Origin of the sequence: Azospirillum brasilense (assembly GCF_003349955.1) — a bacterium.
GTDB lineage: Bacteria > Pseudomonadota > Alphaproteobacteria > Azospirillales > Azospirillaceae > Azospirillum > Azospirillum brasilense_B.
Map to the genome: position 1 here is coordinate 1 of NZ_QLKQ01000004.1, position 56792 is coordinate 56792.

A 56792-nucleotide genomic window follows, 5' to 3' on the forward strand; every position below is an offset into this window, starting at 1 on the left:
CGCTCGTCCTCGCCCCCGGCACGCATTCCGGCCCCGTCGTGGTCCGCAAGCCGGTGACGCTGCTCGGCGAGCCGGGGGCCGTCATCGACGGGGGAGGGGAGGGGAACGCCGTGACGGTCTTCGCCCCCGACGTGACCGTACGCAACGTCGAGGTCCGCAATTCCGGCATCAGCCTGTCCGAGCAGAACACCGGAATCTTCCTGGGCAAGGAGGCGCACCGCGGCGTGATCGAGGGCAACCGGCTGCGCGACAACCTGATCGGCATCTATGTCTGGGGCGCCCACGACGTGATGGTCCAGCGCAACGACGTCATCGGGCGCACCGACCTGCGCCTGTCCGAACGCGGCAACGGCATCCAGCTGTGGAACGCGCCGGGCACGCAGGTGGTGGACAACCGCGTCCAGGACGGGCGCGACGGCATCTTCACCACGACGTCGAAGAAGAACCTGTTCGCCCGCAACCGGTTCGAGCGGGTGCGCTTCGCCGTCCATTACATGTACACGAACGATTCCGAGGTGTCGGACAACCTGTCGGTCGGCAACCATGTCGGCTACGCGATCATGTATTCCAACAACCTGGTGATCCGGAACAACCGCTCGCAGGGCGACCGGGAGCACGGGCTGCTGCTGAACTACGCCAACAGCGCGCTCATCGAGGGCAACGTGATCGACGGCCATCTGTCGCCCGAACAGGCGGCGCCGGTGGAGGTGGTGGCCGACAAGGACATGCCGGTGGCGACCGACGGCCCGGTGGAGGGCCAGCGCACCGGCACCTGGAAATGCGTCTTCATCTACAACGCCAACAAGAACCGCTTCACCGGAAACCGGTTCGAGGGCTGCGAGATCGGCGTGCACTTCACCGCCGGGTCGGAGCGCAACACGCTGACCGGCAACGCCTTCATCAGCAACCGCACCCAGGTCAAGTATGTCGGGACCCGTCACCTCGACTGGTCGGAGAAGGGGCGCGGCAACTACTGGTCCGACAACGCCGCCTTCGACCTGAACGGCGACGGCGTCGCCGACGAGGCCTACCGCCCCAACGACGTCGTCGATCGCGTGATGTGGGCCTATCCGGCGGCGAAGCTGCTGATGAACAGCCCCGGCGTGCAGGTGATCCGCTGGGCGCAGAAGCAGTTCCCGGCGCTGCACCCCGGCGGCGTGATCGACAGCGCCCCCCTGATGAGCCCGCCGCCGTCTCCGGCGCTGCGCCAAACGGCGGAAAGGAACGACCAATGACCGACACAGCGACCATCCGTGTGGAGGGAGTCTCCAAGCGCTACGGCGACGCCTTCGCCGTGCGCGAGGTGGATCTGGACCTCGCCGCCGGAGAATGCGTGGCCATGGTCGGCCACAACGGCGCCGGCAAGAGCTCGCTGATCAAGCTGATGCTCGGGCTGACCACGCCGACCGCCGGCAGCGTCCGCGTGCTGGGCGGCGACCCGGCGAGTGCCGCCGCCTCGCACATCCGGCGGCAGGTCGGCTTCCTGCCGGAAAGCGTCGCCTTCCACCCCAGCATGACGGGGCGGGAGACGCTGGACTTCTACGCCCGGCTGAAGCGCGTGCCGCGCGACGGCAACGACGCGCTGTTCGAGCGGGTGGGGCTGGAGCCCGCCGCGGTGAAGCGCCGTGTCGGCACCTATTCGAAGGGCATGCGGCAGCGGCTGGCGCTGGCCCAGGCGCTGCTCGGCGGGCCGAAGGTGCTGTTCCTCGACGAGCCGACGACCGGCCTCGACCCGGCGCTCCGCCAGAGCTTCTACGAGATCGTGCGGGACCTGCGCGACGCCGGCACCACCGTCCTGCTGTGCAGCCACGCCCTGACCGAGCTGGAGGGGCAGGCCGACCGCGTCGTGGTGATGAACCGCGGGCGCAAGGTCGCCGACGGCTCGCTCGCCACGCTGCGCGGGCTGGCCCAGCTTCCGGTGCGCATCCGCCTGACCCGGCCGTCCGGAGAGGTCGTGGAGACGGCCTGCGCCAACGACGACAAGGTGGCGACGCTCCGCCGGATCGCCTGCGAAGGCCCTGAGCTTGCCGACATCGAGGTCGTCCAGCCGAGCCTGGACGAGATGTACGCCCACTTCCTGCGCCGGGAGGCTGCGGAATGAACACGCTTCTGACCATCGCCGCCAAGGAGGTGCGCGACGGCCTGCGCAACCGCTGGGTCGTCGCCACCACGCTGCTGATGGCGGCGCTGGCGCTGACGCTGAGCTTCCTCGGGGCCGCCCCGACCGGCACGGTCGGCGTCGGCCGGGTGGAGGTGACCATCGTCAGCCTGTCCAGCCTGACCATCTTCCTGCTGCCGCTGATCGCGCTGCTGCTGTCCTTCGACGCGGTGGTGGGCGAGATCGACCGCGGCACCATGACTCTGCTGCTGTCCTATCCGGTGGCACGCTGGCAGGTGCTGATCGGCAAGTTCCTCGGCCACGCCGCGATCATCGCCTTCGCCACCGTGCTCGGCTACGGCGCCGCCGGGGTGGCGCTGGCGATGAGCGGCAGCGAGATCGGGCCGGAGAGCTGGCGCGCCTTCGCCGCCATGATCGGGTCGAGCGTTCTGCTGGGTGCCGCCTTCACGGCCATGGGCTACCTTGCCTCCACGCTGGTCCGCGACCGTGGCACGGCGGCCGGCATCGCCGTGGCGATCTGGCTGGTTCTGGTCCTGCTCTACGACATGGCGCTGCTGGGGCTGCTGGTGGCCGACGGCGGCAAGACGGTGAACGCCGGCCTGCTGAACGGGCTGCTGCTCGCCAACCCGGCGGACGCCTTCCGCCTCTTCAACCTGACCGGCTTCAAGAGCGTCAGCCAGTTCGCCGGCACCGCCGGGCTGGCCGCGCAGGTGCAGGTGTCGGCCTCCGTCCTGCTGGCCGTGCTGGCCGGCTGGGTCGCCGCACCGCTGGCGCTGGCCGCCGTCCTCTTTTCCAGAAGGCAGATCTGATGAACATCGCCCTGAGAGCCACGCTGCTGGCCGCCTGCCTGCTGCTGCCGCTGTCCGCCTGCCAGCAGCAGACGGCGGAGACCGCCCCGCCGCCGCCCGTCGCCATCACCGCCGACGCGATCGGCCATTACTGCGGCATGAACCTCGCCGACCATCCCGGCCCGAAGGGGCAGATCCTGGTCGGCGGGCGCGACCGCCCGGTCTGGCTGTCCTCCGTCCGCGACACCTTCGCCTTCACAATGCTGCCGGAGGAGGAGAAGGACGTCCGCGCCATCTACGTGACCGACGTCGGCCAGGCCCCTGACCCGCGCAAGCCCGACCTGACCGTCTGGATCGAGGCGCGCAAGGCCTGGTACGTGGTGGGCAGCCGCCAGCGCGGCGGCATGGGCGAGGCCGAGCCCTTCCCCTTCGGCGACGAGGCCGCCGCCCGCCGCTTCGCCGCCGACAACGGCGGCGCGATCAAGCGCTTCGCCGAGGTGACCGAGGACGAGATCCTGCATCCCACGCTTCCCTCCGAGCAGACCGCGGCCGACGACGGCATGGAGCATGGCGGCGGCCACGGCGCCGGACACGGAGGCACGCCATGACCACCCGCCGCCGCTTTCTCGGCATCGCCGCGGTGGCCGCCGGGCTGGCGCTTCTGCCGGGCGGCCTCCGCGCGGCGGGCGTGCCGGTGCGGACGTGGCGCGGCGTCGCGCTGGGCGCGGATTCGATGATCCAGCTGGCGCACCCGGACCCCGCCGAGGCCGACCGGCTGATCGCCCTGTGCCTGGAGGAGGTCGCGCGGCTGGAGCGGGTCTTCAGCCTCTACCGGACGGATTCGGCGCTCGCCCGCCTGAACCGCGACGGCGTTCTCGACGCGCCGCCCGCCGATCTGGTCCGGCTGCTGTCCGAGGCCGCGGCCGTCAGCCGCCGCACCAACGGCGCCTTCGACCCGACGGTGCAGCCGCTGTGGCAGCTCTACGCCGGCCATTTCGCCCGCCCCGGCGCCGACCCCGCCGGCCCGCCGGAGGCCGTCCTCCGCGCCGCCCGGGAATTGGTGGATCATCGCAAGCTCCGCATCGAACCGGGCCGCGTCGCCTTCGCCGGGCGCGGCATGGCGGTGACGCTGAACGGCATCGCCCAGGGCTACGTCACCGACCGCGTGTCCGAACGGCTGCGGGCGGAGGGCATGACCGACGTGCTGGTCGATCTGGGCGAAATCCGCGCGCTCGGGCATCACCCTTCGGGCCGCCCCTGGTCGGTCGGCCTCGCCGATCCGCTGGTGGAGGGCCGCAACGCCGGCACGCTGGAGATCGCGGAGCGGGCGGTGGCGACGTCGGGCGGCTACGGCACGCCCTTCGATCCCGCCGGGCGCTTCACCCACCTGTTCGACCCGGCGACGGGCGGCTGCGCGCGGGAGTGGCTGGCGGTCACCGTGCTCGCCCCCGACGCCACCACCGCCGACGCCCTGTCCACCGCCCTGTCGGTTGCGCCGGAAGCGCGGGCCGCCGTCCTGCTCGACCGTTTTCCGGGCACCGCCGCCCGCCTCACCCGCCGCGACGGCAGCGTCCTCGCGCTGCGCGCCTGACCGTCCTTCACCCGGGAGACCATCGTCATGGGAAGTTTCAGCCTGATGCATTGGGCCATCGTCCTGCTGCTCGTCCTGTTGCTGTTCGGGGCGGGCAAGCTGCCCAAGGTCATGGGCGACCTCGCCAAGGGCGTGAAGTCCTTCAAGGCCGGCCTGAAGGACGATGACGCACCGGTTCTCGTCGAGGCGACGCGCAAGCCCGCCTCCGACGCCTGACCGCGACAGCAGAGCCGGGACGATGAGACAGGGCGCCCTGACGCTGATGCGCGGCTTCCCGCTGTTCGAGGGAGTCGGCGACGAGACCTTGGAAGCGCTGACCTACGGGGCGCTTCTCCAATGGTTCCCGCGCGAGACGCGGCTGTTCGCGGAGGGCGAGATCCCCGATTTCCTGCACATCCTCGTCGAAGGCACGGCGATGCTGGCCGGCTGCGACGAGGCGGGGCAGGAGACGGTGATCGACATCGTGCGCCCCGGCGATTGCTTCGTGCCGGCGGCGGTGCTGGCCGACGCGCCTTACCTGATGTCGGCGCGGACGCTGGAACCGTCGCGGATTCTGATGCTGGCCGCTCCCGTCCTGCGCGCGCAGGTGGCCCGCGACCACGCGCTGGCGCTGCGGCTGATGAGCACGCTGGTCGGGCAATGCCGCGGTCTGGTGCGCGAGGTCAAGAATCTGAAGCTGCGCACGACGACCCAGCGGCTTGCCGCCTTCATCCTGTCGCAGGTCGATCCGTCGCCTGAGGACGAGGCGGAGGACGGCGCAACGGTCGAATTGCCGGTCAGCAAGCGTGTGCTGGCCAGCCGCCTCGGCATGACGCCGGAACAGTTGTCGCGCACCTTCACCAAACTGACCCCGCACCAGTTGCACGTCACCGGCAACACCGTCCGGGTGCGGTCGGTCGAGCAACTTCGGCGGCACTGCAACGTCGGTCCGCTGAACGGTCATCACCCGTGATCGGAAGCGGACGGGGCGGGGCCTGACGGTGCCGTTCCGTCCCTTCTTCCTGCTGACGGCGTTGGACGCGCTGCTGGCGGTGGGGCTGTGGCTGCCGGTCCTGCTGGGGTGGGATGTGTCCGGCGTGATCGCCGACCCGGCGGGGTGGCACGGGCGGGCGCTGCTGTTCGGCACGCTGCCGGCGATGATGGCGGGATTCCTGCGCACCGCCCTGCCGCGCTGGACCGGGCAACCGCTGGTCGGCGCGCGCCTCTGGCCGCTCCTCGTGCCGCCCTGGCTGGCGGGACGGGCGCTGTCGCCCTGGGTGGCCACCGCGCACGCGCCGTTCCTCGCTGCGCTGGCCCTGCTCGTGACCGCACAGGTCGTCGCCGCGCGGGACCGGCGCAACGCCATCGTCGCGGCCCTGGTCGGTGCGCTGGCCGGGGCGGCGCTGTGCGACGCCGTCCCGGCCGCCTTGGCGCTGTCGCTCGGGCTGGTCATGCTGCTGGGCGGGCGCATCGCGCCGAGCCTGACCGCCACCCATCTGGGCCTCTCCAGCAAGGCGGCGCTGTTCACCGGGCGTCCCTGGTTCGAGCACGCCGCCGCCCTGGCCGCGGCCTGCGCATTGGCCGGTTGGCTGGCCGCGCCAAATTCGGGAACGACGGCCGCCGCAAGCCTTCTCGCCGCGCTGATGCAGACGGCCCGGCTGCTGCAATGGCGGGGCTGGCGGACGCTCGACCGGTCCTCGGTCCTCGCCGTGCACGCCGCCTACGCCTGCGTCCCGCTGGGTTTCGCCGCCGTGGCGGCGTCGCCCGGCATGGCGGTGCATTTCTGGACGGTCGGGGCGCTCGGGCTGATGGGCTTCGCGGTGATGGCGAGCATGATCCGCAAGCACGCCGGCAACGCCTTCGGACGGTCGGCGGTGGTGACGGGCTGCTACGCGCTGACCGCGCTCGCCGTCGTCCTGCGGGCGGTGGCCGCGGCGGCGGGAGAGGATGGCCCGCTGTGGCTGCTGGCCGCAGCCGGCGCCTGGAGCGCGGCGGTGGTCCTGTTCCTGGTCGCCTTCGGCCGTCTTCTCGTCCGCGGCCGCCCAAACTGCTCCACCGTCAACCAGAACTGACCGTCGCTCATCACAAAGTCCCTTTCCAGGGCTTTGAATCGCAACGATTCCCTTCGGGGAAGGCTCCTTATGGGGTCGGACCCTGGCTGTCTTGTCGGACCCGCTGCGAGGCGACAAGCGACGCTGAACTGATGTGGTGGGCGGTCCTTCCACCACATCAGCTGACACCATTGTCCTGTGGAGTGCTTCACACGGCGATGATCGCGTCGATTTCGACCTGGGCGCCTTTCGGAAGGGCCGAAACCTCGTAGCAGGCACGGGCCGGCTTATGCGTTGAAAATACTTTCGCATACTCATCGTTCAGGGCGGCGAAGGTGGACAGGTCGGTGACCAGAATGGTGAGTTTCAGGGATTTGGCGATGTCCGTGCCGGCGGCCTCGGCAATCGCGGCGATGTTGGCAAGGCATTGGGCCATCTGTTCGACGGGGTCTTCCGACACAAAAGCCCCGGTCGCCGGAACGATGGGAAGCTGGCCCGAAACAAACAGCAGATCGCCGTGGCGCATGGCTTGACAATAGGGGCCGATGGCGGCCGGGGCGTCGTCGGTATGAATGGGGGTCACGGTCTGTCTCCTTATGGCTCGTTATGGCTCGTTATGGCTCGGGGGCGGGGACGTAGGATCAGCCATCGCCGCGGCGAATCAGGGATTCGGCGAAGGCGACGAGCTGGTCGACGTCCGCCTCGGTGTTGAAGTAGTGCGGGGCCGCGCGAACCAGCGTGGGCAGATGGCGGCGTTCGGCGTCCAGGCGGGTGCTTTCCGGCGACGAGGTGCTGATGGCGATGCCACGGGCTGCAGCCCTGGAGACGATGTTCTGCGGGTCCACGGCATCGGAACTGAAGCTGACGATGGCGCTGGGGCACGCGCCCAGGTCGTGAGTCCGGAAGCTGGGCACGCTTGCCAAGCCATCTCGAAGCCGCTGTGCAAGCCGGCGGCAGCGGCGCCAGATGCGGTCGATGCCGATTCCCATCGCATAATCGGCGGCCTCGCCCATGCCGAGCCGCGCCATGTGGTTGCTTTCCCAGCTTTCGTAGCGCCGGGCGTCGTCGCGCAGTTCATAGCGGTTGCGCTCCACCCACCGGGCGCCGATGTGATCGATGAAGGGGGGCTCGCACCGATCCAGCATCGCGCGGCGGACATACAGGAAGCCCGCGCCGCGCGGTCCCCGCAGGAACTTGCGCGACGTCGCGGCCAGAAAGTCACAGCCGAGCGTCTGGACGTCGATCGGCATCTGACCGACCGCCTGGCAGGCATCCAGAAGATAGGGAATGCCGTGCGCGCGGGCGATCCGGCCGACGGCGGCCGCCGGATTGTTCAATCCGCCATTGGTTGGCACCCACGTCAGCGAAATCAGGCGAACCTTCGGATCGATCATCCGCTCAAGCGCCGTCAGATCGACGACGCCCTGCTCGTCCGACGGACACACGCGGATATCGACTCCCCGGCGCCGCTGCATCTGGAGCAGGGTCACATAATTGGCGCCGTACTCCGCCTCGGCGGTGATGATCACATCGCCGGGGGCGAAGTCGAGGGAATGGAAAGCCAGCTGCCACGCGACCGTGGCGTTCTCGACGAGAGCGATCTCGGAGGGTGCTGCGTTGATCAACAGGGCAATCGCCCCATAAACACGTTCCAGTCGCTCCTCGGACGCCGCGAAGGCACCGTATCCGCCCAGCCGGGCTTCCAGATCCAGGTAGTCGTGCATCCGCTCGACCACGGGGCGTGGCATCAGCGACGCGCCGCAACTCAAGAGGAAGGTTTGTCCGGCGAGCCCCGGCGTCTCGGCGCGGAGCGCGTCCAGTTCCTCGTCTAGGATGTCGGCAGGCAAAGGGGATGCGCCGGCCGGACGCGGATCGTTTCCGGTCATATTGTTCATTGGATTGCTTTGTAACGGCCGCCGGGGAAAGGCGCCGCCTTCCCCCGGTGGTCTTGAACATGTGCCGCACCCGCCCGTGGGCGGTCTAAAGCGAACGAAAGTTGGCTTTAGTCTCATGGCGCCTCATTCGCCGGCGGGCTCCGGTCGCATGTGCGACCGGGACCGCCGGCGCGGTCCAAAGCGGATCGCAATCCGCTTTAGCGAACCTCGGCCCAGATGTGCTCCCGGACCACGGCGTCCTTCAGGGTGACGCCATAACCCGGTCCGTCCGGAATCTGCAGGGCGCCGTTCTTCAGGCGGGTCTCGAAGGGCTCCGTCGCCACTTCGATCCAGCCGGGAATGCGGGCCCAGTAGGGGAAGTGTTCCTGCACGTAGAAGTTCGGGATCACCGCGCTGAGATGGGTGGCGATGCTGGCCGCAACGGAACTGCCGCAGACATGGGGCTGCACCTTGACGCCGTAGGCATCGGCCATGGCGGCGATCTTATGGGTTTCGGCGAACCCGCCGGTGTTGCCGATGTCCGGCTGCAGGATGCCGACGGCCCGACGCTCCAGCAGATCGCGGAAGCCGTACCGCAGATATTGCCGCTCGCCGGTGGCGATCGGAATGCTCGTCTTGGCGGCCACCTGTTCCAGCGCACCCAGGTCCCCCGGATCGCTGATTTCCTCGATGAAGGCGATATCCAGGTCTTCCAGGCCATGGACGAAGCGGATGGTGTCGCCCACCGAGAAACCACCGGCCAGATCGAGCATGAGCGAGACGTCGGCGCCCACGGCGCGCCGGACCTGCGCGACGATATCCAAAGCGGTGTTCACCGCGTCGCGGTCATCCGCGTAGCGGTTGACGGTGTGCCGAAGGGTCCCGTTGGGCTGGATGCGCGCCAAAGGGTACATTTTCAGGGCCTTGTGCCCGTCCTTCACGGCCGCCTCCGCTTGGCGCAGCAGATCGGCAACGGAGGTCGCGCCGAAGTACCAGCCATTGGCGTAGTAGGCGAGCGTGTCGCGCATCCGTCCGCCGAACAGCTCGTGGACCGGAACGTTCAGCGCCCGTGCCCGAATGTCCCACAGAGCCTGCTCGATGGCACTGAGGCCGGCTCCGGCAATGCCCCCCGGATTCTTCAGCCAGAAGGACTGGTCGTACATCTCGCCGACCAGGCTGTTGATGCGGGTCGGATCGGCGCCGATCACGAACCGCGCGCACAGATCCTGGATCATGCCCGCGGCGCCGGTCCGGCCGCAGCCATAAGCCGTGGCGACCTCGCCGAGGCCGGATATTCCTTCATCGGTATCGAGCTTGACGATGACGGGTTTGAGGCCCTCGCCGTTGATGACGTAGATCGTGGCTTTGGTGATCTTCATGATGACGCTGTCCGGTGAATGGGATGGGATAAAGGCTCAGGCGCCGAGTTCATCGCGCAGGGACCGGTGGAGCGCGGAAGCCTCCTCCAGCCATCCGAGGCGCATGGCGGCGACCGAGGAGCGCAGCAGCCGGGTGTAGGGATGACGGGGAGCCCCGAGGACCTGCGCCGTGGGGCCTTGTTCGACGACTTCGCCGTTGCGCAGGACCATGATCTTGTCCGACATCGCCGCCACGGCGGAAAGGTCATGGCTGATGAACAGGATGCCGATGTTCAGCTCGCGCTTGAGTTCGTTGATCAGGTCGAGCACCGATGCCGCGACGATGTTGTCGAGCGCCGAGGTGATTTCGTCGCAGATCAGCACGTCCGGCCGGGCGGCGAGAGAGCGGGCCAGATTGACCCGCTGCTTTTCACCGCCGGACATCTGGCTCGGCTTGCGGTCGACGTAGTCGGCGGGCAGATGGACCTGTTCCAGAAGTTCGCGGATCCGCTCGGCGCGGCGCTCCTTGGAGCGTTCTCCGAAGAACGTCAGCACCTGTCCGAGGATGCGGCCCACCGTGTGGTGGCGGTTCAGGGACGTGTCGGCCGACTGGAAGGTGATCTGGACGGCCCGGCGCACGGGGAGGGGACGCTTGAGCACGTCCCGTTCAATCAGCCGTCCGTTGACCAGGACGTCGCCGTGGCTGGGTTGGACCAGGCCGGCGATGGCACGGGCCATGGTGCTCTTGCCCGACCCGGACTCGCCGACCACCGCCATCATCTCGCCACCGTTCAGGGTCAGCGACGCACCGCTGAGCGCCTTCACCGCGAAACCGCCGGTGCCGTAGCACACGGCCAGATCGCGAACCTCGAGAAGCGGCGGCCGGTCGGTCCGGTCGGGCGGGGACACCGCTGCCGCGGTGGCGGCGGTGACGGGGGCCGCCGTGGTCCCGGATTCGGCATCGAAACCGCGGTGCATCTCCAGGAGCCGCCGCGTGTACGGGTGTTCGGGACGATGGAGGATTTGCTCGACCGTGCCGCGCTCGACCACCTCGCCGTTGCGCATCACCAGGATGTGGGTAGCGACCTGGACCACCTGGGCGATGTCGTGGCCGACCAGGATGGCGGCGGTCCCGCTGGCGCGGATCCCCGTGTCCAGGGCCTTCAACACCTCCACCTGAGTGGTGGCGTCAAGGGCGCTGGTCGGTTCGTCACAGACCAGGATTTCGGGCATTTCATGCAGGCCCATGGCGATCATGAACCGCTGCAGTTGCCCGCCGGAAACCTCATGGGGGAATCGGTTGTAAAAGGCTTCGCCGGTGGGCAGGTCAAGAGTCCGATAGACCTCCCGCGCGCGGGCGTGGGCCGCGTCGGGGGACATGGTGTGATGGATGCGGCTGCTTTCCGTGACCTGACGGTCCAACCGGATGCGCGGGTTGAAGGAGACCGCGGCGCTCTGGGCGATGTAGGCCAGCTTGCGGCCACGCAGGCGCGCCAGTGCCCGCCGGCTCATCCGCAGCAGATCCTCGCCTCGGAAGAGCACCTGCCCGGAGACGTGGCGGACGCCCGGCCGCATGTGCCCCAGGGCGGTCAGCGCCAGGGTCGTTTTCCCGGACCCGGATGCCCCGATGAGCGCCAGGATCTGGCCTTTTTCCAGCGTCAGCGAGACGTCCCGCAGAATCGGTTTCCCGCTGTCTGCGGAGAGGTTGAGGTTCTGGATATGGAGAAGCGTCATACCCCGCCTCCCTTCTTTTCACGTTCCTGCAGGCCGTCGACGAACAGGTTCAGCAGGACGGAGACGACCGCGATGGAGAGAGCCGGATAGATCGGTGCCCAGGAACCGATTTGCAGGCCGTCCAGATTTTCGCGGACCAGTCCGCCCCAGTCCGCCATCGGCGGCTGCACGCCAAGACCAAGGAAGCTCAGGCCGCTCATGAAGAGGATGGCGAAGCTCAGGCGCAGGGCGAAATCCGCGGTCAAGGGCATGACCACATGCGGCAGCATCTCGCCGAACAGAAGCCACCGATTGCCCTCGCCGCGGGCACGGGCCACGGTGATGAAGTCCTGTGCGATCAGATCCTGCCCAAGCGCACGGGCGATCCGGAACACGCCGGCGGCATAGACCACGGCGGTCAGAACCACGATGGCGACGAGGGACGGGCCGGTCACGGCGAGCACGACGAGACCCGCAATGATCTTGGGAACGGACAGAACCACGTCGACGATCCGGCTGACGACCGCATCGAACCATCCGCCGCGCAACGCCGCCAGCAGACCCAGCGTGTCGCCGATCAGGTGGGCGAGGATGGTGCTGAGCAAGGCCATGCCAAGGGTGACGCGGCCCGAACTGAGCAGCCGCGCCAGCAGATCGCGGCCGAGGAAGTCGGTGCCCAACCAGTACTCGCCGGACGGCGGAACGAAGCCGTCGCTGCTCAGAAAGGCGTCGGGGTCGTGCAGCGGCAGCAACGGCGCCGCCAGAACGACGAAGGCGACCAGCAGCAGGAGGGCGACGACAACCGACAGCAGCGTCGGCCGGAACAGGCTTTTGAACAGGGTGGATGTCTGGTGCGGCATCATGAGGAAGCCCCCGGTTCCTTGCGGCTGTCGAACAGCTTGGCGACGATGTCGGCGACCATGATCAGGCCGATGTAGGAGGCCGAGAAAATCATCGCGCAGGCCTGGACCACCGGCAGGTCGCGCGCCTGAACCGAATCCGCCATGAGCCGGGCGAGGCCGGGGAAGGCGAAGATGGTTTCGACGATCACCACGCCACTGATGAGGTAGGCGACATTCATCGCGATGATGTTGATCAGCGGGCCGACGGCGTTGCGCAAGGCGTGGACCATGATCACGCGGACCGATCCGGCGCCTTTCAGCCGGGCCGTCTCGACATAAGGCTGTGTCAGGATGTTGCCGACCACCGCGCGGGTCATCCGGGCGAGCTGCGCGGTGACGATGATGGTCATGGTGGCCAACGGCAACAGCATGGATTTGAAGAGGGTCAGGACCCCCGAGCCGGGCGTCACGTAGGAAATCGCCGGCAGCCAGCGCAGATGGATCGAGAAGACGAGCACGCCCAGCGTGGCGACCAGGAATTCCGGCGTCGCGCACAGGCCGACGATGACGATGGTTCCGACCCGGTCCAGACGGGTGCCCTTGTGGACAGCCAGGACCATGCCGATCAGCAAGGCCAGGGGAACCGAGACCAACGTGGTCAGTCCGGCCAGCGTCAACGTGTTGGACAGGCGTTCGGACAACATCACGCTGACGGGTTGGCGGGAGGTCATCGAAACGCCCCAGTCGCCATGACATATGCCCCACAACCAAGCCAGATAGCGAACCGGTGCGGGCTGATCCAATCCCAGTTCGGCCCGCAACGCCGCCACGTTCTCGGGGCTGGCCGACTGTCCAAGCATGATTTGCGCGACATCGCCGGGCAACATCTCGCAGCCGACGAAAATGAGCAGGGAGATGACCAGCAGCAGGACGATGCCTGCTGCCAGCCGCTTGACGATGAATCTGATCACGGCGAGACCCAGCGCTTACGAAAGCCAGACCTGATCGGAGAACCGGAAGCCGGAGAAGTTTCCGATCTGGTTGGGCGTAAGCCCCTGGATGCGGCTTGAGACACCGTCGAGATAGCTCAGGAAGACCGGCATCGTCACCGCACCGCAGTTGTGCAGGATCTCCTGGATCTCATGGTACATGGCGATGCGCTTGTCCACATCCAGGGTGGCCCGGACACCGTCGATGAGGGAGTCCAGGCGCGGGTTGCCGTAGTGGGAGAAGTTCCACTGCGAGCCGCTCTTCCAGGTCACGTTGAGCAGCAGATGCGGCGTCGGACGGGGGAAGAAGTTGGTTGCGAAGAAGCGGCGCTTGCCGGCGACGGCGGTCCAGTAGCTCTCCGACGGCTCGCGGCGCAAGGTCAGGTTGAGGCCCGCCTGGGCGGCGGAGCGCTGCAGAAGCTGGGCGATTTCGACGCTGTAGACCACGCCGTCGCTGACCGAGAGTTCGAGCGGGGTCCGCCCGATTCCCGATTTCTTCAGGTAATGCTTGGCTTTGTCGAGGTCCAGTCCGCGCTGTGGCAGGTTGGCGTTGTAATAGGGGCTCATCTTGCCGACCGGATGGTCGTTGGCGACGGAGCCGTGGCCCTTGAGCACGGTTTCGACGATCTTCGGGCGGTCGAACATGTTGGCGATGGCCAACCCGAGGTTCGGGTCGACGTTGGTGGCGGCGTCGAACTGATAGCCGGCGTAGCGGGTGCTCGGCGTCTCGAAGATCTTCGTGGACGGGTTCGCCGCGACCTGATCGATGCCCGCGCCTTTCAGGTCCGCGGCCATGTCGATGTCGCCGGACAGCAAGGCGCTGACCCGCGCGTTGGCGTCGGTGATCGAGATCATCTCGATCTCGTCCAGATAAGGCTGGCCGTCCTTCCAGAAATTGGTGTTGCGAGTCAGCACGGTGCGAATGCCGGGCTGAAACTCCGCCATGACGAAGGGACCCGTGCCGACCGGCTTGGAAAAGTCCTCCGTGCCGTCCTTCACCACGCAGAACTGCAGCAGGCCGAGCAGAACGGGCAACTCGACGTCCGCCTCAGCCAGGCGGACCAGAATGGTGTCGTCACCTTCCGTGGTCACCGCGGCGATGTTGGCCACCAGGGGCTTCGCCGACGAGGCCTTGGCTTCGTTCTTGTGGCGCATGATGGAGAACGCGATGTCCTGAAGCGACAGGGGCTGGCCATCGCTGAATTCCACGCCTTTGCGGATCTTGAAGCGCCATTCGGTGGCCGACGGGTTGGCTTCCCAGGACAGGGCCAGTTCCGGTTGCGCCTGGCCCGAGCCATCGACGCGGGTCAGCGTGTTGAAGACGGCGGACCCGCGGATGTAGTCGTTGGCGTTGGTGAAACGCGCGCTGTCGAAGGTATCGTTGGTGCTCTGCTGGGCAAGGGCCAGCCGGACGCGGCCACCCTTCTTCGGCGCCATCGCGGAGGGGCTGTTCGTTGTCCCGGCCGCCTGGGCGATGACGGGAATCCCCCCGAGCACGGCTGTCCCCATGGCGGTTCCGAACAAGGTGTGGAAATCACGCCGGCTGATTTTTGAAAAATTCATTCTCTGCTCTCCCTGTTACTTCCTCCGTGTATGGAGCACGGCGACAAGCGTGGGAAGCGGGTTCGCAACAGACTGATAATAAATGATTTGTTTGCTTTGGCGGGGTGCTGTATACCGGCGGCATGGGGGTAATCATAACCAAGGCGCATGATATGAAGAGGATTTTGCCGCCGACGAACCTCTTTCTGGCTTTTGAGGCGGCTGCGCGGCACCGGAATTTTTCGCGCGCTGCGGAAGAATTGGGAATTAGCCAGCCTGCTGTCAGCCGGGCTGTGGCGTCCCTGGAAGAGGCCATCGGTGTGAAGCTGTTCTTGCGGTCAGGGCCGCGCGTGCGTCTGACCACGCGCGGCGCCGAGCTGAGCGGGTTGATGTCCAGCAGCTTCGACGCCATCGAAAAACTGATTGCGTCGTGGAAGGACAAGGAGAGCGGGCGGAAGCCGGTGCTCTTGTCCATCTCTTCATCGATGGCCGCGCATTGGCTGATTCCGCGGCTGTTCGACTTCCGGCTGGCGTTCCCCGACGTGGACCTCCGCTTCGAGCTGATCGCCGGAGGTGTCGGGCAGAGTCCGGTTCGGGCCGATCTGGGCTTGCGCCGCTTTCCAGAAACGGCCAAGGCTCCTCCAGAGAGCCACTTCCTGGATGAGATCATCCAGCCGGTGGCCGCGTTGGACTACATAAAGCGCATGGGGACGCTCGACCAGCCGCGGCGCAACCGGACGCACACCTTGATCACCCTCAGCGATCACTGGTGCGACTGGGATACGTTCGCCCGCCTCGCTGGCATGGAATTGCCTCCGAACCACAAGACGATGGTTTTCTCCGATTATTCGGTGGCACTTCAGTCGGCCTTGAACGGGCAAGGGATCGTCCTGGGATGGCTGTCGGTGACGTCCCGATTGCTTCGCTACCGCTCACTTCTGGCGGCGTCGGACAAAGGTCTCAACACGCGCGCGACATTCAACTTCATACTTGGCGATCAAACGCCGGTGGGTGGTGTTGCGGGAGATGTGCGTGAGTGGTTGTGCGCAGAGGTCGGGAAGGACGTGGCGAAGATCGGCAAAGGGGGACGGCTGCACTCCTTCGAGTGCCATGTTCTGGTGCGCTGACGCAGACATAGGCATCCCAGCACCGGCTCATCGGCGTCTCCCTTTGCGCAGGGCGTCGATCTCGGTTCGCGGCGTGGACGGAAATCCGGTCTCTTCCCCGGCCGGCGCGACGGCCCACCGGATCGCCTCCTCCAGACGCTTCACCGCTTCCCGGCTTTCGGGGAGTTCCTGCCCGTAGGCCTGGAACTCGTGCGTCATATGCTCCCAGACGTCCAGCCGCACCGGCGCGTCCTGGGTCCGGGCGGTCCGGGCGAAGTCGCGGATCATGTCGACCAGGATCTCCTTGCCGCCGGCCTGGAGGTAGAGCGGCGCCAGTCCCCGCAGGTCCTGGTCGATGGGGGAGAGTTCCGCGTCGCCGAAGCCGCCCCCGCCCTTGAGCCAGGCCGCGAATTGCAGCGTCATGTAGCCTTGCACGAGGTCGTAGCGGTCGTTGCCGAACTGGCTGGCGCCGCGCTGCCCGACATCGGTCCACGGGCTGAGGCCGATGCCGATCGCCGGCTGCGGCAGTCCCGCCTTCCGCAGTTCGATCAGTGTCATCAGCATGAGATGGCCACCCGCGGAATCCCCGCAGACGACGAGGCGGGACGGGTCGACGCCTTGCGCGAGCAGGAAGCGGTAGGCGGTCAGCGCGTCCTCGATCTGCGCGGGGTGGGGATGCTCGGGCGTCAGGCGGTAGTCCGGGGCGAAGATGGGGAGCCCCAGCGTGTCGGCCAGCATGGCGATGAGCTGCCGCGTCACGGCGGCGTAGAACGTGTACCCGCCGCCATGGAAGTGGAGCAGGGTGGCCTCGCCCTTGCGGGTGCGCGGGATGAACCAGTCGCCGCGCGGTTCGCCGGGGAGGGAGGGCCGGATGTCGACCTCGGGGGAACTGCCCAGGACGGTAACCAGGCTGTCGAAATAGGCGCGGGCTTCGGCGATGTCCCTGAGCGCGAAGGCATGGTCGAACTGAGCGCGCCAGAACAGATTGCCGATCTCGAACAGAGCGCCCCACTGCGGAACCAACGGCCTGCCGACGGCGCGACGGGCCAGCACGCTGGCCGAGATGAGGGAGATGGTGGCGAGGCTGCGGGCTCTGTGACGCAAGCGCCCCTGGAATTTGGTCTTGGCCATGCTCGGCTCCGATGATTAGATGGCCAGATTGTCCCGGAGCCCGCCCGGCCGTATAGAACGGAAGCGACACCCGCGATGCCGTCCGCCGCCTCCGCCCGCCTGCTGCCGCCGCGCCCGGCCCTCGCCGCCTGCGTGTTCGTCGGCGTGGAGCGCGACACGCGCGGGGTGGCGCTGTCGGACGAGCAGCGGTTCAACCATTACCCGGCCACTCCGATGTCGATGATCTCGTGGATCTTCGACGGCGCGCTCCACATGGTGGAGGAGCGCAGGGCCGATGGGCGCCCGATCCTCGGCCCGCCGTTGCCGCGGCTGGTTCTGTCCGGGCCGCAGCGCCATCCCGTGGCGAGCTGGTCGCCGGGACCGGTCCACGCCCTGTCGGTCGCCTTCTATCCCGACGCCTTGGGCCGGCTCAGTGGAATCGACACCGCCTCCCTTGTCGATCGGATCCTGCCGCTGGAGGAGCTGGTCTCCGGCCCGCTGCTGGCCGCCTGCCAAGCCCTCCTCACGTCCGAGGGGGGAACGGCGGCGTTCCATCGCCTGGAGGACCGGCTCGAGCTGCTGTGGTCGGGCCCGCGCCCATGCAAAACCGGACGGACCCCGCTGATGAGGGACTGGCTGCGCTCGCTGGCGCTGAAGGCGACGCTGTCGAGGACGGGCCGGGGGGTGCGGCAAGTCCAGCGCCGCATCAAGGGATGGACCGGCCTGAGCCACCGGGACTTGCAGCTCTTCGCCCGGGTCGAGGAGGTGGCCGTCCGCGCGGCGCAGGATCGGGAGGGTGGCGAGCTCGACCTGGCGGGGCTCGCCGGTGAACTGGGTTTCGCCGACCAGTCGCACATGGGACGGGAGGTCCGCCGCCTCACCGGACTGTCCCCGGGACGGTTGAATGGACTCATGGCCACCCACGAGGCGTTCTGGTTCTATCGATTGCTTGACGAGAGCTTCGGATGACGGCGGGGCCGCCGACCGGTGATGACCAGACCGTTTCGCCGCCACACCACCCTGTTCAGCTGAAAGCAGCATACCGCTCCGCGCCGGCTGGGATGCCTCGGCTGCAAACATGGTCTCAGGCTCGCTCATCCTGGGAGCGTTTTGCAAACCTCGCCGTACAATGCCTTGGGTTCCCCGTCGGATAGCCAGGCCTCCGGCTTCGGCAGCCCATCCTCGCCAAAGGTCGTGTCGGCGGTGACCGGCGCACGGCGACGCTTGGCGCAGTCGACGATGTGCCGGCTCTTGATCGTTTCCGCGTTGGGCTCCACCAACAGGATGGACACCATCGCCAGATCGGGGTGATCGGGACGACGCATGGTTTCCCGCCCATCCAAGACCATCAGACCACCGGTGCGGGGCCGGATGAGCGTCCAGGGCTCCAGCACGCTGCTGTAGGGAACCGCCGCGATGACGCTCAACCCTTCGGGCAGGGACGAGGCGACGCGGTCGGCCCAACTGTGGCGAAGCCATGCGGTGGCGGCCACGATGCCGATGGCCGCCACGATCGGAATCACGGCCTTGGGCAGCCGCACGCGGAGCAGCCGCGACAGGATCAGCACCACGCCGCTCAGGGCGAAGGCCGCGCAGACGACGATGATGATTTCAAAAAGCATGAATCCACCCGAAGCAACCAATGATCTGCAAGGAAAGCCCGCCGCTAGAAGCGTCCCAGTTGATAGGTCGACGCCATCGCGGTCTGCATTGTCTTGACCACGAAGAAAGCGCTTTTCAAATGGCCTTTTTCGAAACCTGACAACTCTGTGGGAGAGAGGAAATTGTCCGTCGCCTTGCCCTCGCGCGCCATCCGCGCTTGATGACGCAGACGCGTGATGCCAATGAACTCCAACGCACCGACCAAGTCCGCGGCGGTCTTCTGGTTGAGCGTCCGTGCCGCTGCCGCCGCCTGCAACCGCTCGGCGGTGTTGACGGCCGGGCTTCCGGCGGCCAGGGCGTAGAGCCGCGCGATGTCGACGATCGGTACCACGCCATTGTGCTTCAGGTCGAGTGTCCGGTCGTGTTCGCCGCCATGGATCAGCACGAGGTTGCGGAAGAATCCGATGGGCGGGTGCCGCGAAACCGCGTTTCCCGCCATGTAAGTCTGGAAGATCCGGTTGGACCTGGTCTTTTCCAGGACAAAATCGTGCAGTTCATTCAACAATCCCGGATCACCGTGAACGTGCCGCAGGTCAAAGAAGACGCAGGACAGCATCAGCGCCTTGGGTTCCGGCTCTTCGATCCAACGGCGGAAGCAGCTCTTCCAGACCGACAGCGGTTTGCGCCACTGCGGGTTCATCGCCATCATCCCGCCCGGGCAATAGACGTAGCCGCAAGCGTTCAACCCATGGCAGACGGCGTCGGCGAGCGCCTTGAAGTAGGAGCCGTGTTCCTGTTCGTCGTAGCTGTCGTGCAGGAGCAGGCAATTGTCCTGGTCGGACAGCGCCGTCTGCTCCCGGCGGGCCTGCGACCCGGCGGCCAGCCAGGCATAGGGGACCGGGGGCGGGCCGAGGCTTTCCTCCACAAGGCCGAGCAGGCGGACTGTGACGGCGTCGGTCAACGCCGACACGATGTGTCCGATGCTGTGCGCCGTGGCGCCGGACTCCGTCAACTGGTGGACCAGATCCGGCAGGCGCTGCATGGCCTCCTGCACCCGCTGGGGCGATTCGGCGTTGTGGATGTTCTGGGCCATGAAGACGGGCGAGGCCGTGTGACTCTCCACCACCGACGTCGCGGTCAGACAGCCCGCCACGGCACCGTCCCGCATCACCGGCACATGGTGGATGTTGTGGCGCGACATCAGCATCAGCGCATCGAGCGCGTAATCCGTCACCGGCATGCGCAGCGGATCACGGGTCATCACCCGGTCCACCGGCGCGTCGATGGACAGCCCTTCGGCGACGACGCGGTTCCGCAGGTCACGATCGGTAAGGATGCCGACCAGCGCGCCACCATTGGTGATCAACACGCAGGACACCCGCTCGGTGCGCATGATCAGCGCCGCATCACGGATCGGGGTGTCCGTCGGAACCGTGACCGGATCGCGGGTCAACAGGGCCCCGACGCGCTTGTTGAAAAGATCGGAGCCCCGCGCGCTCGGGGTCCCATCCACAACGTCTTGAAAACGGCCGCCCGCGAACGCGGCGAAGTGATAGGCGAAGGGAAGGTGGTTGCGGCGCAGCCGGTCGAACATCTCCGACGGCATCAGCAGAAGCCGCGTGTCTTCGATGGTCTCGGTGCGGTTGACGGCGATGCCGCCCCGCAGGATCGCGCGCACGCCGAAGCATTCGCCCTCGCCCAGCCGGGCGAGCAAATCGCCGTCCGGGCTGCGGGTTTCCACGGCGCCGAAACAGACGATGTAAAGGGTGTTCGCCGGCTCACCCGGCGTCATGACGACCGTGCCGCGCGGCACGTCGTGGACGGCCAGGTCGCCGCTGACCTCGGCCAGGGCGTCGGGCGGCAACAGGTCGAACGGATGGTGCCGCCCCAGGAAGTCGTGGAAGTTGCTCGGTTCGGCGTTCACGGCGGGGCTCCGCAGCGCTGGCGGGAGAAAAGGGGAGAGCGGACCCCGCGCGTGCCGCGGGGTCCGCTCTCCTCACTTGGTCATCTGATCCAGCCGTGTCAGTGGCTGTGAGCGCTTCCGGCGCCGGCCGGCAACCGGATGGTCTCGATCAGTTCCTGCACGTCGCGCGGCGGGGCCGCCGTCATCTTGCTGACGGCGAAGGCCACCAGGAAGTTCAGAAGCATGCCCACCGAGCCGATGCCCTCCGGAGAGATGCCGAGCATCCAGTTGGCCGGAACGTCGGCGGCGAGCGGCGCGATGAAGATGCCCTTGAAGTACAGGATGTAGCCCATCGTGAAGATGAGGCCGGTCAGCATGCCGGCGATCGCGCCCTCGCGGGTGACCGTCCGCGAGAAGATGCCCATCAGGATCGCCGGGAACAGCGATGCCGCGGCCAGACCGAAGGCGAACGCCACCACCTGGGCCACGAAGGCCGGTGGATTCCAGCCGAGGTAGCCGGCGATCAGGATGGCGACCGCCGCGGCCAACCGGCCCGCCGTCAATTCCTGTTTCTCCGTGATGTTCGGGGTGAGCGCCCCCTTCATCAGATCGTGCGAGATCGAGGACGAGATGACGAGCAGCAGCCCCGCGGCCGTGGAGAGCGCCGCGGCGATGCCGCCCGCGGCCACGAGCGCGATCACCCAGTTCGGCAGGTTGGCGATCTCCGGGTTGGCGAGCACCATGATGTCGTTGTTGACGGTCAGCTCGTTGCCCTTCCAGCCCCAAGCCGACGCCTTTTCGACGAACTGCGGATTCTTGTCGTTGTAATACTGGATGCGGCCGTCGCCGTTCTTGTCCTGGAACGCCAGCAGGCCGGTCTTCTCCCAGCGCTTGAACCACTCTGGGCGCTGTTCGTACTCGAGGTTCGCGGTGGCGACGCCGACGTCGCCGTTCTGGATCGTGGTGGTCAGGTTGTAGCGGGCCATGGCGCCGACCGCCGGAGCCACGGTGTAGAGGAGCGCGATGAAGACCAGAGCCCAGCCGGTCGACGAGCGGGCGTCGCGCACCTTCGGCACGGTGAAGAAACGCACGATCACGTGCGGCAGGCCGGCGGTGCCCGCCATCAGCACCAACGTGATGCAGAAAATGTCTATGGTCGTCTTGTTGCCGTCGGTATAAGCCGCGAAGCCCAGGTCGGTCACCAGGGTGTTCAGCCGGTCGAGCATGTACCCGCCCGAGGTCAACTCCGAGCCCATCGCGACCTGCGGCACCGGGTTGCCGGTGAGGTTGAAGGCGATGAAGACCGCCGGCACCGTGTAGGCGGAGATCAGAACGACGTACTGGGCCACCTGGGTGTAGGTGATCCCCTTCATGCCGCCCAGCACCGCGTAGACGAACACGATGCCCATGCCGACGATCAGGCCGGTTTCGACGCTCACTTCCATGAAGCGCGAGAACACGATGCCGACGCCGCGCATCTGGCCGGCGACGTAGGTGAAGGAGATGAAGATCAGGCAGACCACCGCCACCAGTCGGGCGGCCTTGGAATAGTAACGGTCGCCGATGAACTCCGGCACGGTGAACTTGCCGTACTTGCGCAGGTACGGAGCCAGCAGCATGGCGAGCAGCACGTAGCCGCCGGTCCAGCCCATCAGGTAGACCGAGCCGCCATAGCCCAGGAAGGCGATCAGGCCGGCCATGGAGATGAAGGAGGCGGCGCTCATCCAGTCGGCGGCCGTGGCCATGCCGTTGACGACCGGATGCACGCCCTTGCCGGCTACATAGAAGTCGCCCGTGCTGCGCGCCGTGGTGTAGAGGGCGATCCCGAAGTACAGCGCGAAGCTGGCACCGACGACGAGGTAGGTGAGTGTCTTGAGGTCCATTCCCGTTGCCCCTTCGCTCAGTCTTCGTGAACGCCGTGTTGACGGTCGATGACGTTCATTCGCATCGCATAGAAGAAAATCAGGGCGACGAAGACATAGATTGAGCCCTGCTGCGCGAACCAGAAGCCAAGCTTGAAGCCGCCGAGATTGATGGCGTTCAGTTGATCGACGAGAAGAATGCCGAATCCATAGGAAACAACAAACCATATCACCAGGCAGAGCATGATGAGGCGCAGCGATGCCTGCCAGTAGCTGTTGCGTTGTGTCGCCCGCGCTGAATCTGCACTGTTCGCTGTCATGAGTACGATTCCCCTATATTTTGATATTTTATGGCGCATGGCCATTCGCGAGGGGGCTGGGAGCGGCATTCCACGGCGGGCACTCGCGTGACCTGCTTCCTTGTCGTCATATCGCCTTTTTGTGAGGCGGTCTAGTAAAACGTAAACAACGTCAAACAAATAAGCGCCATTCAGAAGATTTATGATAACTAATCTGAGGGCAATACAGTCTGCATTGCGGAAGTAAAAAACACTTCCGCACATCTTTCGAAATATAAAACGTCTCTCGCAGGCGTTATTATCCCTCTATATGAATAGGAAAACTTCCATATGTTTCCTTTCATTTTCAGTTTAAGCTTGTCGTAAATGCAAAAACAAATAGCATTATCATTTGTGCTTTCCGATACAGTAAAGGAATTTATTGACTAAACAATTACGTTGACTCACTGCAACGGAAGAAATACAATGATTTTTGTCACGTAGCGTTGTCAAAATATCGTTACGCAAAACGCCAAGCACGCTGAAGAGTCTATTCTCGCCTATAACGAAATTGTACGTGAGAAATAGTCTATGAAGCCTTGTTCGGCTGGATTATGCTTCCCGATATTGCTGACGGGCGCGATGTGGCGTTTTTCTTTCTAGTGCGCCAGACTTGATCGGCACCTTGGCTTCGGCTGAGGTGCCGATTTTTCGTGTGACGATGTTGCGTTGTGCGCCGTATTTCGACGCGACGGGGGTGATGGTTGGTGGTGGCTTGGAGACGAGACAGGGAAAGGCGCGGAATCGTCCGCCAAAGAGGCGCACCTGTTGCTTCAGCCTCGTTGGGCCGAGCCTTCGGCTAGGCCGCGGAAACCGCTGTTACGTGGCGAAAGAGAGATGTGTCGGAGGACGCCAGCAGGGCGTCGTGCCCCCATGGGGACAGTCGCCGTGCTCGAAGAACAGCACGACGGAATCGGCGAAGATCAGTCGTGGCGATGCCACGAGAGGAACGGCCTCGTCGCCGATTTGTTCGGGGTCCCCGTTGCTGATCTCCAGAATGATGCTGCTGCTGTCCTGCAGGGTGTCGTCGACCTTGGCGACCGCCGAATCCTCCGCATGCGCGGATGTGACATCGTACTGCACATTCATTGGGATGGGCAGTATCTCGGCGTGCGCGCCCTGCGCCGGCATCAGCAATGGCACCAACGACAGCAGCAGGGCTATCGCGATGGCCTTGGCTCCGATCAGCAGGTGGGTTGCCACACACATCATGCCTTAATTTGTGCGTTGGACCCGCAAACAAATCAAGTCCTATCTGCAAGCCAAACGGGTGCGCAGAGCAGCGCTCCCGGACATGGATCCCCCGTTGCTGGGGACGGAACATGTCAATTGCATCGGGTCGCCGGACGCAGAAAGTTGCGCACCCCGTCGTGGGTCCGGCAGAAAAGATGGGCGCTGTCTGGGAGTTGGAATTCGGGGACTGTCAGGAATTTTGTGCGCGGGCGGGCACCCACTGCGAGGCATGCTCGCCTTCGTGCTCGAACACCATCCGAACCGCAAGTTCGCGGACTTCAGGAGCGTGTTTGGGTGATGCTTGCTTCGTCATGTTGACTCCAGTCTCTCAGGAAACGGAGCCTCCGAGAAACCCGGAGCGGTTCAGTATGCTCGGGCGCCTCAACGATTTTCGGCGCATTGCCACACGCTACGACCGTTCCACCATCAATTTCATGGCAGCAATCCTCATCGTGGCAACCGTAGCCTACGGGCTATGGGTCCGGACCCTAAGCTACCGCTTGGATTCCTGGCGGAAGATATGGAAATGCGGAAAAAAGCCCACCGGCGGAGGGCCGATGGGCTTGGGAAGGGGGCAGAAAAACGGGAGGGTACTCGTCCAGCGGGACGCAATCGATCAACGATCGTGCGGTCATCCTAGCCGCTGCGTACCCTCCCATCCTTGACGGCGGTCAAGCCGCCAAGGACATGTGCTGATTTCGTCAGCTGTTTTTTTTCAGATAGGCGATCAAGTCCTTGCGGGCCTGCTCGTTCTTCACCCCGGAGAAGGCCATCTTGTTGCCGGGGACGGCGCTCTTCGGGTCCGCCAGATAGGCGTCGAGCGTCGCCTCGTCCCAGGCCGGAGCGTTCTTCATGGCGTCGGAGTATTTGTAGGTCTCGACGGAGCCGGCCTTGCGACCGACGACGCCGTGCAGGTTGGGGCCGACGCGGTTCGGGCCGCCGGCCTCGATGGTGTGGCAGGCCTTGCACTGGTTGAACACCTTTGCACCGGCATCGGCGTCCTGCGCGGCGGCAAGGCCGGGGGCCGACGCGACCAGCGCGAAGGCGAGCAGGGCAAACATGCGCTTCATAAGCGTTTCCTCGTTCAACGGACTCAAAAGTTTCAACGGACTCAAAGGTCAGCCGGGCCGCGCGAAAGCGACGGTCCGACGGACGTCGGATGGCGGCCGCCTCAGGCGGCCGGGGCGTCGGCGTAGGCCGCGCCCGCCATGTTGTGGAAGAAGCCGTTCTCCAGCGGGACGGCGGTCATGCCGCGCAGCTCCGCCATCACCTCCTGTCCGCTGCGCGCGCCGTCCAGGACGGCGCGGAAGGCCGTGGCGACGGCGACCATGTCGAGGTCCTGCGGCGACAGGCGGAAGCGCCGGATGCCCATCGCCCGCAGCCGGTCGATCTCCGCCGCCAGCGCCAGATAGCCATGCGACAGCGTCTGCGTGCCGTTGACCGACAGGAAGGGCTGGCCGTCGACGGTGCTGACCGGCATGCCATCCGGATCGTTGGCGCAGACGAACTGGCAGCCGTCCTTGTGCAGTGCGTGGGCCCGCGCGTGGTAGCAGCGGGCGGAGATGGCGAGCGGCGCCCGCCCGAACACCTGCACCTCCATGGACAGGCCGAGCGCCGCCCCCGTCTTCGCCATCACGGCGACCGAGGCGGCGGGAAGCTCCGCCGGCAGCGACACGGCGACGGCGCCGCGCCCGGCCAGCCAGGCCAGGGTCGCTTCGTTGTAGCTGTTGATGAAGGGGCCGACGGCGTGGCGGCGTCCATCCAGCAAGGCCAGCGCGCCCATGTCGTTGGCCTCGATCGGCAGCAGGTCGCTCTCCAGGAGGTCGCGCATCGCCGCACGCTCGCGGTCGCTGCCGACCAGGATCGGGCTGGCGAGCCAGACCTCCTTCCCGGCGGCGGCCAGACGGGCGATCACCTCGTCCATGACCGGGGCGAGGAAGGGCGCGCGCTTGGAGCAGACGATCTCGCCGACGACGACGGCGTCGACCGGCGCCTCGTCGGCGATGCGGGCGTAGAAATCGCGCCAGCGCTCCGCCGGCCAGTTGAACAGGACGGGGCCAAGGGTCAGGGTGGGTTTCATGAACGCAACTCCTCAGCGCCACGCGCGGGTGTAGGCGCCGGTGGTCTGGGCCCCGCCCTCGACCATGGCCTCCAGGTCGAGCGCCGGCACCGGCAGCCCGCGGTCGAACGCGTCCAGCGCCCGGCGGTAGGCGGCGACCACGGCGGCGATGTACGCCTTGCCGCGCTGGCGGCCTTCGATCTTCAGGGCGCACACCTTGGCGGCCTTCAGCTCCGGCAGCAGGGCCAGCGCGTTGAGGCTGGTCGGCTCCTCAAACAGATAGGCCGGGTCGCTGGATGTCCCGCCGCCGGGCACGAAGCGGCCCTTGCACAGCGTCGGGTAGCCCGCCGGCTCCCCGGCGCCGAAGACGTTGATGGTGAAGCCGCCGAGGCGCGACGCCAGCGCCTCGCCGCGCGGCTCGTAGCGGACATGGCTGGCCGGGGAGCAGACGCCCTGCTTGTTGGGCGACAACCCGGTCGCGTAGGAGGACAGCGAGCAGCGCCCCTCCGCCATCGGGCAGAGGCCGCCGAAGACGAAGACCTCCGTCTCCACATCGACCTCGGCGTTCAGCCGGGCGATCTCCGGCACCGTCAGCACGCGGGGCAGCACGACCCGCCGCACGCCGAAGGCCTCGCGGTAGAGCCGGATCGCCTCGGCGTTGGCAGCCGACGCCTGGACGGACAGGTGGAGTCGCAGCTCCGGATGGTGCTCCGCCGCGTAGGCGAGCAAACCGAGGTCGGCGAGGATGACGGCGTCCGCCTTCAGCCGCGCGGCGTCGTCCACCGCGCGCTGCCAGGGGGCGAGGTTGCCGGCCTGGGGGTAGGTGTTGATGGCGACGAAGACCTGGACGGACCGCGCGTGGGCGTAGGCGATGGCCTCGGCCAGCTCCGGCCGCGAGAAGTTCAGGCCGGGGAAGTTGCGCGCGTTGGTCTCGTCGCGGAAGCCCAGATAGACGGCGTCGGCGCCCGCGTCCACGGCGGCGCGCAGCGCGGCGGGGCTGCCCGCCGGGCAGATCAGCTCGAAGGAACTCATCCCGTCACGCTCCCTGCCGCGGGCCGGTGAGCCGCCGCTCCAGCATGGTCATGCCCCAGCGCAGCGGCGGCGGGGCGAAGCGGCGCGCCGTGGCGAGCAGGTCGAGCGCCCGCCCGGCGTTGCGCCGCGCCACGGGCAGGGCGTGCCGCAGCGGGCCGGCCGCGGCGGCGACGTCGCCGAACAGGTCCATCTCCTCGCCGTCCAGCGTGTTGCGGAGCGCCAGGATCAGGGCGGTGTCGCCCTCGATGGAGAGTTCGCGGCGGAAGAACAGCGCGTCGCCGTCGATGCGCCCTTCCAGCAGGTCGAGGAGCCGCGCGCAGGGGCCGCGCACCGTGGCCTCCGCCTCGGCGCTGCGGTCGCAGACCCGCAGGGCCAGGGTGGGGCCGACGCGGAGCAGCAGGGCGGCGGGCGCGTCCACCGGGTCGATGAGCAGGCGGGCGTCGGGCAGCTCGCCGAGGGCGGCGAAGGCGCGGGGGTGGCGCGCCTCCAGAATCCGCAGCAGCCGGTCGAACAGCAGGCCGCCGGCCCGGTCGCCGAGCCGCCGCGCGACCCCCAGCCCGGCGCGCGTCAGTTGGACTTCGACGTCGCGGGCACGGGGGTCCGGGGCCGTCTCATGGGCCTGATCCTGAACCATGAATCCGGGATCGCGCATACGCCTGTCTCCTTCCCTTCGGAATGGTCGTGTGGCGGGCGGAGCCCGCCGGGCTTCGGCAATACAGCCCGGTGGTCATACCATCCTTGATGACGGTCAAGCCCAAGGTCCCGAAGCGCCCCCTGGGGCGATCAGCCGCACATCCCGCCGCAGCAGGAGCCGGAGCGCCGGGCGACCAGCCGCTCGTAGGGCAGGTGAAGCTGCCCGGCCGGCGGGATGACTCCCTGCATCAGGTCGAGCACCTGCTCCGTGGTCGTGCCGGGCGGGCAGTCGGTGATCTCGCAGACCAGCCCGCCATCCGCCACGCCGAGCGGCGTCTCGGCGGCGACTGCGCTCGCCTGCCCGCCGCGCCCGATGAGGACCCGCAGGGAGGTCGCCGGGGCGGTGCCGGACTCGGGCCGCCCGATGCGCACCCGCCAGCGCTCCGGCCCGCGCTCCAGATAGGTCCAGCTCACCGCATCGCCGAACAGCGCCTGGATCTGGAGGGAGAGTGGGCGCGGGTCGTGGTCGTTGACCAGCACGAAGCCGCGGCCCGGCGCCAGATCCTGCGTGGCCTGGAGAATCAGCGGGTGGCGCTGGTGGGGCGGAATGGACTGGACGTCGATGACCGGCTCGGCCGCGGTGGACTGTTCGGCGATCTGCATGGGGGAGGTCCGGAGGGTTGCGATGTGGCGGCAAGCCTAAAGGACTGGTCCTTTAGGCTCTTTGTTCCAGGACAAATTGCTACCTTAGTTCCGTCTTCGAGCGTCAAGCCGAGCGCAGGCGGGTTGCGGCGCGGCGCGCGGGCGGTCATCTTGGAAGGCAACCTTTCCGTGACGGCTGCCCGCAGGGGTGGGCGGGCACGACCTTTTGAGGATGGTCCGATGACGCCGCTTGCCCCCGATCCCGCCAGTCTGCGTGGCTTGCGGCTGTTTTCCGGTCTGGACGCGGCGGCCCTGGCGGAGATCGTCCGCTCCGCCCACACCCGGCGGATCGGGAAGGGAACCACCATTTTTTCCCAGGGGGACCGGGCGGCCCTCTGCCACGCGCTGATCGATGGGCGGGTCAAGATCGTCCAGACCGGAGCCGACGGACAGCAGCTGGTGGTGCGTTACATCGGTGCGGGGGAGATGTTCGGCACGGCGGCGGTCTTCTCGGGCGGCATTTACCCCGCCGACGCGCTCGCCATGGTCGATTGCGTCGGCGTCCACTGGACCGCCGCCACCATGGGCGAACTGATGGAGCGCTATCCCCGCATCGCGTTGAACGCCCTGGACATCGTCGGCCGCCGCCTGCAGGAGGTGCAGACCCGCCTGCGCGAGCTGTCCACCGAACGGGTGGAGCGGCGGGTCGCCCACGCCCTCCTGCGTCTGGTCCGTCAGGCGGGCCGCCGGGTCGGGAATGGCGTCGAGATCGACTTTCCGCTGTCCCGGCAGGACATCGCGGAGATGACCGGGACCACGCTGCACACGGTGAGCCGCATCCTCAGCGGCTGGGAGGGGCAGGGGATCGTCGAGGGCGGGCGCCAGCAGGTGACGATCCGCCAGCCGCACGCCCTGGTCGCCATCGCCGAGGATCTGCCCAGGCCGGAGACGCCGGAGGAGAAATAACCGGGGCGGACCCTTCGTCCCGTTTGCGCCGGCGCAAAGAGACGCGCGTTCCGGTGCGCTACGGTGCCGGGATGATCGCCCCGCCATCACACCGCGCCACCGCGGCCTTGCCCTCGTCCTCCGACCTTGTCGAGGATGTGCTGGAGCGCTGGCCGTCGACCATTCCCGTGTTCCTCAAGCACCGGATGGCCTGTCCGGGCTGCCCCATGGCGCGTTTCCAGACGATCGCCGAGGTGGCGGACGACTATGGCCTGGACGCCGACGCTCTGCTCGGCGAGTTCGCCCAGGCCATCGCGGCGGAGGAGTGACGCGCTCAGCGGTTCGCCGTCGTGTCGGCGAGGGCGGCGCGGTCGATGACGTCGTACAGCTCCAGGTCCTCGCGGGCGATGCGGTGCTTGAGGGTGGTCACCACCTCGCGCGTCTCGCGGACGAAGGTTTCCGGGTCCTTGGACACCGCCAGCGGGCCGGGCCAGCTCGCCCGGTAGCGGTCGAAGCGTGCCCGCAGGCTGCCCATTTCGGCCTGGAAGCGCGCCGCCGTGGCGCGCAGCGCCGGGGTCGGGTGGGCCAGCAGGCGCGGGTAGAGCGCGCTGTCCTCCAGCGACAGGTGGACGGTGAACACGCCGAACAGGTCGCGGACCGCCGTGGCGAGAGCGGCGGCGTTCGCCACCGGGGACGGCGCCGCCAGCAGGGAGTCGATCCGGTCGACGAGCTGTCCCACGGTGGCGTGGTGATGGCGGTACAGGGTGGTGCTGATGGCTGCACTGGACATGACGAGGTCTCCAACCGGGGCCGCCAGCGAATGGGCGGTGCGTGACGGTGAGAGTGCCGGCGGAAGCGTCGCCGTTCGTTGTGCCAGCGCAAGCAGGGGACGGGTCGGCGGAGAAACGACGCGGCGGGGAGCGGGGCGCTCGGCCCCGGCTCCCCGCCGCGGTTGAGGCGAAGGCTTCCTCAGGGACGCTCAGTCGTCCCCGTGCCCGTGGGCGAGCGCCGGGCCGGTCGGCAGCGCCGCCGGCTTCCCGGCCCCGACCAGCGTGCGCAGCAGGACGTAGAAGACCGGCGTCAGCAGCAGCCCGAACAGGGTGACGCCGATCATCCCGGCGAACACCGCGACACCCATCGCGTGGCGCATCTCAGCACCGGCGCCGGTGGAGGTGACCAGCGGCACCACGCCCATGATGAAGGCGATGGAGGTCATCAGGATGGGCCGCAGCCGCAGCCGGCTGGCCTCGATGGCGGCCTGCACCACGCTGCGCCCCTGATGCTCCAGCTCGCGGGCGAACTCGACGATCAGGATGGCGTTCTTCGCCGACAGGCCGACCAGCACCATGAAGCCGATCTGCGTGAAGACGTTGTTGTCGCCCCCCGTCAGCCACACGCCGGCCAGCGCCGACATCAGGCTCATCGGCACGATCAGCAGGATGGCCAGCGGCAGGGTCAGGCTCTCGTACTGGGCGGCCAGCACCAGGAAGACGAGCAGGATGCTGATGGGGAAGATCCACAGCGCCGCGTTGCCGGCCAGGATCTCCTGATAGGTCAGGTCGGTCCATTCGAACCGCACGCCGCGCGGCAGGGTCTCGTGGGCGATGCGCTCCGCCGCCGCCTGGGCCTGGCCCGACGAATAGCCGGGAGCCGGGCCGCCGTTGATGTCGGCGGCGGTGTAGCCGTTGTAACGTACGACCATCTCCGGCCCGTAGCTCTGCTTGACGGTGACCAGCGAGGAGAGCGGCACCATGTCGCCCTGGGCGTTGCGCGTCTTCAGCAGGCCGATGTCGGCGGATTCGGCGCGGAAGGGCGCGTCGGCCTGGACGCGGACCTGGTAGACGCGCCCGAAGCTGTTGAAGTCGTTCACATAGAGCGAGCCCAGATAGATCTGCATGGTGTCGAACACCTCGCCGATCGGCACGCCCTGCTGCTTGGCCTTCACGCGGTCGAGATCGACGTCGAGCTGCGGCACGTTGATCTGGTAGCTGGAGAAGGCCGGCCCCAGCTCCGGCGTTTCCATGGCCTTCTTCAGGAAGGAGCCGACCGCCGCGTTCAGCGCCTCGTAGCCCAGCGCGCCGCGGTCCTCGATCTGCATCTTGAAGCCGCCCAGCGTGCCGAGGCCCATCACCGGAGGTGGCGGGAAGATGGCGACGAAGGCCTCCTTCAGGCCGGCGTAGCGCTTCTGCAGATCACCGGCGATGGCGGCGGCGGAGAGCGACGGATCCTTGCGCTCGGCGAAGGGCTTCAGCGTGACGAAGACGATGCCGGCGCTGGAGCTGTTGGTGAAGCCGTTGACCGACAGGCCGGGGAAGGCGACGGCGCTCTGCACGCCGGGGCGGGCCAGCGCGATGTCGGTCATCTCGCGGATCACCGCCTCCGTGCGGTCGAGCGAGGCGCCGTTGGGAAGCTGGGCGAAGCTGATGAGATATTCCTTGTCCTGTGCCGGGACGAAGCCCATCGGCACGGTGCGGCCGAGCAGCACGGTCACGCCGAGCAGCCCGACATAGACCAGCATCATCAGCCCCTTGTGCCGCACCACCCCGCCGACGCCGCGGCCGTAGCCGGTCGAGGCGCGGTGGAAGACCCGGTTGAACAGCCGGAAGAAGCCGCCGAAGACCTTGTTCATGGCGCGGGTCAGCCAGTCCTGCGGCTGGTCGTGGCCGCGCAGCAGGACCGCCGCCAGGGCCGGCGACAGGGTCAGCGAGTTGAAGGCAGAGATGACGGTGGAGATCGCGATGGTCATCGCGAACTGCTTGTAGAACTCGCCGGTCAGGCCGCTCATGGCCGCCAGCGGGACGAAGACGGCGACCAGCGTCAGCGCGATGGCGATGATCGGGCCGCTGACCTCCCGCATGGCGCGGTAGGTGGCCTCCTTGGCCGACAGGCCGTTCTCGATGTTGCGCTCGACGTTCTCCACGACGACGATGGCGTCGTCCACGACGATGCCGATGGCCAGCACCATGCCGAACAGCGACAGCGCGTTGATCGAGTAGCCCAGCCCCAGCATCAGCGAGAAGGTGCCGACGATGGACACCGGGACCGCCAGCAGCGGGATGATCGAGGCGCGCCACGTCTGAAGGAAGACGATGACCACCAGCACGACCAGGGCGACGGCTTCCAGCAGCGTGTGGATCACCGCGTCGATGCTGGAGCGGACGAACTGCGTCGGGTCGTAGACGATGCTGTAGTCGACGCCGTCCGGCATGTCGGCCTTGAGGTCGGCCATGGTCGCCCGGATGGCGTCGGAGATGGCCAGCGCGTTGGCGCCCGGCGACTGGTTGATGCCCAGCGCCACCGCCGGCTTGTTGTCGAGCAGCGAGCGCAGGCCGTACTGCGCCGCCGCCATCTCGACGCGGGCGACGTCGCGCAGCAGGGTGACGCCGCCCTGCTCCCCGGTCTTCAGGATGATCGCGCCGAACTCCTCCGGCGTCGTCAGGCGTCCCTGCGCGTTGATCGAGAGCTGCAACGGCGTGTCGGGCAGGGAGGGGGAGGCGCCGATGACGCCCGCCGCGACCTGGACGTTCTGCTCCCGGATCGCCGCCACCACGTCGGACGCGGTCAGGCCGCGCTGGGCGACCTTGTTGGGGTCGAGCCAGACGCGCATGGAATAGTCGCCGGCGCCCCACACCTGCACCTCGCCGACGCCGCTGATCCGGCTCAGCCGGTCCTTGACGTTCAGGATGGCGTAGTTGCGCAGGTAGGTCATGTCGTAGCGGTCGTTGGGCGACAGCAGATGCACGACCATGGTCAGGGTGGGCGAGCTTTTGACCGTCGTCACGCCCAGCCGCTGCACGTCGGACGGCAGGCGCGGCAACGCCTGCGCCACCCGGTTCTGCACGAGCTGCTGCGCCTTGTCGGGGTCGGTGCCCAGCCGGAAGGTCACGGTCAGCGCCATGTTGCCGTCGCTGTTGGCCTGCGACTGCATGTACAGCATGTTCTCGACGCCGTTGATCTGCTCCTCCAGCGGGGAGGCGACCGTTTCGGCGATGACCTTAGGGTTGGCGCCCGGGAACTGGGCGCGCACGACGACCGACGGTGGAACGACCTCCGGGTATTCGGAGATGGGCAGCTGGAACAGCGAGATCGCTCCCGCCAGGAACAGCGCCACCGACAGCACGCCCGCGAAGATCGGGCGGTCGATGAAGAATTTCGAGATGTTCATGATGGCCTTCCCAGCGGGCGGCATGGAGTTTGGCGTGGAGTTTGGACGCAAGGCCCCCTCCGTCCCCCGCGGTGCGGAGGACGGTTGGCTACGGACGGCGTGTCCTGTGACGCGGGGGCTGGGCGGTTACTGGTTCGCGGCGGTCTCGATGGCGTCGGCCGGCTTGCCCATCGCCACGGTCTTCGGGCTGATGCGGGCGCCGGGGCGGGCGTGCTGGACGCCGTTGACGACGATGCGCTCCCCGGCGGCGAGGCCGCTTTTCACCACCCGCAGCCCGTTCTGCGCGGCGCCGGGGATGATCTCGCGGTACTGCACGGTGTCGTCGCCGCCGACCACCAGGACGAATTTCTTGTCCTGGTCGGTGTTGATGGCGCGGTCCTCGACCATCAGCGCGTCGTGCGGGGTGCTGCCGCCGACCTTGACGCGGGCGTAGAGGCCGGGCACCAGCATGCCGTCCGGGTTGTCGAACTTGGCGCGCACGCGGATGGTGCCGGACACGGCATCGAGCCGGTTGTCCACATGCTCCACCGTGCCGCCGCGCGAATAGCCGCTCTCGTTGGCGAGGCCGAGCTGGACCGGCACGTCGGCGGCGTCCTTCACGTTGGCGATGTGGCGCAGGTAGGTCTGCTCGTCGACGTCGAAGGAGGCGTAGATCGGCGAGACCGAGACCAGCGTCGTCAGCGGGGCGGCGGAGGCGCCGGACGCCACGACGTTGCCCACCGTCACCTCGGCGCGCGAGACGCGGCCGGAGATGGGGGCGGTGACCTGGGTGTGCTCCAGGTCGATGCGGGCGAGGTCGAGGGCGGCCTGCGCCGCCTTCAGGTTGGCGCCGGCCTCGCGGGCGGCGTTCTCCTTCTCATCCAGCGTCTGGCGCGAGACGGTGTTGTTCTGCACCAGCCGCTGGGCGCGGTCGAGGTCGGCGGTGGTGAAGCGCACCGCGGCCTGCGCGGCGGCGACCTGGGCCTCGGCGCGCGCGACCTCGGCGACGTGGGGGCGCGGGTCGATGGTGAAGAGGGGATCCCCCTTCTTCACCAGCGCGCCGTTGCGGAAATGCACGGCGGTGATGGCGCCGGACACCTGCGGGCGCACCTCCACCCGGTCGACCGCCTCCAGGCGGCCCGAGTAGGACTGCCAGTCGGTGATCTTGCGGGCGACGACCGGCGCGACATCCACCTCGGGCGGCGGCGGGGCGGCGGTGGCCGCCGCGGGGGCGTCGGCGTGGCCCTGGGTGGAGACGACGCCGGCGACACCGGCGGTCGCGGCGCCGACGGCGAGAAGGAGGGCGAGCTTCGAAGGAGACAACGACATGGGACCACTCTCCTGGGGAGGATCAGACGGGGACGCCGCGGCCGTCCGCGGAGGACAGGCGGCGGCGGAAAAAGTCGGCGACCGCCAGCAGCGCCGGGCGATGGCCCGGCAGGGCGGCGTGCGAAATGGCGGGGAAGCGGGTGACCTCGGTGGGCACGCCGGCTCCGATCAGGTTGGCGGCGTATTGCTCCGCCTCGATGCGCAGGACGTCCTTCTGCGCGGTGACGATCAGCGTCGGCGGCAGCCCGGCCAGCCGGCGGGAATCCAATGGTGCGGCGTAGGGGTGCACGCGCTGCGCCGCCTCGGGCAGATAGGCGCGGTAGCAACGGGCGTAGGCGGTCGCCGGAACGTCGCACTGCATGGCCTGGGCGTCGCCGGCGCGGGTCAGGCTGGGGTCCAGCATGGGGCCGAGCAGCGCCTGGGCGCGGATGTCCACCGCGCCCTGATCGCGCGCCAGGAAGGTCAGCGAGGCGGCGACATGGCCGCCGGCGTCATGCCCGGCGACGCCCAGCCCGTCCTTGGCGATGTTCAGGTCGCGGGCTTCGGCCAGGGTCCACAGGGCGGCTTGGTGGGCGTCGTGGGCGGCGGTGGGGAAGCAGTGGGCCGGGGCCAGCGAATAGCCGACCGAGACGACCAGCGCCGGCACGCTCTCGGCGATGGCGGCGGCGGCGGTCTCCGCCTCCTCCAGTGAACCGGAGGTGAAGCCGCCGCCGTGCAGGTACAGCAGGGCCGGGACGGTCAGCCCGATCAGCGGCCGGTAGAGCCGCAGCCGGATGTCCTGGGCGTGGCCGGCGATGGTCCGGTCATCGACCGAAAGCCGGCACGGCTCCGTCCCGGTACTGCGTGTGTTCGACTGATCCGACGAGCGGCCCATGATCCGACGGTGCCCCGGCACCCCTCCCGCATTGCAACAGGAGGGAGTGTGGGCGTTTGACTGGTCGGAATAAATACGCGGTCAACGGCAACACAATTCGGATCGCATGAACAATCCGATCCACAGAAGGCCCGGCTCACACCACGCAGAGACGGGCGCCCTCCGGCTCCGCGGTGGCGGGAGCGGGCTTGGGCTTCTCCCGCTCCGGGCACTCGTAACCGTCGATCTCCTCGCCCTGCATCAGCGGGCAGCCCTCGAACAGCTCGGCGACCCAGTCGACGAAGGCGCGGACCTTGGGCGACAGATGGCGGTTGTGCGGGTAGAGCGCGGAAATCGGCATCAGGGCCGGGCGCCACTCCTTGAGGATCTCCACCAAGGCGCCGCTGCGCAAGTGGGGCAGCGCCATGAAGCGGGCGGTCTGCCCGATGCCCAGCCCCTCCAGCGCGCAGGTGACGTAGGCGTCGGCGTCGTTGACCGAGACGGGGCCGTTCAGCTTCACCTCGTGGATGACGCCGTCGCGCTCGAAACTCATCTCGTGCATCTTGCCGGTGCGCGTGAAGTAGTTGACGGCGCTGTGGCCCTCCAGCTCCTCGATGGTCCGGGGCGTGCCGTGGCGGGCGAGATAGGCCGGGCTGGCGACGGTTACCGGGCGGAAGGCGCCGACCCGGCGGGCGATCAGGCTGGAATCCACCAGATCGCCGACGCGCAGCACGCAATCCACTCCCTCCTGAATCAGGTCGATGGGGCGGTCGCTCATCCCGATCATGATCTCGATGTCGGGATAGCGGGCATGGAACTCGTGGATGGTCGGGATGATGATGAGCCGCCCGACCGAGCCCGGCATGTCCACCCGCAGCCGCCCACGCGGCGTCTTGCGGGCGCTGGTGAAGGAGGTCTCGATCTCCTCCAGGTCGGAGAGGATGCGGGTGGCGCCTTCCAGATAGGCGGCGCCGTCGAGCGTCAGGCTCAGCTTGCGGGTCGTCCGCTGGAGCAGGCGCACGCCGAGCGCCGCCTCCAGATTCTGAATGGTCGTCGTCACCGAGGCGCGCGGCAGGCCCAGCGTGTCGGCGGCCTTGGTGAAGCTGTTGACCTCGACGACGCGGACGAAGACGCGCATCGCGTGCAGTTTGTCCATGGTCGGTCCATCGACGCAGTGGGGGCGGCCAGCACACGAACGGAGCGGGCCGGGTTGCGCCTATCTAAGCACAGCCCGGTCTGATGTCGATGGGGCTTTGGTTGTCCCCTCTCTCCTCTGGGGAGAGGGTTAGGGTGAGGGGGTTGCGCTTTTGCCGAACGTGCCGCTATGGCGGGACCCCCTCACCGGCCCTTCGGGCCACCCTCTCCCCAGAGGGGAGAGGGCTGCTGCGCCAACGCGGGAGTCTTGAATGGGCGCCCTCAGGTGGCTGGCGCCGGCTTGGCGGCCGGGGCGCGGCCCAGCGTCGGGACCAGCAGCGCGGCCCCCAGGCAGAGCAGCCCGGCGATGAAGAAGGCCGGCAGGTAGCTGTCCAGCGTGCTGCGGGCGTAGCCGGCCCCGAAGGCGGCGCAGGCGGCACCGATCTGGTGCCCGGCGAAGACCCAGCCGAAGACGAGGTTGGCGCGCTCCCGCCCGAAGCGTTCCGCCGTCAGCCGGACGGTCGGCGGCACAGTGGCGATCCAGTCCAGCCCGTAGAACACCGCGAACAGCGACAGGCCGTAAAGCGTGAAGTCGGAATAGGGCAGAAACAGCAGCGACAGCCCGCGCAGGCCGTAATACCAGAACAGGAGCCAGCGGTTGTCGTAGCGGTCGGACAGCCAGCCCGAGGCGACCGTGCCGACGAAGTCGAAGACTCCCATCAACGCCAGCAGGCTCGCGGCCCGCACCTCCGGCACGCCGAAATCGACGCAGAGCGGGATCAGGTGGGTCTGGATCAGCCCGTTGGTGCTCGCCCCGCAGATGAAGAAGGTGGCGAACAGCACCCAGAAGACCCGCGTCTTCGACGCGTCGCGCAGGGCGCCCAGCGCGGCGGCCACCACCGATCCGGCAGGCGGCGGCGGGGCGGTCGCCGCACCCTCCTCGCCATAGGCGGCCAGCCCGAGGTCGGACGGACGGTCGCGCATCAGGGCGAGCACGGCCAGCGCCGCCACCCACAGCAGTCCGCAGAGCAGCGCCAGCGCGACGCGCCAACCCATCTGCTCGGTCAGCATCGACAAGAGCGGCATGAAGACGAGCTGCCCGGTGGCCGAGCTGGCGGTCAGCAGGCCGACGACCAGCCCGCGCCGCCGGCTGAACCAGCGCGTCGCCACGGTGGCGCCCAGCACCATGGCGGTCAGGCCGGTGCCGAAGCCGACGACGAAGCCCCAGAGCAGGATCAGCTGCCAGACCTCGCGCATGGCGAGCGACAGCAGCAGCCCGCCGCTGACCAGAGTCAGCGAGGACAGCACCATCCGCTTGACGCCGTAGCGGTTGATGAGCGCGGCGGCGAACGGCCCCATCAGGCCGAACAGCAGCAGGCGGATGGCGAGCGCCACCGAGATGTCGGCGATGGACCAGCCGAACTCGCGCTGCAGGGGCAGCAGCAGGACGCCGGGGGCGCCGACCGCGCCGGCCGACACCAGCATGGTCAGGAAGGTGACGCCGACGACGGCCCAGCCGTAATGGACGTTGCGCCGCGCCAGCGCGGCGGCGACGGGGGAGGACAGCATGGAGGGGGTTCCGGTGTGGCGGACAGGGTCAGGCGGGCCGTTCGACCGCGATGGCCGTGGCCTCGCCGCCGCCGATGCACAGGCTGGCGACACCGCGGCGCAGCCCCCGCGCGGCCAGCGCGTGCAGCAGCGTCACGATCAGCCGCGCGCCGGTGGCGCCGATGGGGTGGCCGAGCGCGCAGGCCCCGCCGTTGACGTTCAGCGCGTCGCGGGGAATGCCGAGGTCGCGCTGCGCCGCCATGGCGACGACCGCGAAGGCCTCGTTGATCTCGAACAGGTCGACGTCGCGGACACCCCAGCCGACGCGGTCGAGCAGCTTGCGGATCGCCGGAATCGGCGCCGTGGTGAACCAGGCCGGGTCCTGGCTGTGGGTGGCGTGGCCGAGGATGGTCGCCAGCACGGGCAGCCCCTCGCGCTCGGCCAGCGAGCGGCGGGTGAGCAGCAGCGCCGCCGCCCCGTCGGCGTTGGCCGAGGAGCTGGCCGCGGTGATCGTGCCGTCGCGGCGGAAGGCCGGCTTCAGGCCGGGGATCTTCTCCGGCGCGACCTTCAGCGGGTTCTCGTCGTCGGCGACGGTGCGCTCGCCACCTTTGACGGCGAGAGTGACGGGCGCGATCTCGGCGGCGAAGGCGCCGCTCGCGATGGCGGCGCGGGCGCGGGTCAGCGTCTCGACGGCGTAGGCGTCCTGCTCGGCGCGGGTGAAGCCGTAGAGGTCGGCGGTCGCCTCGCCGAAATCGCCCATCGGGCGCCCGCCCTCATAGGCGTCCTCCAGCCCGTCGAGCATCAGGTGGTCGAGGATGCGGTCGTGCCCGATGCGGTAGCCGCCGCGCGCCTTGGCCAGCAGATAGGGCGCGTTGGACATCGACTCCATGCCGCCGGCGACCACGAGGTCGGCGGAGCCGGCGCGGATCAGGTCGTGGGCGAGCATCGTCGCCTTCATGCCGGAGCCGCAGACCTTGTTGACGGTGGTGGCGCCGGTGGCGTCGGGCAGACCGGCGCCGCGCGCCGCCTGTCGGGCCGGCGCCTGCCCCTGGCCGGCGGGCAGCACGCAGCCGAGCAGAACCTCGTCCACCCGCCCCGGCGCCAACCCGGCGCGGCTCAGCGCCGCACGGACGGCGTGGGCGCCCAGCGCGTGGGCGGGCAGAGCCGACAGCTCCCCCTGGAAACGGCCGAGCGGCGTGCGCGCGGCGGAGACGATGACGACGGGGTCCGTTGCGTCCATGATCGCGAACTCCTTTATGGGATGGGGATCACTGCACCGTCAGGCCGCCGTCGACGTTGATCGACTGGCCGGTGATGAAGGACGCGGCGTCGGAGCACAGCCAGACCACGGTGTCGGCGACCTCGCGCGGCTGGCCGACGCGACCGACCGGGTGCAGCGGGCCGAGCGCCGCGTTCACCGCCTCCTCCCCGCCGAAGGACCCGGCGCTCATCGGCGTCTGGATGATCGCCGGGCAGACGGCGTTGACGCGCACGCCGGACTTGGCGACCTCGATGGCGACGCTGCGGGTCATGCCCTCGACCGCCGCCTTGCTGGCGGAATAGACGCTGTTGCCGGCCAGACCGATCTGCCCAAGCACCGAGCCGGTGGACACGATGGCGCCCTTGCCCTGCCGCAGCATGATCGGCAGCTCGTGCTTCAGGCACAGCCAGACGCCCTTGATGTTGACGGCGACCATGCGGTCGAAGTCGGCCTCCGTCGTGTCGGCCACCGAGCGGCCGAAATGGATGCCGGCGTTGTTGAAGGCGTAGTCGAGCCGGCCGTGGTCCCGCTCGATCCGGGCGAACAGGGCGGCGACCTCCTCGGCGTCGGCGACGTCCGCCTGGACGAAGACGGCGCGCCCGCCGGCCTGCCGGACGAGGTCCACCGTCTCCAGCCCCTCCGCCTCGCGCCGCCCGGTGACGATGGCCGTGGCGCCCGCCTTGGCGAAGGCCAGCGCGGTCGCCCGCCCGATGCCCGAGGTGCCGCCGGTGACCAGGGCCACGCCGCCGCTCATATCCGTCATTGTCCTCTCCATGTCCGCTGGGTTATGATGATGACCATCATGAATGGACTTATTCATGACGTCCATCATGAATATCGCTGCGACCTCCCGGGCTGGAGGCGTGGCAGCCATGCACAGGGTGACGACGTGAAGGTTTCCAAGGAAAAGGCGGCGGAGAACCGGGCCGCCATCGTCAAGGCGGCGGGACGCCTGTTCCGCGAGCGCGGATTCGACAAGGTCGGGGTGGCGGAGGTCACCAAGGCCGCCGGGCTGACCCACGGCGGTTTCTACGGCCATTTCGCCTCGAAGGACGCGCTGGCCGCCGAGGCCTGCGAGGCAGCCTTCGCGGAGAGTCTCGGCCGGCTGCCCGCCGACGAGGCGTCGCCGGAGGGGGCGCTCGACGCCTTCCTGACGCGCTATCTGAGCGAACGGCACCGCGACCGGCCGGACGCCGGCTGTCCGATGGCCGCCTTCGCCGGGGAGGTGGCGCGGCAGGACCCGGCGGTGCAGGAGCGTTTCGGGACCGGCGTCGAGGGCTTCTTCGCGGCGGTGGAAGAGCGCCTGCCGGAGCGGAGCGGGGAGGGCGCCGCCGAGCGCCGCGACCGCGCCATCGCCATCGTGTCGGCTCTGGTCGGCGGCATGGCGCTGGCCCGCGCCACCGCGCCGACCGATCCGGACCGGTCGGCGGCGATCCTGGCGGCGCTGCGCCGCCAGCTCGGCATCCTGGGAAACGGCGTGGGAGATGGCGTGGGAGAGGGCGGGGCGTGAGCGCGCCCGCCGGTGCTCAGCGCACCAGCGCGACCGGCTCGCCGCTGTCCGGATGGGGGATCACCGCCATCGGCAGGCCGTAGACGGCGCCCAGCCGCGCCGGCGTCATGATCTCGGCCGGGGGGCCGCGGTCGATCAGCCGACCGCCCTGCAGGGCGACGATGTCGTCGCAGAAGCGCGCCGCCATGTTCACGTCGTGCAGCACCGCGACCACGCCGATGCCGCGCTCGCGCGACAGGCGGCGGACCAGGGCCAGCACCTCCACTTGATGGGCGACGTCGAGCGCCGAGATCGGCTCGTCGAGCAGCAGGCAGCCGGCGTCCTGCGCGATCAGCATGGCCAGCCATACCCGCTGCCGCTCGCCGCCCGACAGGCTGTCGACCAGCCGGTCGGCGAAGGGCGCGGTGTCGGTCAGCGCCAGCGCTTCCTCCACCTTGCGGGCGTCCTCCGCGCGGAAGGCGCCGAGCGCGCCGTGCCAGGGATAGCGGCCGAGCGCCACCAGCTCGCGCACCAGAAGCCCGGACGCCGCGGGCATGTGCTGCGGCAGGTAGCCGATGCGGCGGGCGAGGGCGCGCTGCTTCCAGCGGTCCAGGGGCCGGCCGTCGAACAGCACCCGCCCGCCGCTCGGCGGCTGCTGGCGGGCGAGGATCTTCAGCAGGGTCGATTTGCCGGAGCCGTTGTGGCCGATCAGCGCGGTCACCCGGTGGGGGAACAGGTCGCAGGACGGCAGGTCGAGCAGCAGGCGCCCCGGCAAGGCGAAGCGCACCCCGTCGAGGCGGAACATCGGCTCCGTGGCGGGCGTCATGCGGAAATTCCTTTGGCCGACGCTCCCGGCGGGGTGCGCCGCCAGTAGGCGACGGCGAGCATGCGGTCGCGGTCGATGCCGCATCCCCGCAGATGCTCGCGCAGCCGGGCGAGGTCGTCGAACTCGCAGGCGGCCCAGGCGAACAGGGTGGCGGTGTCCGCCGGGAGGGGCAGGGCGCGCACCGCCTCGACCAGCGGGCTTGCCGTCCCGGCGTTGCGGCGGTGCAGCCAGCGGACGGCGAACCCTGCGGGGGCCCGGAGCGGCAGCTCGTCCGCCGCGTCCTCGACCTCGATCAGGGCAGTGCCGCGGGCGTCGTCGGGCAGCTCCTCCAGGATGCGGGCGATGGCGGGGAGGGCCGTCTCGTCGCCGGCCAGCAGGTACCAGGAGGCCGGACGGATGCCGAGCCCGTAGGGGCCGGACATGCCGCAGAGGTCGCCGGGCCGCGCCCGCCGGGCGAAATCGGCGCCGGGGGCCTCGCCGGAATGGCCGTCATCATGGCCGCCATCCTCGTGCAGGACGACGTCGATGTCCAGTTCGCCAGCCTCGGCGTCGACGCGCCGCAGGGTGTAGTAGCGGACCGCCGGCCGGCGCTCGGGGTCGGGCAGGACCGGCCGTCCGTCGGGGCCGGGGCGCGGCCAGGACGGCGCCTCCAGCCCCGGCGGCGGCAGGTAGAGACGGACATGCAGGTTGTCCGACGTCGCGAAGCGTCCAAGGTCCCGGCCGTGGAAGGTGATGCGGCGCAGGCGCGGGGTCAGGTCGCGGACGGCGGCGACGCGGATTTCGCGGAAATCGGCGAACAGCGCCCCGGTCTCGACGTCGCCGGTCCAGACGATCGCCGCGTCCTCCCCGAGCAGGCCGAGCAACTGCTCGGTGACGGAGCCGCGGAACCGCTCCAGGAGGCCGCGGTCGTCCGATTCCGCCCGCAGACGCAGGGCGTCCGTGCCCACGGTCAGCGTCAGGCGGCCGAACGGCCCGTCCGTCGTCAGGCGGTCGCCGTCGCGGGCGAAGGTCAGGCCGTAGGGCTCGGAGGCGGCGACCAGCCAGTCCGCGGCGGCGGCGGGGCTGCCGGGGAGGCGGTCTTGGGGAATCGCGGTGTCGCAGGAGAAGCGGGTCATCAGCGCCGTCCCAGAAGCCAGAGGAGGAAGGGGCCGCCGATCACGGACGCGAGCAGCCCGGCCGGCACTTGATAGGGGAAGATCACGCCGCGTCCAAGCCAGTCGGCGGCCAGCATGACCAGCCCGCCAAGCAGGGCGGAGCCGGCGAGATGGGCCGCCGCCCGCTGCAGGCCGAGCATGCGGGCGAGGTGCGGCCCCATCAGCCCGACGAAGCTCAGCGGCCCGACGATCAGCGTCGCCGCCGCGGTCAGCAGCGCCGACAAACTGAACAGGACGGCGCGGCTGAGCGGCGGGCTGACCCCCAGGGCCGCCGCCACCCCGCCGCCGAGCGGCAGCAGGTCGAGCCAGCGGGCGACGAAGGGGATGGCGGCGACGGCGAGCCCGGCCAGCAGCGCCGCCGCCAGCGCGTCGGTCGGGCCGACCATGTAGGTGGAGCCGGACAGCCAGGTGACGAGCGTCTGGAGGCGCGGATCGTGTCCGGCCATCAGGACGGCGACGACGACCCCGGAGATGGAGCTGGTGGCGATCCCGGCCAGCAGCAGCCGGTCGGGCGAGAAGCCGTCCTTGCGGCCGAGCGCCAGCATCGCCGCCAGCACCGCCGCCGCTCCCGCCCCGCCGGCCAGGATCTGGGCGCCGCGGCCGGGGGTTTCGGCCGAGAACATCAGAACGATCACGCCGAGGATCGCGCCGGAGGACACGCCGAGGATTTCCGGCGCCGCCAGCGGGTTGCCGGTCATCCGTTGCAGCGTGGCGCCGGCCAGTGCCAGCATCGCTCCGCCGGCCAGCGCCGCCAGCGCCCGCGGCAGGCGCCAGGGCTCCACCGCGGCAAGGGCGTTGCCGACGCTCCACTCCCAGCCGTCCGGACCGCGGCCGGCGGCGACCGCCGCCCACAGGGCCAGCGGCAGCAGCAGGGCGCCGGCGGCGAGCAGCAACGCCGGGCGGTGCGCCCGCGGCGGCGGTGCTGTGGCGGCGGTGACCGGCGGTGCCGCCGTGCGCAGGCGGGGCAGCAGCCACAGCAGCATCGGCACCCCCAGCACCGCGGTGACGGCGCCGGTCGGCAGTTCGCGGTAGGTGACCGGGGCCAGAAGCACCAGGGCGTCGGTCGCCCACAGCAGGGCGGCGCCGCACAGCGTCGCCCAGAGCAGGCGTGGACCCAGCCGGCGGGCGCCGGCCATGCCGACGATGGTCGGGGCGGCCAGCCCGACGAAGCTGACCACGCCGACGGCGGCGACGCTCAATGCCGCCAGCATCACCGCGATCACGAGACCGGCCAGCCGGGCGCCCGCCACCGACAGGCCCAGGCTGCGCGCCCCGCCCTCGCCGAGGCCGAGCAGGACCAGCGGGCGCAGCACCAGCGCGGCGGCGAGCGCCAGCACGGCCAGCCGCGGCGCCAGGAAGGCGGCCATGCTCCAATCCTGCTGGTCGAGGAAGCCGGCGCCCCACAGGAACAGGCCGATCAGCAGGTCATGGTTGAACAGCACCATCACACCGCTGACCGACCCAGCGTAGAGGCTGAGGACGAGGCCGGCCAGAACGACGGTGACCGGCGACAGCCCCTTGCGCCAGGACAGCGCCAGCAGCGCCGCCGCCGACAGCCCGGCGCCGGCCAGCGCCACCCATTCCCGCCCCAGCGCCAGCGCGTCGGGCAGCCACAGCGTGGCGATGGCGAGCGACAGGTGGGCGCCGGCGGAGATGCCCAGAGTGGCCGGCTCGGCCAGCGGGTTGCGCAGGACCTGTTGCAGGATGGCCCCGGCGAGGCCCAGCGCCGCCCCGACCAGCAGGGCGACCGCGAAGCGCGGGAACAGGACGTAATGGGCGGCGAGCTGGTCGAGCCGCGCCGGGTCGGGCGCGATGAGCGCCCGCCACCACAGCCCGGCCGGCAACTGCCGCTCAAGGACCAGGGCGGACACCAGCCCGGCCAGCAGGAACAGGCCGAGGACCGGTCCGGCGGGACCGAAGCGGCGGAACGGGGGTGAGGTCGCGGTGTCAGCCATGATGCGGCGCAAGCCCTTCGCCGAGCAGGCGGGCGAAACGTTCCGCCGCCGGGACGCCGCCGTAGAAGAGGATGGGCGGCAGGATGGTGACCCGGCCTTCGCGCAGGAAGGGCAGCCCGGCGAACAGCGGCAGGGCGGCCAGCGCCTCCAGCGCCCGCCCGCCCTCGCTGCCGATGTTGACCAGCCCGGCGTCGGGGCGTCCGGTCAGCCGGTCCATGGTCACCGTGGCGTGGCCGTAGGGGCCGCTGGGGCCGGTCCAGGCGTTCACGATCCCCAGCCGGTCGAGGACATCGTGATAGAGGCTGTTGCGCCCGTGGATGAGGACGCGCCGCCCGTCGAGGACGCTGAGGATGTAGAGCGGGCGGCGCTCCCATCCGGACAGCCGGTCGCGCGCCGCCGCCAGAGTGCGGTCGAGCCGGGCGACCGCCCGCTCCGCCGCCTCCGGCACGCCGAGGTCGGCGGCCAGCCCGCGCAGCGAGGCGACGGCGAAGGCGAGCTGCCCACCCGGCTCCCCGTCCCCGTCGGACCGGGTGTCGAAGGGCGGATGGACGGTGACGGGGGCGATCCGTTCCAGCCGGCCCTGCACCGCCGACAGCGCGCCGTCGCCGACGAAGCGCGCCGGGGCGAGCCGGTCGAGCAGCTCCAGGTTCGGCTCCGCCCGCGCGCCGATGTCCGGAACGCCGTCCGGCACCGCCGGCTCGACCACCGCCCGGCGGTAGCGGTCAAGCTCGGGAATGCCGCGGGGAACGATGCCCAGCGCCAGCAGAGCCTGCGCGCTCGTCCAGTCGAGCGCGCAGAGTCCGCCGTCCGTCCTTCGCTCCGCCGACCACGCGCCGCCGGCCATCAGGCCGGCCGGGAGCAGGATGGCCGGGAGCAGGGCGGCGGCGCGGAGGAGTCGGCGCCGGCTGACGGTGCCGTTGATGCCGGGCATCGAGGACAAGGGGCCGGCCTTACCAGCTGTACTTCAGCGTCGCCAGGATCTGGCGGCGGTTGCCGTACAGCACCGTGTTGTCGTAGAAGCCCGGCGCATAATACTTCTTGTCGGTCAGATTGCTGACGTTGAGCGCGGCGCTGGCCCCCGCCAGCTCTGGACGCAGGGCGCCCAGGTCGTAGCGGATGGCGGCGTCGATCAGCGCGTGCTCGGGGATGCTCGCGGTGTTGGCGATGTTCTTGGACGAGCCGACATAGCGCACCCCCGCCCCGAGGCCGAGCCCGTCGAGCGGCCCCGCCTTGACGGTGTAGTCGCCCCAGGCCGAGGCCATGTGGCGCGGAATCCCCTTCGGCCGCAGCCCGACCGAGCTGGTGGAGGAACCCACGGCCGGGTTGTCCTTGGTGATCTCGGCGTCGATGAAGGCGTAGGAGGCGATCAGGCTGAACGATTCCGTCAGCGCCATCTTGCCCTCCAGCTCGACGCCGCGGCTGCGGATCTCGCCCTCCTGCACGGCGTAGCCGCTGTAGAGCGGGTCGTTGGTCGACACGTTCTGCTGGGTGATGTGGTAGAGCGAGGCGGAGATGAAGCTGGTCCAGCCCGCCGGCTGGTACTTCACGCCGACCTCGTACTGCGTGCCGGTGGTCGGCTTGAAGGTGCCGCCGCCGCGTTCCGGGGCCAGCGTGCCGGTGCTCGGCTGGAACGAGGTCGCGAAGCTGGCGTAGGGCGCGATGCCGTTGTCGAAGACGTAGCCGAGGCCGGCGCGCCCGGTGAAGTCGTGGTCGCGCGTGGTCTGGAAGCCGTTGGAGAGGTAGTCGACCTCCTTGCCGACCACCCAGTCCTGACGGCCGCTGAGCGTCAGGATCCAGTTGTCGTAGCGGAGCTGGTCCTGGAGGTAGGCGCCGATCTGCGACAGCTTGCTCTTCCCGTTCACCCAGGGGTCGGCGTAGATGAACTCCGTCCCCGGATAGGACGGGTTGAAGATGTCGACGACCAGCGAGTTCAGCGTGTTCCGCCGCGTCTCCTTGCCGGAGTAATAGCCGTAATCGACGCCGGCCAGGATGGTGTGCGAGACCGGGCCGGTGGTCAGCTTGCCCTGGATGTTGCTGTCGATCAGGTAGGTGTCGGTGTTCTTCGGACGGTCCTGCAGCCCCACCGGGTAATAGCGGCCGTCCACCAGCTCGACCGGCCATTCGGTGCTGAAGGAGGTCTGGAAGCTGACCCGCGAATGCATGTAGCGGGCGTTCTGGTGGATCGACCAGTTCGGGCTCAGCTCATGCTCGACCTCGTAGCCGATCGACGTGTTCTTCACCCGCCAGTCGGACACGCCGGGAACGCCGAAATAGAGGTCGGTGCCGATCACGTCGAGCGCGCTGCGCGGGATGCTCTGCTCCGACCCGCCCATCTTCAGCGACTGGTGGCTGGCGAGCAGGGTCAGCTTGGTTTTGTCGGTCGGCTTGAAGGTCACCGCCGGCGCGATGTAGAAGCGGTCGTCCGGCGCGTGGTCCACCTGGGTGTCGGACAGGCGGCCGAGCCCGGTCAGGCGGTAGAGCACCTTGCCCTCGCCATCGACCGGCCCGCCGAGATCGAAGGCGGCCTGACGGCGCTTGTAGCTGCCCGTCTGAAGCTGGATTTCGTGCAGCGGCGCGGCGGTCGGCCGCTTGCTGGTCAGGTTCACGACGCCGCCGGGCGCGGTCTGGCCGAACAGGACCGACGAGGGTCCCTTCACGATGTCGACGCGCTCCAGCCCGTAGGGCTCGAAATTGGTGTCGTAGTTGTTGAAACCGGCCCGCAGGCCGTCGCGGTAGATGCCGAACAGGCTGAAGTCGCGGAAGCCGCGCATCGAGAAGTCTGGGGCGCCGGGGCCGCCCGGATAATCGACCACGACGATGCCGGGCGAGTAGGCGACAGCACCGCCGAAATCCTGCACGGCGCGCTGGTCCAGCTCCTCGCGGGTCACGACGGAGATCGTCTGCGGAATCTCGACGAGCGGCGTGTCCACCTTGGTGCCAACGGCGCTGCGCGTCGCGACATAGCCGTCGGTGCCGCCGACGACGCCCTGGACGGTGAGCGGGGCGAGAACCGTGGCGTTGCCGGCCGATCCGCCGTTGACTGTTCCGCCGCCAGCCTGTCCGGCGTCCGGCTGTTGAGCCAGGGCGGTTGGCTGATGCGCCAACGCCGTCATTCCGGCCATCGTCGTCGCCAGCAGGACCGCCTTCAGACGCCCGCGCTTGCCCGTCGCCGGACGGCCGGCCGCTGCGGCCACCCCAACCCCAATCTCCATCTCCATAACCCCCGAATGACTCTCGATCCGGCGGGTTCCGCGTCCTGCGAAACCCGTCTCCTGCCTCTAAGACGAAGGGGGTAGGCGGAACTTAAGGGGATTCTTTCATCGCCGTGAATTTTTTAGCGGGTGAATTCCTCCTGGGCGACCATTCCGGCGGTCAGCCGGAGCAGATGGTCGGCCACGTCGAAATAGCGGTCGTCGTGGGAGATGACGATGATCGTCTTGCCCATCGCCTTCAGGCTGGGCAGCAGCTCGGTGTAGAAGATCCGGCGGAAGGCCGGGTCCTGGTCGGCGGCCCATTCGTCGAACACCAGCACCGGTCGCCCCTCCGTCCAGGCCTGGAGCAGGGCCAGCCGCTTGCGCTGCCCGGTGGACAGGTCGGTGGTGCTGAACACCCCGTCGACCAGACTGACCTTGTGGGCGATCTCCAGCCGTTCCAGATAGGCCTGGGCCTCCTCCGGCACGTTTCCGCCCGCCTGGATCAGGTCGTCGAACAGGAAATAGTCGGCGAAGATGGTGGTGAAGAGCTGGCGGTAGTCGTCGCGCGTCTCCGGCGTCACCGGCTTGCCGTTCAGCAGGATCTCTCCGTCCTGCGGGGCGTAGAGGCCGAGCAGCATCTTGATCAGCGTGGTCTTGCCGCAGCCGTTCTCGCCGACGATGAACAGGATCTCGCCGCGCCCGACGCGCAGCGACACGGGGCCGAGCACGAAGGGGGCCTCGCCCGGCCCGGCCGGCGGGTAGGCGTAGCGGGCGTCGCGCAGCTCCAGCGAGTCGATGGTTTCGGGCGGCCGCCCGTCGTCCTTCATCAGCAGGTGCGGCTCCGGCGAGGCGAAGGCCGCCGACAGCTCGGCGATGCGGCGGAAGGCGACCTGGGCGCGGCTGACGATGGGCAGGGTGCCGATCAGATGCTCCAGCGGCCCTTTCATGTAGAGCAGGACCAGGATGAAGCCGCTGAGCGTCCCGCGGTCGGTGCTGGGCCACAGCGCCTCGACGCCGAGCGCCACCCCGATGACGATGAAGAACAGGGTGGAGCCGAACCCCTTGGCGACGACGAAGAGGGTGATCGAGCGGATCTGGACCTCGCAGATGCGGTCGATGGTGCCGCGCAGCGCCTCGCTTTGCAGGCGCAGCCGGCGCGGCCGGTTGATGCGCAGCTCCTTCGCCCCCTCCGCCAGCGAGCGGTAGTGCTTCTGCAGCTCGTCCTCGTGGGCGCGCGCCTCCTGGAAGCCCTCGATGCCGCGGCCGCGCGCGATGTACTGAACGGCGCTGCCGATCAGGATGGCCGCCGCCGTCGCCAGGAACATCGGCCAGGACAGCAGGGCCAGATAGACGAGGCTGCCCAGAGTGACGCTGAGCGACACCGCCAGCGGCGCGAAGACGAAGGCGAAGTCGCTGATGGTGTCCACGTCGTGGGTCAGCACCGGGATCAGGCGGTGGCTGCGGTAGCGCTCCAGCTGGTCGATCGGCGCCGTCAGGATGCGGTCGCCCAGATCCTTGCGCAGCCGCGCGATGACCCGCTGCCCGATCCGGTTGGTGCCGATGTCGGACAGGACCGACCCGGCCAGCGCCAGCGCGCACAGCCCGGCGAAGGCGAGCAGGAGCCCGGCGCCGGGGCTGTCGCCGGCGTGCAGGATGCGGTTGATGGCGGCCAGCAGCCCGGTCACGCTGAGCCCGCCGAGCACACCAAGAAGGGTGGCGGCGGTCAGCAGCGGCCAGAAGGGGCGCAGGAGATGGAGCAGCGCGGACAGGCTGGAACGGGGGGACGTCGGCATCGGGGTTCCTGGGGGACGGGGCGACGGGCGGCCGCGCGACGCCCCCGCCGGGAAGGCGGACGCGCACGGCCCTGACGATTAGGACGAACGAGCGGGGCAAAACTGAAGCGGTACCGGCGGAGCGGTCGCGGCCATCCCGCCCGCCTTGCGGTGTGGTCCCGGTCTGCCCTATAGCTGGCACACGATTTCCGGAGCCGAGCGCGCCTGTATGCCTCCGTCCCATCCTTCCGACGACGACCGCGTGACCGAAGAGGCGGCGGACTGGTGCCTGCGCCTGCAAGCGGAGGAGGTGAGCGACGCCGACCGGGCCGCCTTCGAGCGCTGGTGCCGGGACGACCCGCGCCATGCGGCGGAATTCGACGCGATGCGGGAGCTGTGGGGCCTGTCCGCCGGGCTGCGGCCGCGGGTGACCGCGCCCCCCGCTCCGGCACGGCCCGTCGAGGTGGTGCGTTCTCCCCTTGTCCGGCCCCTTGTCCGGCCCCTTGTCCGGGCGCCGAAACAGCGGCGCTGGGCGCTGGCGGCCTGCGTCGCGGCGGCCCTGGCCGTCGGCTGGCCGGTGGGCTGGTCGTTCGGTGTGCTGCCCGGCACGGTGGACGTCTTCCTCGGCGGGGACCGGCACCGCGTGGTCGGTCTGCCCGACGGCTCGACGGTGGACCTGAACGTCCGCACCACCCTGTTCTACGCCCAGTTCCGCGACCGCCGCAGCGTGCTGATGGACCATGGCGAGGCCTATTTCGCGGTCGCGGGCGACGCCGCACGGCCCTTCACCGTCTTCACCGCCGCCCATCGGGTCCGGGTGACCGGAACGCGGTTCAACGTCTGGGCCAACGACGGCGAGCTGGCCGTGACGCTGGCCGAGGGCGCGGTGACCGTGAGCGCCGCCGCCGCCGCGGCGGGGGAGGAGCCCCTGCGGCTGACGCCGGGCCAGCAGGGCCGATTCGCCCGCGACAGCCGGTTCGGCAGCGTCGCGCGCGTCGATCCGGCGCGGGTGCTGTCCTGGCGCGAGGGCAAGCTGGTGTTCGACGACATCACCCTGGCCGAGGCGGTCCCGCTGTTGAACCCCTATCTGGCGCAGCCGCTGCGGCTGGCCGACCGCCGGGTCGGGGCGATGCGCATCGGCGGCGTGTACGACGTTGCCGACCTCGACCGCGTGGTGGCGTCGCTGCCGCGGGTGCTGCCGGTGACGATCGCCGCGAAGGACGGCGCGCTGCTCCTCTCCGCCCGCTGAGGCCGGGAGCTGGTCACCAGCGGGCCGGTCACCAGCGGTAGGACAGGGTCGCCAGCACCGCCCGCCGGTTGCCGACGAAGACCGAATCCTCATAGAAGCCCGGCGCGAAATAGCGGCGGTCGAACAGGTTGGTCGCGGTCAGCGTCAGCCCGACCCCGTCGAGCGATGGGGCGAGCCGGTCCAGCTCGTAGCCCAGGCTGACATCGACCAGCGTGTAGGCGGGGACGCGCACGCTGTTCGCGGCGTTGTCCGTCGCGCCGACATACCGCAACCCGATGCCGGCGGTCAGGCCGTCGGCCGGTCCGTCCTCGACACGCTGGCGCAGCCAGAGCGACGCGGCGTGGCGGGGGACCGAGGCCACCCGGTTGCCGGTCTTGTCGGTGCCGCCGGGGGCGGCGGTGTCGCGGGTGACCCGCGCGTCGGTGAGGGTGTAGGCCGCCGTCAGATCGGTCGTCTCGCTGACCGCGGTCCGCGCCTCCAGCTCGACGCCGCGCGACCGCGTCTCGCCGGTCTGGGCCAGATAACCGGGATGGTCCGGGTCGGCGGCGGTGAGGTTGCGCTGCACCGCGCGGAACAGCGACGCGGTGAACAGCCCGTCGAATCCCCCGGGCCGGTAGCGCAGCCCGGCTTCGATCTGCGCGCCGCGGCTCGGCGAGAAGGGACGGCCTTGCGCGTCGCTGCCGCTGGTCGGCTGGAAGGAGGTCGCATAGCCGGCGTAGGGCGTCAGGCCGTTGTCGAAGCGGTAAGCGAGCCCGATGCGCTTGGTGAAGGCGCGGTCGGGCTGGGTCGTCTTCACCGGCACGCTGTCGGACAGCAGGCCGCGGACGTCCGTGCGGCTCCAGTCCAGCCGCCCGCCGAGGGTCAGCCGCCAGCCCCCGGCGGCGATCTCGTCCTGGAGATAGAGGCCGGTCTGGCGGATGCGGTCGGTCAGGTCGTTGAGCAGCGTCGCGTCCCAGGCGTAGGGTCCGCCATAGACCGGGGCGAAGACGTCGATCGGGTCGGCCACCGTGCCGTGCCGCCGCGTTTCGTGCACCCGGTAGCGGGCGTGATCGGCGCCGACCAGCAGGCTGTGGCGCAGCGGTCCGGTGGTGACGGCGCCCTGCAGGTTGGCGTCGGCCAGCAGGGTGGAGCTGGTCTTGGGCCGGTCCTGCAGCCCGAACCGGTAGTAGCGGTCCGCCTCCAGCGCGCCGGAGTCCGCCGAGCTCCACCGGTAGCCGACGCGGCTGCGGCTGTGGCGCAGGCTGTGGCGCAGCGTCCAGTCGCCGGCCAGGACCTTGCCCAGCGCGTGGCGGACCTCGTAGCCGGCCGAGAGGGTGCGCGAACGGTAGGAACTCACCCCCGGATAGCCCAGGAACAGGCTTGGATCGAGGCGGCCGTAGGGGTTGTCCAGCACCGTGCCCGACACCGGGAAGCTCTGCTCCGCCCCCATTTTGCGGAAGTCGAGGAGGCTGGCGAGCAGGGTGATCTCGGTGCCCTCGCCGGCCGACCAGGACAGCGCGGGGGCGACGTAGAGGCGGTCGTCCGGCGTGTGGTCGACCTGCGTGCCGCTGCGCCGTGACAGCGCGGTCAGCCGGTAGCGCAGCGATCCTTCGGCGTCGATGCGGTCGCTCAGATCGGCGGTGACCTGCCGCCGGTCATGACTGCCGCCCTGGAGCTGGAGCCGGTGGAGCGGTTGATCGGTCGGGCGCTTGCTGGTCAGGGCGATGGCGCCGCCGGGCGGCATCGCGCCGTAGATGGCCGAGGCCGGTCCCTTCAGCACCTCCAGCCGCTCCACGCCGAAGGGCTCGTACTCCAGCCCGTAGGGGTTGAAACCGCTGCGCAGCCCGTCGATCAGGACGGAATCGGAACTCTGGCGGAAGCCGCGGACATAGACGTCGATGGCGCCCTGGCCGCCGGGATAGTCGATGGGGCGCACCCCGGCGCTGTAGGCCAGCGCGCCGTTGATGTCCTGGACGTCGCGCCGGTCGAGATCGGCGCGCGTGACGATGGAGAGCCCCTGCGGCAGGTCTTCGACGGGGGTTTCGGTGCGGCCGACGCTGCGGTCGGGGCTGGCGAGGCTCGCCGCCCGGCCGCTGTGCGGCGGTCGGCCCTCCACCGTCAAGGGGGGCAGGACGTCGGCGGTTTCCTGCGGCCGGCCGATGGTCGCCATCCCGTCGCGCAGGTCGAAGGACAGGCCGGTCCCGCCCAGCAGTTCGGCGAGGGCCGCCGCCGGGGCCATCCGTCCCGCCAGGGCGCGCGACCGGCGGCCCGACACGAGGTCCGGGCTGTAGAGGATCTGCAAACCGGTCTGCTGGCCGAAGCGGGTCAGCGCCTCGCCCAGCGGAAGGGCCGGGATCGCCAGCGGCCTGTCTTGGGAAACGGCCTGCACGGAATCGGACAGGGTGGCGGGCAGGGCGGGGGAAGGCGCGCCGGGCACCGAGCAGCCGAGCGCCAGCCCGCCGAGCAGAAAGCCTGCGAGGCGCGGGGTCATTCAGAACTCGCGCAACGAATACTAGAAATCACCGCAGGAATTTCTGCCTTTTCCTCATTTGCAAATGACTGTCAGTTGCATTAGCTTGCGACGGCTTGTCAAGCCTTGGGGTTTGCTGCCCCGCCGCGGCGTCGCTTTGCACAAGGATCGTCCCATGCGACCGGTAGGAACCGCCGAGAATCAGACCCTGACCGACGTCTTCACGACGCATCGGCGGTCGCTGATCGGGATGGCCGAGCGGATCACCGGGTGCCGCCACCACGCCGAGGACGTGGTTCAGGACGCCTTCGTGAAGCTGCTGGGGACGGAGTCGACCAGTTCCATCCGGGCCAAGGCGGGCTACCTGATGATGGTCGTGCGCAATCTCGCGATCGATCACTACCGCCGGAAAGGCCTGGAATCGCGTCTGATGGCGGCGGAGGAGGAAGGGCAGGCGGTGAGCACGCCGGACGCGGCCTCGCCGGAAAGCGTGAACGTGAACCGCCAGCTCCTGCACACGCTCGAATCGGCGCTGGCCGATCTGCCGGAGCGCACCCGCTACGCCTTCGAGATGCACCGGATCCACGGCCACAGCCAGAAGGACATCGCGGAAACCCTCGGCGTGTCGCCGACGCTGGTCAACGTCATGATCCGCGACGCGCTGGTCCACTGCCGCAAGGCGATGAAGCGGGTCGATCCGTCCGCCTGACGATCGGGGGGCGTTCGACCGCGATGGTCGCTTGACCGGCGGCCCGGCAACGGCGTTACCTGTCCGCGACCAGACTGGGCGGGGACCAGATCGGGATGCCGCGCGCTGCTCCGCCCGGGTTGGCCATGCGGACCGAATGGACGGTTGCCGCTTGCCCCGGAGACCGCCCGCCCGTGACCCACACCGCTTCCGCCCGTCCGCCGCTGGGCGCCGAGACGCCGTTGGACCGCCAGTTGCGTGTCTGGTGCAACCACCACCGCCCGGTTCCGCCCGACGAGGGGATGCGCGCCCTGACGGAGCGGTGGCTCGGCCCCCATCTTGCGGCCCTGGACGCGCTGATGCTGGAGCTGCGCCATGGCGTCGACCGGGATCGGGACGAGGGCCGGCTGACCTTCCCGAAGCGCCGCAACCCTTACCCCAAGGGCTTCTGCCGCGAGATCAGCGACGCCGTCTTCGAGCGGTTGCGCCGCCGGATCGCCGCGCCGGACACGCCGGTCACGCAGGCCCTGGCGGCCTTCGTCCGCGAGGGCGGCCACCTCTCGCCGATCTGGGGGGCGCTGCGCGGCAGCTACTTCCAGAACGCCATGCAGGTCGGCGCGCTGTATGTCGACGCGGCCAACGACACCGTGACCGTCACCAAGCCCAAGGTCGAGATCCTGCCCCTGGAGGCGAGCGGACTCGAACCCGTCGTCGAGGTGGCCCATTTCGCCCGGATCGCCCAGGTCTACTGGGGCGGCACCCTGTGGGCCAACACCCTGTTTCCGCGGCTGGCGCCGGTCTTTCCCATCCTCTACATCGACCCGGACGGACGCCCCCGCCTGCACCCGGACAGCCTCGGGGTCTTCGCCGAGAACATGGTCGGCGGCTGCCGGTCGGCCCTGGCCTTCCTGGAGCAGGAACGCGACGGCGGGCGCGTTCTGCCGGCCGATGTCGCGACGGCGCTCGCCCCATGGCGGAGCCATGGCTCCTGGTTCGAGGAGATGTGCCCGACGCCGGACTGGGACCGGCTCCGCGCCTGTTTCGCCCAGGCGGCCGATCCGCAAGGGCCGTACCGTTCGGCCCAGGGCTTCCAGGGGATGATCGAGGCGGTCAAGCGCGCGGCGGCGGTGTAGCACGCCCCACGGCCCGGCCTCTTTACGGCGCGGTGCCCCGACGATAAGCTGGAGCCATTGATTTTTGCTATGGCCGCTCCGGCAGCGGTGCTGTGGAGCAGGACGGTCCGATGAACGGCATTCCCAACATCCGGCATTTGCGGGCCTTCCGCGAGGTGGCGCGGCGCGGCAGCATCAGTCAGGCGGCGGAGCATGTGCATCTGTCCCAGCCCGCCATCACCCAGGCCATCGCCAAGCTGGAGGAGGAGGTCGGCACCCCCCTGTTCGAGCGGCGGCCGGACGGCATGGCGGTGTCCGCCATGGGCGTGCTGTTCCTCGACCGGGTGGAGCGCGCGCTCGACCGCCTGCGCACCGGCACGCGCGAGGCCGTCCGCATCGGCGGGCGCAAGGGCGGTCTGCGCGGTGTGGCGGATTTCGACCAGCTGCTGACCGCGGCGCAGATCCGGGCGCTGGCCGCGGTCGCCGACGCCGGCAATTTCAGCCTCGCCGCGCGCACCGTCGGCATCTCGCAACCGACCTTGCACCGCGCCGCCCGCGATCTGGAACGGCTGGCGGGCATGGCGCTGTTCGCGCGGACCGCCGCCGGCATCGCGCTGACCCCCGCCGCCAAGGCGCTGGTCCAGCATGTCAAGCTGGCGATCACCGAGCTGGAGCAGGGATTCGCGGAGGTTGGCGAGGGGCTGGGCGGCGACACCGCCCGCATCGTGGTCGGCAGCATGCCGCTGTCGCGCCCCTTCATCCTGCCGACCGCCGTCAACGCGCTGGTGCGCGAGCGTCCGGACGTCCAGTTCGACGTGCTCGACGGCCCGTACGACGACCTGCTGCACGGGCTGCGCCACGGCGAGATCGACGTGCTGATCGGCGCGCTGCGCGACCCGCTGCCCATCGACGACGTCGTGCAGGAGCCCTTGTTCGAGGACCCGCTGGTCGTGGTGGCGCGCGCCTTCCATCCACTGTCCCGCCGGCCCAGGCTGTCGCTGGAGGAGCTGGCGGGGTGCCAATGGGTGGTCCCGCGCCGCGACACGCCGACCCGTGACCGGTTCGAGGCGCTGTTCGCCGACGCCCCGCCGCGCGGGCTGGTCGAGACCAGCTCCCAGATCCTGGTGCGCGGCCTGCTGCTGGGCAGCGACCGGTTGACCCTGATCTCGGCGCACCAGATCCGGCATGAGCATGAGCTGGGGCTGCTGGTCATCCTGCCCGTGGAGCTGGCCAACACCGAGCGCACCATCGGCCTCACCGTGCGCCGGGGGTGGCGCCCGACCGCGACGCAGGCGCATTTCCTCGACCTGCTGCGCGCGGCCGG

Annotated in this window: 50 protein-coding genes and 1 pseudogene (1 of these 51 running past the window's edge); 18 read left to right on the forward strand and 33 right to left on the reverse strand. The window is 69.2% G+C overall.

Translation table 11 applies throughout. The annotated features are described in order from the left end of the window. The 8 genes from DXK32_RS02700 to DXK32_RS02735 form a co-directional block, all read left to right on the forward strand. A partial coding sequence (locus tag DXK32_RS02700; RefSeq protein WP_114857112.1) for a nitrous oxide reductase family maturation protein NosD occupies positions 1–1235 on the forward strand: 1235 nt, incomplete at its 5' end. Further along, positions 1232–2101: an ABC transporter ATP-binding protein gene (locus tag DXK32_RS02705; RefSeq protein ID WP_114857113.1), complete on the forward strand. Its 870-nt coding sequence runs from the start codon at positions 1232–1234 to the stop codon at positions 2099–2101. The genes DXK32_RS02700 and DXK32_RS02705, both read left to right, overlap by 4 nt. Beyond that, positions 2098–2928 (forward strand): ABC transporter permease, encoded by an 831-nt coding sequence (locus DXK32_RS02710; protein WP_114857114.1) that lies wholly within the window; start codon positions 2098–2100, stop codon positions 2926–2928. Before DXK32_RS02705 ends, DXK32_RS02710 begins: the two co-directional genes overlap by 4 nt. Beyond that, entirely contained in the window at positions 2928–3515 is a 588-nt protein-coding gene (locus DXK32_RS02715; protein ID WP_114857115.1) for a nitrous oxide reductase accessory protein NosL, read from the forward strand. The genes DXK32_RS02710 and DXK32_RS02715 overlap by 1 nt, the downstream gene beginning before the upstream one ends. Continuing rightward, positions 3512–4498 carry an FAD:protein FMN transferase gene (locus tag DXK32_RS02720; RefSeq protein ID WP_114857116.1) on the forward strand — a complete coding sequence of 329 codons (987 nt, stop codon included), beginning with the start codon at positions 3512–3514 and terminating at the stop codon, positions 4496–4498. Before DXK32_RS02715 ends, DXK32_RS02720 begins: the two co-directional genes overlap by 4 nt. Positions 4499–4525: 27 nt before the next feature. After that, positions 4526–4714 (forward strand): twin-arginine translocase TatA/TatE family subunit, encoded by a 189-nt coding sequence (locus DXK32_RS02725; RefSeq protein WP_114857117.1) that lies wholly within the window; start codon positions 4526–4528, stop codon positions 4712–4714. Between the two features lie 22 nt (positions 4715–4736). Next, a complete protein-coding gene (locus DXK32_RS02730; RefSeq protein ID WP_114857118.1) occupies positions 4737–5450 on the forward strand; it encodes a cyclic nucleotide-binding domain-containing protein in 714 nt (237 codons plus the stop codon). Positions 5451–5478: 28 nt separating this feature from the next. Then, the gene (locus DXK32_RS02735) at positions 5479–6549 is read left to right on the forward strand and encodes an NnrS family protein (protein WP_114857119.1); all 1071 of its coding nucleotides are present in this window, start codon (positions 5479–5481) and stop codon (positions 6547–6549) included. Between the two features lie 187 nt (positions 6550–6736). On the opposite strand, the gene DXK32_RS02740 is transcribed toward DXK32_RS02735, so the two are convergent. The 7 genes from DXK32_RS02740 to DXK32_RS02770 form a co-directional block, all read right to left on the reverse strand. After that, a complete protein-coding gene (locus DXK32_RS02740; RefSeq protein WP_114857120.1) occupies positions 6737–7111 on the reverse strand; it encodes a Rid family detoxifying hydrolase in 375 nt (124 codons plus the stop codon). Between the two features lie 58 nt (positions 7112–7169). Continuing rightward, positions 7170–8423 carry an aminotransferase class V-fold PLP-dependent enzyme gene (locus tag DXK32_RS02745; protein WP_247876941.1) on the reverse strand — a complete coding sequence of 418 codons (1254 nt, stop codon included), beginning with the start codon at positions 8421–8423 and terminating at the stop codon, positions 7170–7172. Positions 8424–8620: 197 nt separating this feature from the next. After that, entirely contained in the window at positions 8621–9781 is a 1161-nt protein-coding gene (locus DXK32_RS02750; RefSeq protein ID WP_114857122.1) for a mandelate racemase/muconate lactonizing enzyme family protein, read from the reverse strand. A 36-nt stretch (positions 9782–9817) separates the two neighbouring features. Then, positions 9818–11494, reverse strand: coding sequence for an ABC transporter ATP-binding protein (locus DXK32_RS02755; protein ID WP_114857123.1), 1677 nt, complete (start codon positions 11492–11494; stop codon positions 9818–9820). Next, positions 11491–12336, reverse strand: coding sequence for an ABC transporter permease (locus DXK32_RS02760; protein ID WP_114857124.1), 846 nt, complete (start codon positions 12334–12336; stop codon positions 11491–11493). The genes DXK32_RS02755 and DXK32_RS02760 overlap by 4 nt, the downstream gene beginning before the upstream one ends. After that, the gene (locus tag DXK32_RS02765) at positions 12333–13286 is read right to left on the reverse strand and encodes an ABC transporter permease (RefSeq protein ID WP_205215630.1); all 954 of its coding nucleotides are present in this window, start codon (positions 13284–13286) and stop codon (positions 12333–12335) included. The genes DXK32_RS02760 and DXK32_RS02765 overlap by 4 nt, the downstream gene beginning before the upstream one ends. A gap of 15 nt (positions 13287–13301) precedes the next feature. After that, positions 13302–14813, reverse strand: a complete 1512-nt coding sequence (locus DXK32_RS02770; RefSeq protein WP_162801042.1) for an ABC transporter substrate-binding protein — start codon at positions 14811–14813, stop codon at positions 13302–13304. Positions 14814–15019: 206 nt separating this feature from the next. On the opposite strand from DXK32_RS02770, the gene DXK32_RS02775 reads away from it, so the two are divergent. Then, positions 15020–15973: a LysR family transcriptional regulator gene (locus tag DXK32_RS02775; protein ID WP_162801043.1), complete on the forward strand. Its 954-nt coding sequence runs from the start codon at positions 15020–15022 to the stop codon at positions 15971–15973. 27 nt (positions 15974–16000) lie between these two features. Here DXK32_RS02775 and DXK32_RS02780 read toward each other — a convergent pair whose 3' ends face one another. Then, positions 16001–17083 (reverse strand): alpha/beta hydrolase, encoded by a 1083-nt coding sequence (locus DXK32_RS02780; protein ID WP_114857128.1) that lies wholly within the window; start codon positions 17081–17083, stop codon positions 16001–16003. Positions 17084–17158: 75 nt separating this feature from the next. Here DXK32_RS02780 and DXK32_RS02785 point away from each other — a divergent pair, with 75 nt between their 5' ends. After that, positions 17159–18031, forward strand: coding sequence for an AraC family transcriptional regulator (locus DXK32_RS02785; RefSeq protein WP_114857129.1), 873 nt, complete (start codon positions 17159–17161; stop codon positions 18029–18031). Positions 18032–18156: 125 nt separating this feature from the next. Here the strand turns inward: DXK32_RS02785 and DXK32_RS02790 are convergent, their stop codons facing one another. From DXK32_RS02790 to DXK32_RS02810, 5 genes are all read right to left on the reverse strand, one after another. Next, complete coding sequence (locus DXK32_RS02790) at positions 18157–18684, reverse strand: hypothetical protein (RefSeq protein ID WP_114857130.1); 528 nt, start codon at positions 18682–18684, stop codon at positions 18157–18159. A 44-nt stretch (positions 18685–18728) separates the two neighbouring features. Next, positions 18729–20588 carry a DUF294 nucleotidyltransferase-like domain-containing protein gene (locus DXK32_RS02795; protein ID WP_114857131.1) on the reverse strand — a complete coding sequence of 620 codons (1860 nt, stop codon included), beginning with the start codon at positions 20586–20588 and terminating at the stop codon, positions 18729–18731. 98 nt (positions 20589–20686) lie between these two features. Beyond that, positions 20687–22450, reverse strand: a complete 1764-nt coding sequence (locus tag DXK32_RS02800; RefSeq protein WP_114857132.1) for a sodium:solute symporter family protein — start codon at positions 22448–22450, stop codon at positions 20687–20689. Between the two features lie 17 nt (positions 22451–22467). Beyond that, the gene (locus DXK32_RS02805) at positions 22468–22749 is read right to left on the reverse strand and encodes a DUF4212 domain-containing protein (protein WP_114857133.1); all 282 of its coding nucleotides are present in this window, start codon (positions 22747–22749) and stop codon (positions 22468–22470) included. 837 nt (positions 22750–23586) lie between these two features. Further along, a complete protein-coding gene (locus tag DXK32_RS02810) occupies positions 23587–23970 on the reverse strand; it encodes a hypothetical protein (protein ID WP_162801044.1) in 384 nt (127 codons plus the stop codon). Between the two features lie 398 nt (positions 23971–24368). On the opposite strand from DXK32_RS02810, the pseudogene DXK32_RS02815 reads away from it, so the two are divergent. Continuing rightward, positions 24369–24476, forward strand: a pseudogene (locus DXK32_RS02815) (IS5/IS1182 family transposase); the annotation flags it as partial. A 225-nt stretch (positions 24477–24701) separates the two neighbouring features. On the opposite strand, the gene DXK32_RS02820 reads toward DXK32_RS02815, so the two are convergent. The 5 genes from DXK32_RS02820 to DXK32_RS02840 form a co-directional block, all read right to left on the reverse strand. Further along, positions 24702–25070 carry a c-type cytochrome gene (locus DXK32_RS02820; protein ID WP_114857135.1) on the reverse strand — a complete coding sequence of 123 codons (369 nt, stop codon included), beginning with the start codon at positions 25068–25070 and terminating at the stop codon, positions 24702–24704. Between the two features lie 101 nt (positions 25071–25171). Further along, a complete protein-coding gene (gene ubiV / locus DXK32_RS02825; protein ID WP_114857136.1) occupies positions 25172–26080 on the reverse strand; it encodes a ubiquinone anaerobic biosynthesis protein UbiV in 909 nt (302 codons plus the stop codon). Between the two features lie 12 nt (positions 26081–26092). Continuing rightward, positions 26093–27091, reverse strand: coding sequence for a ubiquinone anaerobic biosynthesis protein UbiU (ubiU, locus tag DXK32_RS02830; RefSeq protein ID WP_114857137.1), 999 nt, complete (start codon positions 27089–27091; stop codon positions 26093–26095). Positions 27092–27095: 4 nt separating this feature from the next. After that, the gene (gene ubiT / locus DXK32_RS02835; protein WP_114857138.1) at positions 27096–27743 is read right to left on the reverse strand and encodes a ubiquinone anaerobic biosynthesis accessory factor UbiT; all 648 of its coding nucleotides are present in this window, start codon (positions 27741–27743) and stop codon (positions 27096–27098) included. A 131-nt stretch (positions 27744–27874) separates the two neighbouring features. Then, positions 27875–28387, reverse strand: a complete 513-nt coding sequence (locus tag DXK32_RS02840) for a DUF2249 domain-containing protein (RefSeq protein WP_114857139.1) — start codon at positions 28385–28387, stop codon at positions 27875–27877. Positions 28388–28606: 219 nt separating this feature from the next. Between DXK32_RS02840 and DXK32_RS02845 the strand changes: the two genes are divergently transcribed. Both DXK32_RS02845 and DXK32_RS02850 read left to right on the forward strand, forming a co-directional pair. Beyond that, positions 28607–29332, forward strand: a complete 726-nt coding sequence (locus DXK32_RS02845) for a Crp/Fnr family transcriptional regulator (RefSeq protein ID WP_114857140.1) — start codon at positions 28607–28609, stop codon at positions 29330–29332. Between the two features lie 53 nt (positions 29333–29385). Next, entirely contained in the window at positions 29386–29640 is a 255-nt protein-coding gene (locus tag DXK32_RS02850; protein ID WP_247876942.1) for a DUF1858 domain-containing protein, read from the forward strand. Between the two features lie 5 nt (positions 29641–29645). Here the strand turns inward: DXK32_RS02850 and DXK32_RS02855 are convergent, their stop codons facing one another. From DXK32_RS02855 to DXK32_RS02890, 8 genes are all read right to left on the reverse strand, one after another. Continuing rightward, the gene (locus DXK32_RS02855) at positions 29646–30101 is read right to left on the reverse strand and encodes a hemerythrin domain-containing protein (protein ID WP_114857141.1); all 456 of its coding nucleotides are present in this window, start codon (positions 30099–30101) and stop codon (positions 29646–29648) included. Positions 30102–30290: 189 nt separating this feature from the next. Further along, positions 30291–33476, reverse strand: coding sequence for an efflux RND transporter permease subunit (locus tag DXK32_RS02860; RefSeq protein WP_114857142.1), 3186 nt, complete (start codon positions 33474–33476; stop codon positions 30291–30293). A gap of 126 nt (positions 33477–33602) precedes the next feature. After that, the gene (locus DXK32_RS02865) at positions 33603–34784 is read right to left on the reverse strand and encodes an efflux RND transporter periplasmic adaptor subunit (RefSeq protein WP_114857143.1); all 1182 of its coding nucleotides are present in this window, start codon (positions 34782–34784) and stop codon (positions 33603–33605) included. 22 nt (positions 34785–34806) lie between these two features. Next, complete coding sequence (locus tag DXK32_RS02870) at positions 34807–35658, reverse strand: alpha/beta hydrolase (RefSeq protein ID WP_114857144.1); 852 nt, start codon at positions 35656–35658, stop codon at positions 34807–34809. 136 nt (positions 35659–35794) lie between these two features. Next, entirely contained in the window at positions 35795–36793 is a 999-nt protein-coding gene (locus DXK32_RS02875) for a LysR family transcriptional regulator (RefSeq protein ID WP_114857145.1), read from the reverse strand. Between the two features lie 260 nt (positions 36794–37053). Further along, entirely contained in the window at positions 37054–38340 is a 1287-nt protein-coding gene (locus tag DXK32_RS02880) for an MFS transporter (protein WP_114857146.1), read from the reverse strand. 28 nt (positions 38341–38368) lie between these two features. Next, positions 38369–39559: an acetyl-CoA C-acyltransferase gene (locus DXK32_RS02885; protein ID WP_205215631.1), complete on the reverse strand. Its 1191-nt coding sequence runs from the start codon at positions 39557–39559 to the stop codon at positions 38369–38371. 28 nt (positions 39560–39587) lie between these two features. Then, entirely contained in the window at positions 39588–40343 is a 756-nt protein-coding gene (locus DXK32_RS02890; protein WP_014199259.1) for an SDR family oxidoreductase, read from the reverse strand. 126 nt (positions 40344–40469) lie between these two features. Between DXK32_RS02890 and DXK32_RS02895 the strand changes: the two genes are divergently transcribed. Next, entirely contained in the window at positions 40470–41090 is a 621-nt protein-coding gene (locus DXK32_RS02895) for a TetR/AcrR family transcriptional regulator (RefSeq protein ID WP_114857148.1), read from the forward strand. A 16-nt stretch (positions 41091–41106) separates the two neighbouring features. Here the strand turns inward: DXK32_RS02895 and DXK32_RS02900 are convergent, their stop codons facing one another. The 6 genes from DXK32_RS02900 to DXK32_RS02925 form a co-directional block, all read right to left on the reverse strand. Then, positions 41107–41895, reverse strand: a complete 789-nt coding sequence (locus DXK32_RS02900; protein WP_114857149.1) for an ATP-binding cassette domain-containing protein — start codon at positions 41893–41895, stop codon at positions 41107–41109. Continuing rightward, positions 41892–43010: a siderophore-interacting protein gene (locus DXK32_RS02905; RefSeq protein WP_114857150.1), complete on the reverse strand. Its 1119-nt coding sequence runs from the start codon at positions 43008–43010 to the stop codon at positions 41892–41894. The genes DXK32_RS02900 and DXK32_RS02905 overlap by 4 nt, the downstream gene beginning before the upstream one ends. Then, positions 43010–45004 carry a Fe(3+)-hydroxamate ABC transporter permease FhuB gene (fhuB, locus tag DXK32_RS02910; RefSeq protein WP_114857230.1) on the reverse strand — a complete coding sequence of 665 codons (1995 nt, stop codon included), beginning with the start codon at positions 45002–45004 and terminating at the stop codon, positions 43010–43012. Before fhuB ends, DXK32_RS02905 begins: the two co-directional genes overlap by 1 nt. Next, positions 44997–45935 (reverse strand): ABC transporter substrate-binding protein, encoded by a 939-nt coding sequence (locus DXK32_RS02915; RefSeq protein ID WP_114857151.1) that lies wholly within the window; start codon positions 45933–45935, stop codon positions 44997–44999. The genes fhuB and DXK32_RS02915 overlap by 8 nt, the downstream gene beginning before the upstream one ends. 19 nt (positions 45936–45954) lie before the next feature. Next, positions 45955–48198: a TonB-dependent siderophore receptor gene (locus DXK32_RS02920; RefSeq protein ID WP_247876943.1), complete on the reverse strand. Its 2244-nt coding sequence runs from the start codon at positions 48196–48198 to the stop codon at positions 45955–45957. 140 nt (positions 48199–48338) lie between these two features. Beyond that, positions 48339–49991, reverse strand: a complete 1653-nt coding sequence (locus DXK32_RS02925) for a cyclic peptide export ABC transporter (RefSeq protein WP_114857152.1) — start codon at positions 49989–49991, stop codon at positions 48339–48341. A 208-nt stretch (positions 49992–50199) separates the two neighbouring features. On the opposite strand from DXK32_RS02925, the gene DXK32_RS02930 reads away from it, so the two are divergent. Beyond that, positions 50200–51219, forward strand: coding sequence for a FecR family protein (locus DXK32_RS02930; protein WP_114857153.1), 1020 nt, complete (start codon positions 50200–50202; stop codon positions 51217–51219). 28 nt (positions 51220–51247) lie between these two features. Here DXK32_RS02930 and DXK32_RS02935 read toward each other — a convergent pair whose 3' ends face one another. After that, positions 51248–53689, reverse strand: a complete 2442-nt coding sequence (locus DXK32_RS02935) for a TonB-dependent siderophore receptor (RefSeq protein WP_114857154.1) — start codon at positions 53687–53689, stop codon at positions 51248–51250. Between the two features lie 154 nt (positions 53690–53843). Here DXK32_RS02935 and DXK32_RS02940 point away from each other — a divergent pair, with 154 nt between their 5' ends. From DXK32_RS02940 to DXK32_RS02950, 3 genes are all read left to right on the forward strand, one after another. Further along, positions 53844–54377, forward strand: a complete 534-nt coding sequence (locus DXK32_RS02940) for an RNA polymerase factor sigma-70 (RefSeq protein WP_114857155.1) — start codon at positions 53844–53846, stop codon at positions 54375–54377. 173 nt (positions 54378–54550) lie between these two features. Beyond that, entirely contained in the window at positions 54551–55489 is a 939-nt protein-coding gene (locus tag DXK32_RS02945) for a hypothetical protein (RefSeq protein WP_114857156.1), read from the forward strand. A gap of 110 nt (positions 55490–55599) precedes the next feature. Then, on the forward strand, positions 55600–56792 hold the 5' portion of the coding sequence (locus tag DXK32_RS02950; protein ID WP_114857157.1) for a LysR family transcriptional regulator. It continues 34 nt past the right edge of the window; only the first 1193 of its 1227 coding nucleotides appear in the window; its start codon is at positions 55600–55602; its stop codon lies beyond the right edge, outside the window.

Bases quoted from the DNA above. Each gene is read 5' to 3' on its own strand.
- DXK32_RS02885 (WP_205215631.1), bottom strand. From the start codon at position 39,559: ATGGACGCAACGGACCCCGTCGTCATCGTCTCCGCCGCGCGCACGCCG.
- DXK32_RS02940 (WP_114857155.1), top strand. From the start codon at position 53,844: ATGCGACCGGTAGGAACCGCCGAGAATCAGACCCTGACCGACGTCTTC.
- ubiT (WP_114857138.1), bottom strand. From the start codon at position 27,743: ATGCGCGATCCCGGATTCATGGTTCAGGATCAGGCCCATGAGACGGCC.
- DXK32_RS02775 (WP_162801043.1), top strand. From the start codon at position 15,020: ATGAAGAGGATTTTGCCGCCGACGAACCTCTTTCTGGCTTTTGAGGCG.
- DXK32_RS02820 (WP_114857135.1), bottom strand. From the start codon at position 25,070: ATGAAGCGCATGTTTGCCCTGCTCGCCTTCGCGCTGGTCGCGTCGGCC.
- ubiU (WP_114857137.1), bottom strand. From the start codon at position 27,091: ATGAGTTCCTTCGAGCTGATCTGCCCGGCGGGCAGCCCCGCCGCGCTG.
- DXK32_RS02925 (WP_114857152.1), bottom strand. From the start codon at position 49,991: ATGCCGACGTCCCCCCGTTCCAGCCTGTCCGCGCTGCTCCATCTCCTG.
- DXK32_RS02770 (WP_162801042.1), bottom strand. From the start codon at position 14,813: ATGGGGACAGCCGTGCTCGGGGGGATTCCCGTCATCGCCCAGGCGGCC.
- DXK32_RS02900 (WP_114857149.1), bottom strand. From the start codon at position 41,895: ATGACGCCCGCCACGGAGCCGATGTTCCGCCTCGACGGGGTGCGCTTC.
- DXK32_RS02845 (WP_114857140.1), top strand. From the start codon at position 28,607: ATGACGCCGCTTGCCCCCGATCCCGCCAGTCTGCGTGGCTTGCGGCTG.
- DXK32_RS02840 (WP_114857139.1), bottom strand. From the start codon at position 28,387: ATGCAGATCGCCGAACAGTCCACCGCGGCCGAGCCGGTCATCGACGTC.
- ubiV (WP_114857136.1), bottom strand. From the start codon at position 26,080: ATGAAACCCACCCTGACCCTTGGCCCCGTCCTGTTCAACTGGCCGGCG.
- fhuB (WP_114857230.1), bottom strand. From the start codon at position 45,004: ATGGCTGACACCGCGACCTCACCCCCGTTCCGCCGCTTCGGTCCCGCC.
- DXK32_RS02790 (WP_114857130.1), bottom strand. From the start codon at position 18,684: ATGCTTTTTGAAATCATCATCGTCGTCTGCGCGGCCTTCGCCCTGAGC.
- DXK32_RS02760 (WP_114857124.1), bottom strand. From the start codon at position 12,336: ATGATGCCGCACCAGACATCCACCCTGTTCAAAAGCCTGTTCCGGCCG.
- DXK32_RS02710 (WP_114857114.1), top strand. From the start codon at position 2,098: ATGAACACGCTTCTGACCATCGCCGCCAAGGAGGTGCGCGACGGCCTG.
- DXK32_RS02930 (WP_114857153.1), top strand. From the start codon at position 50,200: ATGCCTCCGTCCCATCCTTCCGACGACGACCGCGTGACCGAAGAGGCG.
- DXK32_RS02750 (WP_114857122.1), bottom strand. From the start codon at position 9,781: ATGAAGATCACCAAAGCCACGATCTACGTCATCAACGGCGAGGGCCTC.
- DXK32_RS02855 (WP_114857141.1), bottom strand. From the start codon at position 30,101: ATGTCCAGTGCAGCCATCAGCACCACCCTGTACCGCCATCACCACGCC.
- DXK32_RS02880 (WP_114857146.1), bottom strand. From the start codon at position 38,340: ATGCTGTCCTCCCCCGTCGCCGCCGCGCTGGCGCGGCGCAACGTCCAT.
- DXK32_RS02800 (WP_114857132.1), bottom strand. From the start codon at position 22,450: ATGGACCTCAAGACACTCACCTACCTCGTCGTCGGTGCCAGCTTCGCG.
- DXK32_RS02890 (WP_014199259.1), bottom strand. From the start codon at position 40,343: ATGACGGATATGAGCGGCGGCGTGGCCCTGGTCACCGGCGGCACCTCG.
- DXK32_RS02860 (WP_114857142.1), bottom strand. From the start codon at position 33,476: ATGAACATCTCGAAATTCTTCATCGACCGCCCGATCTTCGCGGGCGTG.
- DXK32_RS02865 (WP_114857143.1), bottom strand. From the start codon at position 34,784: ATGTCGTTGTCTCCTTCGAAGCTCGCCCTCCTTCTCGCCGTCGGCGCC.
- DXK32_RS02730 (WP_114857118.1), top strand. From the start codon at position 4,737: ATGAGACAGGGCGCCCTGACGCTGATGCGCGGCTTCCCGCTGTTCGAG.
- DXK32_RS02705 (WP_114857113.1), top strand. From the start codon at position 1,232: ATGACCGACACAGCGACCATCCGTGTGGAGGGAGTCTCCAAGCGCTAC.
- DXK32_RS02715 (WP_114857115.1), top strand. From the start codon at position 2,928: ATGAACATCGCCCTGAGAGCCACGCTGCTGGCCGCCTGCCTGCTGCTG.
- DXK32_RS02780 (WP_114857128.1), bottom strand. From the start codon at position 17,083: ATGGCCAAGACCAAATTCCAGGGGCGCTTGCGTCACAGAGCCCGCAGC.
- DXK32_RS02725 (WP_114857117.1), top strand. From the start codon at position 4,526: ATGGGAAGTTTCAGCCTGATGCATTGGGCCATCGTCCTGCTGCTCGTC.
- DXK32_RS02875 (WP_114857145.1), bottom strand. From the start codon at position 36,793: ATGGACAAACTGCACGCGATGCGCGTCTTCGTCCGCGTCGTCGAGGTC.
- DXK32_RS02755 (WP_114857123.1), bottom strand. From the start codon at position 11,494: ATGACGCTTCTCCATATCCAGAACCTCAACCTCTCCGCAGACAGCGGG.
- DXK32_RS02870 (WP_114857144.1), bottom strand. From the start codon at position 35,658: ATGGGCCGCTCGTCGGATCAGTCGAACACACGCAGTACCGGGACGGAG.
- DXK32_RS02785 (WP_114857129.1), top strand. From the start codon at position 17,159: ATGCCGTCCGCCGCCTCCGCCCGCCTGCTGCCGCCGCGCCCGGCCCTC.
- DXK32_RS02720 (WP_114857116.1), top strand. From the start codon at position 3,512: ATGACCACCCGCCGCCGCTTTCTCGGCATCGCCGCGGTGGCCGCCGGG.
- DXK32_RS02935 (WP_114857154.1), bottom strand. From the start codon at position 53,689: ATGACCCCGCGCCTCGCAGGCTTTCTGCTCGGCGGGCTGGCGCTCGGC.
- DXK32_RS02805 (WP_114857133.1), bottom strand. From the start codon at position 22,749: ATGACAGCGAACAGTGCAGATTCAGCGCGGGCGACACAACGCAACAGC.
- DXK32_RS02905 (WP_114857150.1), bottom strand. From the start codon at position 43,010: ATGACCCGCTTCTCCTGCGACACCGCGATTCCCCAAGACCGCCTCCCC.
- DXK32_RS02745 (WP_247876941.1), bottom strand. From the start codon at position 8,423: ATGAACAATATGACCGGAAACGATCCGCGTCCGGCCGGCGCATCCCCT.
- DXK32_RS02915 (WP_114857151.1), bottom strand. From the start codon at position 45,935: ATGCCCGGCATCAACGGCACCGTCAGCCGGCGCCGACTCCTCCGCGCC.